This window comes from Mogibacterium kristiansenii, assembly GCF_009695905.1.
Taxonomy (GTDB): domain Bacteria; phylum Bacillota; class Clostridia; order Peptostreptococcales; family Anaerovoracaceae; genus Mogibacterium_A; species Mogibacterium_A kristiansenii.
Map to the genome: position 1 here is coordinate 57,672 of NZ_VUNA01000002.1, position 57,671 is coordinate 115,342.

At 49.8% G+C, this 57,671-nt stretch carries 52 protein-coding genes and 1 tRNA gene (2 of these 53 cut by a window edge); 32 read left to right on the top strand and 21 right to left on the bottom strand.

What is annotated here, in order from left to right; translation table 11 throughout:
• From FYJ65_RS01450 to FYJ65_RS01515, 14 genes are all read left to right on the top strand, one after another.
• On the top strand, positions 1-809 hold the 3' portion of the coding sequence (locus FYJ65_RS01450) for a tRNA (adenosine(37)-N6)-threonylcarbamoyltransferase complex transferase subunit TsaD (RefSeq protein WP_154553575.1). Its footprint begins 139 nt before the window's first position; the window shows 809 of its 948 coding nt (coding positions 140-948); the start codon falls outside the window, past its left edge; it ends in the stop codon at positions 807-809.
• A complete protein-coding gene (gene xseA / locus FYJ65_RS01455; RefSeq protein WP_154553576.1) occupies positions 806-1,960 on the top strand; it encodes an exodeoxyribonuclease VII large subunit in 1,155 nt (384 codons plus the stop codon). Before FYJ65_RS01450 ends, xseA begins: the two co-directional genes overlap by 4 nt.
• Positions 1,953-2,156 (top strand): exodeoxyribonuclease VII small subunit, encoded by a 204-nt coding sequence (gene xseB / locus FYJ65_RS09485; protein ID WP_206157257.1) that lies wholly within the window; start codon positions 1,953-1,955, stop codon positions 2,154-2,156. Before xseA ends, xseB begins: the two co-directional genes overlap by 8 nt.
• Positions 2,149-3,039, top strand: a complete 891-nt coding sequence (locus tag FYJ65_RS01465) for a polyprenyl synthetase family protein (RefSeq protein ID WP_154553578.1) — start codon at positions 2,149-2,151, stop codon at positions 3,037-3,039. Before xseB ends, FYJ65_RS01465 begins: the two co-directional genes overlap by 8 nt.
• Positions 3,039-4,904 (top strand): 1-deoxy-D-xylulose-5-phosphate synthase, encoded by a 1,866-nt coding sequence (gene dxs / locus FYJ65_RS01470; protein ID WP_154553579.1) that lies wholly within the window; start codon positions 3,039-3,041, stop codon positions 4,902-4,904. Before FYJ65_RS01465 ends, dxs begins: the two co-directional genes overlap by 1 nt.
• Before the next feature lie 7 nt (positions 4,905-4,911).
• Positions 4,912-5,715 (top strand): TlyA family RNA methyltransferase, encoded by an 804-nt coding sequence (locus tag FYJ65_RS01475; protein WP_235898158.1) that lies wholly within the window; start codon positions 4,912-4,914, stop codon positions 5,713-5,715.
• Between the two features lie 22 nt (positions 5,716-5,737).
• Positions 5,738-8,398 carry a DNA mismatch repair protein MutS gene (mutS, locus tag FYJ65_RS01480; RefSeq protein ID WP_235898159.1) on the top strand — a complete coding sequence of 887 codons (2,661 nt, stop codon included), beginning with the start codon at positions 5,738-5,740 and terminating at the stop codon, positions 8,396-8,398.
• On the top strand, positions 8,395-10,308 hold the full coding sequence (gene mutL / locus FYJ65_RS01485; RefSeq protein ID WP_154553582.1) for a DNA mismatch repair endonuclease MutL: 1,914 nt from the start codon (positions 8,395-8,397) through the stop codon (positions 10,306-10,308). The genes mutS and mutL overlap by 4 nt, the downstream gene beginning before the upstream one ends.
• A 13-nt stretch (positions 10,309-10,321) precedes the next feature.
• Positions 10,322-11,254 (top strand): tRNA (adenosine(37)-N6)-dimethylallyltransferase MiaA, encoded by a 933-nt coding sequence (gene miaA / locus FYJ65_RS01490; protein WP_154553583.1) that lies wholly within the window; start codon positions 10,322-10,324, stop codon positions 11,252-11,254.
• Positions 11,255-11,266: 12 nt separating this feature from the next.
• Entirely contained in the window at positions 11,267-12,388 is a 1,122-nt protein-coding gene (locus FYJ65_RS01495) for a tyrosine-type recombinase/integrase (protein WP_154553584.1), read from the top strand.
• 3 nt (positions 12,389-12,391) lie between these two features.
• On the top strand, positions 12,392-13,711 hold the full coding sequence (locus FYJ65_RS01500) for a methionine gamma-lyase family protein (protein ID WP_277672223.1): 1,320 nt from the start codon (positions 12,392-12,394) through the stop codon (positions 13,709-13,711).
• Positions 13,692-14,411, top strand: a complete 720-nt coding sequence (locus FYJ65_RS01505) for a TVP38/TMEM64 family protein (protein ID WP_154553585.1) — start codon at positions 13,692-13,694, stop codon at positions 14,409-14,411. The genes FYJ65_RS01500 and FYJ65_RS01505 overlap by 20 nt, the downstream gene beginning before the upstream one ends.
• A gap of 5 nt (positions 14,412-14,416) precedes the next feature.
• Entirely contained in the window at positions 14,417-14,905 is a 489-nt protein-coding gene (ybaK, locus tag FYJ65_RS01510; RefSeq protein WP_330618745.1) for a Cys-tRNA(Pro) deacylase, read from the top strand.
• A 276-nt stretch (positions 14,906-15,181) separates the two neighbouring features.
• Entirely contained in the window at positions 15,182-15,487 is a 306-nt protein-coding gene (locus FYJ65_RS01515) for a LysM peptidoglycan-binding domain-containing protein (RefSeq protein ID WP_206157259.1), read from the top strand.
• A 142-nt stretch (positions 15,488-15,629) separates the two neighbouring features.
• Here FYJ65_RS01515 and FYJ65_RS01520 read toward each other — a convergent pair whose 3' ends face one another.
• Positions 15,630-16,166: a GAF domain-containing protein gene (locus tag FYJ65_RS01520; RefSeq protein ID WP_154553587.1), complete on the bottom strand. Its 537-nt coding sequence runs from the start codon at positions 16,164-16,166 to the stop codon at positions 15,630-15,632.
• 118 nt (positions 16,167-16,284) lie between these two features.
• On the opposite strand from FYJ65_RS01520, the gene FYJ65_RS01525 reads away from it, so the two are divergent.
• The 13 genes from FYJ65_RS01525 to arsS all read left to right on the top strand — a co-directional run bounded on the left by FYJ65_RS01525 (position 16,285) and on the right by arsS (position 28,908).
• Positions 16,285-17,595 carry a Y-family DNA polymerase gene (locus tag FYJ65_RS01525; protein ID WP_154553588.1) on the top strand — a complete coding sequence of 437 codons (1,311 nt, stop codon included), beginning with the start codon at positions 16,285-16,287 and terminating at the stop codon, positions 17,593-17,595.
• A 283-nt stretch (positions 17,596-17,878) separates the two neighbouring features.
• Complete coding sequence (locus FYJ65_RS01530; protein WP_154553589.1) at positions 17,879-18,178, top strand: DUF2325 domain-containing protein; 300 nt, start codon at positions 17,879-17,881, stop codon at positions 18,176-18,178.
• 118 nt (positions 18,179-18,296) lie between these two features.
• Complete coding sequence (locus tag FYJ65_RS01535; protein WP_206157261.1) at positions 18,297-18,812, top strand: HD domain-containing protein; 516 nt, start codon at positions 18,297-18,299, stop codon at positions 18,810-18,812.
• Positions 18,813-18,842: 30 nt separating this feature from the next.
• The gene (locus FYJ65_RS01540; protein WP_154553591.1) at positions 18,843-20,012 is read left to right on the top strand and encodes a THUMP domain-containing class I SAM-dependent RNA methyltransferase; all 1,170 of its coding nucleotides are present in this window, start codon (positions 18,843-18,845) and stop codon (positions 20,010-20,012) included.
• Positions 20,013-20,014: 2 nt separating this feature from the next.
• Positions 20,015-20,953, top strand: a complete 939-nt coding sequence (locus tag FYJ65_RS01545; protein WP_154553592.1) for an alpha/beta fold hydrolase — start codon at positions 20,015-20,017, stop codon at positions 20,951-20,953.
• 7 nt (positions 20,954-20,960) lie between these two features.
• Positions 20,961-21,692, top strand: a complete 732-nt coding sequence (locus FYJ65_RS01550; protein ID WP_154553593.1) for a prepilin peptidase — start codon at positions 20,961-20,963, stop codon at positions 21,690-21,692.
• 19 nt (positions 21,693-21,711) lie between these two features.
• A complete protein-coding gene (gene truA / locus FYJ65_RS01555) occupies positions 21,712-22,479 on the top strand; it encodes a tRNA pseudouridine(38-40) synthase TruA (RefSeq protein WP_154553594.1) in 768 nt (255 codons plus the stop codon).
• Positions 22,480-23,541, top strand: a complete 1,062-nt coding sequence (gene mtnA / locus FYJ65_RS01560) for an S-methyl-5-thioribose-1-phosphate isomerase (RefSeq protein WP_154553595.1) — start codon at positions 22,480-22,482, stop codon at positions 23,539-23,541.
• Complete coding sequence (locus tag FYJ65_RS01565) at positions 23,534-24,292, top strand: segregation and condensation protein A (protein WP_154553596.1); 759 nt, start codon at positions 23,534-23,536, stop codon at positions 24,290-24,292. Before mtnA ends, FYJ65_RS01565 begins: the two co-directional genes overlap by 8 nt.
• A complete protein-coding gene (gene scpB / locus FYJ65_RS01570; protein ID WP_154553597.1) occupies positions 24,282-24,917 on the top strand; it encodes an SMC-Scp complex subunit ScpB in 636 nt (211 codons plus the stop codon). Before FYJ65_RS01565 ends, scpB begins: the two co-directional genes overlap by 11 nt.
• Positions 24,907-25,611 (top strand): pseudouridine synthase, encoded by a 705-nt coding sequence (locus tag FYJ65_RS01575; RefSeq protein WP_154553598.1) that lies wholly within the window; start codon positions 24,907-24,909, stop codon positions 25,609-25,611. The genes scpB and FYJ65_RS01575 overlap by 11 nt, the downstream gene beginning before the upstream one ends.
• Before the next feature lie 163 nt (positions 25,612-25,774).
• Positions 25,775-26,872 carry a GTP-binding protein gene (locus tag FYJ65_RS01580; RefSeq protein ID WP_154553599.1) on the top strand — a complete coding sequence of 366 codons (1,098 nt, stop codon included), beginning with the start codon at positions 25,775-25,777 and terminating at the stop codon, positions 26,870-26,872.
• A gap of 5 nt (positions 26,873-26,877) precedes the next feature.
• The gene (gene arsS, locus FYJ65_RS09600; RefSeq protein WP_235898160.1) at positions 26,878-28,908 is read left to right on the top strand and encodes an arsenosugar biosynthesis radical SAM (seleno)protein ArsS; all 2,031 of its coding nucleotides are present in this window, start codon (positions 26,878-26,880) and stop codon (positions 28,906-28,908) included.
• 178 nt (positions 28,909-29,086) lie between these two features.
• Here arsS and FYJ65_RS01595 read toward each other — a convergent pair whose 3' ends face one another.
• The 13 genes from FYJ65_RS01595 to alaS all read right to left on the bottom strand — a co-directional run bounded on the left by FYJ65_RS01595 (position 29,087) and on the right by alaS (position 43,151).
• Positions 29,087-30,742, bottom strand: a complete 1,656-nt coding sequence (locus tag FYJ65_RS01595; RefSeq protein WP_154553601.1) for a flavodoxin family protein — start codon at positions 30,740-30,742, stop codon at positions 29,087-29,089.
• Positions 30,743-30,813: 71 nt separating this feature from the next.
• Complete coding sequence (gene ilvN, locus FYJ65_RS01600) at positions 30,814-31,383, bottom strand: acetolactate synthase small subunit (RefSeq protein ID WP_154553602.1); 570 nt, start codon at positions 31,381-31,383, stop codon at positions 30,814-30,816.
• 14 nt (positions 31,384-31,397) lie between these two features.
• Positions 31,398-33,119: a biosynthetic-type acetolactate synthase large subunit gene (ilvB, locus tag FYJ65_RS01605; RefSeq protein ID WP_154553603.1), complete on the bottom strand. Its 1,722-nt coding sequence runs from the start codon at positions 33,117-33,119 to the stop codon at positions 31,398-31,400.
• Between the two features lie 308 nt (positions 33,120-33,427).
• Positions 33,428-33,928 (bottom strand): DUF1097 domain-containing protein, encoded by a 501-nt coding sequence (locus FYJ65_RS01610; protein ID WP_154553604.1) that lies wholly within the window; start codon positions 33,926-33,928, stop codon positions 33,428-33,430.
• Positions 33,929-33,941: 13 nt separating this feature from the next.
• Positions 33,942-34,808 (bottom strand): acetyl-CoA hydrolase, encoded by an 867-nt coding sequence (locus tag FYJ65_RS01615; RefSeq protein WP_154553605.1) that lies wholly within the window; start codon positions 34,806-34,808, stop codon positions 33,942-33,944.
• 96 nt (positions 34,809-34,904) lie between these two features.
• Positions 34,905-35,384: a hypothetical protein gene (locus tag FYJ65_RS01620; RefSeq protein WP_154553606.1), complete on the bottom strand. Its 480-nt coding sequence runs from the start codon at positions 35,382-35,384 to the stop codon at positions 34,905-34,907.
• 123 nt (positions 35,385-35,507) lie between these two features.
• Positions 35,508-36,398 carry a LysR family transcriptional regulator gene (locus tag FYJ65_RS01625; protein WP_154553607.1) on the bottom strand — a complete coding sequence of 297 codons (891 nt, stop codon included), beginning with the start codon at positions 36,396-36,398 and terminating at the stop codon, positions 35,508-35,510.
• A 74-nt stretch (positions 36,399-36,472) separates the two neighbouring features.
• Positions 36,473-37,660, bottom strand: coding sequence for a phosphoribosylaminoimidazolecarboxamide formyltransferase (locus tag FYJ65_RS01630; protein WP_154553608.1), 1,188 nt, complete (start codon positions 37,658-37,660; stop codon positions 36,473-36,475).
• Positions 37,661-37,693: 33 nt separating this feature from the next.
• Complete coding sequence (gene purB / locus FYJ65_RS01635; RefSeq protein WP_206157263.1) at positions 37,694-39,127, bottom strand: adenylosuccinate lyase; 1,434 nt, start codon at positions 39,125-39,127, stop codon at positions 37,694-37,696.
• Position 39,128: 1 nt separating this feature from the next.
• Positions 39,129-39,842, bottom strand: a complete 714-nt coding sequence (locus FYJ65_RS01640; protein ID WP_154553609.1) for an IMP cyclohydrolase — start codon at positions 39,840-39,842, stop codon at positions 39,129-39,131.
• Positions 39,832-40,269 (bottom strand): Holliday junction resolvase RuvX, encoded by a 438-nt coding sequence (gene ruvX, locus FYJ65_RS01645; RefSeq protein WP_154553610.1) that lies wholly within the window; start codon positions 40,267-40,269, stop codon positions 39,832-39,834. The genes FYJ65_RS01640 and ruvX overlap by 11 nt, the downstream gene beginning before the upstream one ends.
• Complete coding sequence (locus tag FYJ65_RS01650) at positions 40,269-40,523, bottom strand: IreB family regulatory phosphoprotein (protein ID WP_154553611.1); 255 nt, start codon at positions 40,521-40,523, stop codon at positions 40,269-40,271. Before FYJ65_RS01650 ends, ruvX begins: the two co-directional genes overlap by 1 nt.
• 12 nt (positions 40,524-40,535) lie before the next feature.
• Positions 40,536-43,151, bottom strand: a complete 2,616-nt coding sequence (alaS, locus tag FYJ65_RS01655) for an alanine--tRNA ligase (protein ID WP_154553612.1) — start codon at positions 43,149-43,151, stop codon at positions 40,536-40,538.
• Positions 43,152-43,340: 189 nt separating this feature from the next.
• On the opposite strand from alaS, the gene FYJ65_RS01660 reads away from it, so the two are divergent.
• From FYJ65_RS01660 to FYJ65_RS01675, 4 genes are all read left to right on the top strand, one after another.
• Positions 43,341-43,432, top strand: a tRNA-Ser gene (locus FYJ65_RS01660).
• A gap of 492 nt (positions 43,433-43,924) precedes the next feature.
• On the top strand, positions 43,925-45,724 hold the full coding sequence (gene pepF / locus FYJ65_RS01665) for an oligoendopeptidase F (protein WP_154553613.1): 1,800 nt from the start codon (positions 43,925-43,927) through the stop codon (positions 45,722-45,724).
• Between the two features lie 31 nt (positions 45,725-45,755).
• Complete coding sequence (locus FYJ65_RS01670; protein ID WP_154553614.1) at positions 45,756-46,571, top strand: NAD(+)/NADH kinase; 816 nt, start codon at positions 45,756-45,758, stop codon at positions 46,569-46,571.
• A 29-nt stretch (positions 46,572-46,600) separates the two neighbouring features.
• Entirely contained in the window at positions 46,601-47,512 is a 912-nt protein-coding gene (locus tag FYJ65_RS01675) for an RluA family pseudouridine synthase (protein WP_154553615.1), read from the top strand.
• Positions 47,513-47,559: 47 nt separating this feature from the next.
• On the opposite strand, the gene FYJ65_RS01680 is transcribed toward FYJ65_RS01675, so the two are convergent.
• Positions 47,560-48,387 carry a DUF975 family protein gene (locus tag FYJ65_RS01680; RefSeq protein WP_235898161.1) on the bottom strand — a complete coding sequence of 276 codons (828 nt, stop codon included), beginning with the start codon at positions 48,385-48,387 and terminating at the stop codon, positions 47,560-47,562.
• Positions 48,388-48,474: 87 nt separating this feature from the next.
• On the opposite strand from FYJ65_RS01680, the gene FYJ65_RS01685 reads away from it, so the two are divergent.
• Positions 48,475-49,113, top strand: coding sequence for a thiamine diphosphokinase (locus tag FYJ65_RS01685; protein WP_154553617.1), 639 nt, complete (start codon positions 48,475-48,477; stop codon positions 49,111-49,113).
• Positions 49,114-49,240: 127 nt separating this feature from the next.
• Here FYJ65_RS01685 and pheT read toward each other — a convergent pair whose 3' ends face one another.
• From pheT to ilvD, 6 genes are all read right to left on the bottom strand, one after another.
• Positions 49,241-51,664: a phenylalanine--tRNA ligase subunit beta gene (gene pheT, locus FYJ65_RS01690; protein WP_154553618.1), complete on the bottom strand. Its 2,424-nt coding sequence runs from the start codon at positions 51,662-51,664 to the stop codon at positions 49,241-49,243.
• 18 nt (positions 51,665-51,682) lie between these two features.
• On the bottom strand, positions 51,683-52,720 hold the full coding sequence (gene pheS / locus FYJ65_RS01695) for a phenylalanine--tRNA ligase subunit alpha (protein ID WP_154553619.1): 1,038 nt from the start codon (positions 52,718-52,720) through the stop codon (positions 51,683-51,685).
• 152 nt (positions 52,721-52,872) lie between these two features.
• Positions 52,873-54,891 (bottom strand): sodium-translocating pyrophosphatase, encoded by a 2,019-nt coding sequence (locus tag FYJ65_RS01700; protein ID WP_154553620.1) that lies wholly within the window; start codon positions 54,889-54,891, stop codon positions 52,873-52,875.
• A 122-nt stretch (positions 54,892-55,013) separates the two neighbouring features.
• Complete coding sequence (secG, locus tag FYJ65_RS01705; protein WP_154553621.1) at positions 55,014-55,247, bottom strand: preprotein translocase subunit SecG; 234 nt, start codon at positions 55,245-55,247, stop codon at positions 55,014-55,016.
• 309 nt (positions 55,248-55,556) lie between these two features.
• Positions 55,557-56,771 (bottom strand): threonine ammonia-lyase, encoded by a 1,215-nt coding sequence (gene ilvA / locus FYJ65_RS01710; protein ID WP_154553622.1) that lies wholly within the window; start codon positions 56,769-56,771, stop codon positions 55,557-55,559.
• Between the two features lie 9 nt (positions 56,772-56,780).
• Positions 56,781-57,671, bottom strand: the 3' portion of a protein-coding gene (gene ilvD, locus FYJ65_RS01715; protein ID WP_154553623.1) for a dihydroxy-acid dehydratase. It continues 777 nt past the right edge of the window; the window shows 891 of its 1,668 coding nt (coding positions 778-1,668); the start codon falls outside the window, past its right edge — the gene reads right to left on this strand; the stop codon is at positions 56,781-56,783.

Sequence of the window (57,671 nt, forward strand, 5' to 3'; positions counted from 1 at the left end):
TTGCCTTTTTTCACCATTGCCAGGTTCTACCTTCCTTTATTGAGGAAGCTTTTCAGACGATAGATCCAAAGGAAATCATATCGGTGGCGGTATCGTCTCGCCCACGGAATGTGGAGGGATCCTATATGCCGGTATTCCTATCCGGCGTTCAGACCGGAACGGTGATTTCTTCTGCACTGCAGGTTCCGATGAACTGTTTTTCTCATCAGGAAGGGCATATTGAAGCCATCCTGTCCACGCTGCCGCCAATACCGCAGAAACCCTTTCTGCTGTTCCATCTCAGCGGAGGAACGACGGAGTGCCTTCTGTGCGAACGGACCTGGGAAGGATATGCGGTTGAAATTGTGGGCGGAACTAAGGACATCAGCGTGGGTCAGCTTTTGGATCGGACCGGTGTGCAGTTGGGTTACGATTTCCCGGCGGGAAAATATTTAGACCGAATTGCCATGGACCGGTCGTATACAGTCTTTCCGGGGAAAATTCGGATTCAGGAGGGGTTCTTTAACTTGTCCGGAACGGAGACTCAGGTGATGAAGAGCATTGAAGAGAAGGGCGATGAAATTGTCCCGGGAATCTTCTACCGGATTCAGCAGCTGCTTCACGACACCGCAGTACAGCTGAGCCAAAAGTACAAAGTGGATACGGTGGTAATGGCCGGAGGCGTTTCCGCCAGCGAGACACTTCGGAAATATGCGGTCCTCTGGCAGGAACAGCGGGATGGCTGCCGCATTCTGTTCGGAGACCCGGTGCTTTCCGGAGATAATGCCGTAGGAATTTCCCTGCTGGGAGGACGGAGGAGTCAAGAATGAAGCCGGTTAGCGTGACACAGGTAAATGAATATCTGGCCAACAAAATTGACAGCGATTTCAATCTCCGAAATGTGGCCATTGAAGGGGAAATCTCCGGATTAACTCGGAAAGGACATGCGTATTTCTCCTTGAAGGATGAACAATGCGTCATCCGCAGTGTGGTCTGGAAAAGTCAGCTTCCAAAGATTAATCCGGAACTTCTGGAAGACGGACGCAACGTGGTTGCGGTGGGATCCGTTCGGCTGTATGCAAAAGGCGGCACCTATTCTTTCCAGATTCACTATATGGAAGATGCCGGGGTTGGAAAAGCGAAGACGGCTTTTGAAGCCTTGAAAAAGAAACTGGAAGCGGAAGGACTGTTCCGACCGGAATACAAGAAGCCACTTCCGGAATTCCCGGAATGCGTGGGGGTCGTCACCTCCACGGAGGGAGATGCCCTTCGGGATATACAGAAAATTATTTTAAAGAAAAACAATTACGTGAACCTTTTGATTTTTCCGACTTATGTGCAAGGCGTGAATGCGCCGGCCAGCATCTGTCAGGGAATTCATTTGGCAAATCGGGTGAACGAATCGGGAAAGCGCCATATTGACCTATTGATTGTAGGGAGAGGGGGCGGATCCCCGGAGGATCTGGCGGCCTTTAACGAGGAATCCGTTGCCAGAGCCATTTTTCAATCGGATATTCCGATTATTTCCGCCGTGGGTCATGAACCGGATGTATCCATTTCCGATTATGTGGCGGATGCCCGGGGGGCAACGCCCAGCGAGGCGGCGGATATGGCGGTGCCGGATGTTCATGAAATTCAGAAGCGCATCGCTGAGTGCCGCAGTGCGCTGAGTGAATCTTTGCGTTTTAAATTGCTGAACGAAAAGAGAATGGTTGAATCACTAACCCAACTGCTTTGTTCCAATATGAGAAACCGGGTACAAAAGGCCCGAAATGAAATGGAGCAGGCATTGATTAAGCTTCGGGAGGGAAATCCGAAACGAGTGCTGGAGAGGGGGTTCGCCGCAGTTCTGAATGAAGCGGGAACCATCGTCTCCGATATCGATAATGTATCGGAGGGCGAAGAGTATACGGTACTCCTGCGAAACGGCCGCTTCAAGGCGCAAGTTACCGGTAAGAACAAGGAGGGACACGATGAGTGATAAGAGTTTTTCCGAATCCATGAAAAATCTTCGGAGTGCCGCAGATCGAATCGGCGGACCGGCTACTTCGTTGGAAGAAGCGCTGGCACTGTTTGATGCCGGAATGAAGGAGTCGGAATATCTGAATTCCGTGCTGGAAAAAGCGGAACAGAAAATCGAAATTTTTGATGAGCAGGAGGATTCTTCCCATGAATAATTACGATTATTATAAAAACATGATTGAAGAAAATCTGGCGGATAAATTGCCTTCCGTCGCGCCGCAGGTTCAGGTCCTGTGGGATTCCATGAACTACAGCGTGAAAAGCGGCGGAAAGCGCTTGCGTCCGGTTCTGTTGCTGGCCTGTGCGGACTTCGCCGGAGGAAATCCGGAAGAAGCCCTTCCTTTTGCATGTGCCATCGAGTACATTCACACCTATTCGCTGATTCACGATGATCTCCCGGCAATGGACGATGACGATCTTCGTCGCGGAAACCCGACCAACCACAAGGTGTACGGCGAAGCTATGGCCATTCTGGCCGGAGACGGATTGCTGAACACTGCCCACGAAATCATGCTGCAGGATGCAGCGGGTTTGAAGGAGGATTCGGAAAAACTCCACCGCCATGTGATGGCGGCGCTGGAAGTATCCCGAAATGCCGGCATTCATGGGATGATTGCAGGTCAGGTAGCGGATATGGAAAACGAGGGAAAAGAATGCAGCGAAGAGATGCTGAACTTCATCGACTCTAACAAGACCGGTGCGCTCTTGAAGGCACCGATTCTGGCCGGCCTCTATATCGGCAATGCACCGGAAGCGGTTCGAACAGACTTTGAACAGTATGCGGAACTGGTTGGAAGAGCCTTCCAAATTTCCGACGATATCCTGGATGTGATTGGCGATGAAAAAATGATGGGGAAAAAGCTGGGCAAGGATGCCGATCACGGCAAATGCAACTATGCCACAGTCCTGGGGCTGGAGGCGGCCAAGGACGAAATGCATTCTTTAACGGAAAAGGCCGTTGCGCTTATGGAGAAATACGGCGATTCCGCAGAATTCTTCATTGAACTTGCTCATAAGCTGGAAAGAAGGAAATCCTAATGCTGTACGATCTTGAAAAAGAAGATTTAATATCGATTATAAAGAACTCCGACTACGGGGACTTGGAAGCTCTGGCCCGGGAAATACGGGATTTTCTTGTGGAGAAGGTTTCGAAAACCGGCGGCCATCTGGCATCCAATTTGGGTATTGTGGAAACCACCATTGCCCTGCACAAAGTATATGATACCGCCGTGGATCGAGTAATCTTCGATGTGGGACACCAATCCTACGTTCATAAAATCATTACCGGAAGGGCAGGGGCCTTCGACACCCTTCGAAAGTATAAAGGCCTTTCCGGTTTTCCGAAGTCCCGGGAAAGCATTCATGATGCCTATGACACGGGACACAGCAGTACGTCTATCAGTGCGGCTATGGGATATGCCACTGCGCGGGATCTTCGGAACGAAGATTATCAAGTGGTGGCGGTAATCGGCGACGGCGCCATGACCGGCGGCTTGGTATACGAAGCATTGAACAATATCGGAGCTTCCGGAACCAATATCAAAATTGTTTTAAATGACAACGGAATGTCCATCGCCAAAAATGTAGGAGCCATGTCTCGCCATTTGAACAACCTGCGCACTTCAAAAAATTATACCCGAATGAAGAAAAACATCCGGGGAGCACTGGACAATATTCCGGTGGTAGGTCAGCGGGTCAGCGACACCATCTCCCATACCAAAAATAAGATCAAGTACTCGCTGCTGGATGAACAGGGCGTTCTTTTCGAAGATCTCGGAATAAAATATATCGGTCCTGTAGATGGATACAATCTCCAGGCTCTGGTGGAGGCCTATACCGCAGCCAATCAGTACGACGGGCCGACGCTGGTGCACGTCATTACAAAGAAAGGAAAGGGATACTATTGGTCGGAAAAGTATCCGAGAAAATTCCACGGTATCGCTCCATTCGATGCGGATAACGGTAATATATTATCGTCACCTTCCGGACCGAGCTACTCAAAAGTGTTCGGCGACAAGCTGGTGGAGTTGGCACGGACGGACGAATCCATCGTTGCCATCTCTGCGGCGATGGGAACGGCCACCGGACTGGGTCCGTTTTACAAGGAGTTTGAACCGCGGTTCTTCGATGTGGGAATTGCGGAAGCCCATGCGGTTGTATTTGCAGCAGGAATGGCGAAGGCCGGCATGACGCCGGTGGTGGCCATCTATTCTTCCTTCTTACAGCGTGCTTTCGATCAGCTGATTGAAGATATTTGTCTGCAAAACCTTCATGTGGTCTTTGCGGTGGACCGGGCCGGCCTGGTGGGTGCGGATGGAGAAACCCACCACGGCATGTTTGATTTGTCCTATTTGAATATGATTCCCAACATGAAAATTCTCTGTCCGGCAGACGGAAATCAGCTGGAAGAGATGTTGGAATATGGGGTCCATCAATACGACGGACCGATTGCGATTCGGTATCCGAGAGGTTCTTCCCAGGGAAATCACCTGAGGCTGAAGCCGTTCACCGGGGAAAATACGGTGCTTTCCGTTGGTAAGGATGTAACGATTCTGGCGGTAGGAGCGATGCTGGATACCGGTATCGAAGCGGCGAGACTTCTTCGCGAGCACGGATTCGATGCAGGGGTTACGGCAATCAACGTGGTAAAACCGATGGACGCCGCGGCAGTGAATTCGGAGACGAAACTGGTGGTCACGCTGGAGGACAACACCATCATCGGAGGTTTCTCCGATGAATTCGATCGGGTGAATCGGGAGAAGGCGTTTGGAATTCTGAATTTTGCCCTTCCGGATCAGTTTATTGAGCAGGGAAGCATTCCGGAATTGCGAGAAGAATGTGCAATGACTCCGGAAGATGTAGTGAAGGGGGTAGAGGATTACTTTGAAAAAAGAAAGGCTTGATGTCATTTTGGTACAGAAAGGTCTGGTGGAATCTCGAGACAAAGCGAAGAGAACCATCATGGCCGGACTGGTTACAGTAGACGGCCGGATAGAAGATAAAGCCGGACAGAAGTTCGATCCGGAACTGGAATTTGCGGTTAAGCAGAAGCTTTGCCCGTATGTGAGCCGCGGCGGATTGAAGCTGGAGAAAGCCATGAACTGCTTTCCGATCGATTTAAAGGATGGAGTGTGCATGGACATGGGCGCCTCCACCGGCGGTTTCACCGACTGCATGCTGCAGAATGGTGCTCGGAAGGTCTACGCCCTGGATGTGGGATACGGACAACTGGATTATAAGCTGCGGGTAGACCCTCGAGTGGTGAATATGGAAAAAACCAATATCCGTTATTTGGACACCGATTTAATCGAAGAACCGGTGGACTTTGTGTCCATTGATGTCTCTTTTATTTCGGTGAAACACATGTTCCCGGTGGTGCAGAAGGTTTTGGATTCGTCGGGACACATGGTTTGCCTCATTAAGCCGCAGTTCGAAGCGGGAAGAGAACAGGTAGGCAAGAACGGTATCGTGCGGGATCCGGCGGTGCACCGTCAGGTCATCGAAAATGTTCTCCGTTACGCATCGGAGAATGGTCTGGAACCACTGGGATTGGCGTTCTCACCGGTAAAGGGGACGAAAGGAAATATCGAATATCTGCTTTTTGCCGGCAAGGCAGAAGGTGAACTTCCGGATAACGGCGAAGAATCCGTTCTTGAAGAATGGGCGAGCCGGATTTCGGACGTGGTTCAGGAAGCTCATGCGGATTTGGACTGATTGGAATAAAGAATAAAAAGGAATGAAAAAGGAGATTATTATGGCATTGTCACCAATGATGCAGCAATACCTACAGATTAAAGAAGAGAATCCGGACTGCCTGATTTTGTTTCGGCTGGGGGATTTCTACGAGCTGTTTTTCGATGATGCCAAAACCGTCTCCCGAGAACTGGAACTGACCCTTACCGGCCGGGCCTGCGGTCTGGAGGAACGGGCACCCATGTGCGGGGTTCCGTTCCATTCGGCGGATTCCTACATTCCCAAGCTGGTGGAGCGCGGTCACAAGGTGGCCATTTGCGAACAGATGGAGGATCCGGCGGAGGCAAAGGGCTTGGTTCGCCGGGAGGTGGTTCGAATCATTACGCCGGGAACCATAGACATCGCCGGTTCCACCGAGAATGACGAAAATATTTTTATCGCATCGGTGTTCGCCACGAAGACACAGGTGGGCATTGCGTACGGGGATATTACTACCGGAGAGCTGGCCTGCATGCATCTGGAATATCGCCATAATCTGGACTCTCTGATCAGCGAACTGGTAAAAATAGCTCCGAAGGAAATCGTTTACGATGAGTCCTCGCTGCCGGAAAACGTGCTGGCGGCGCTGCAGGATCCGCAGGTTCAGACCTATTTGAATCCGGTGGATTCTTCCTATTACCGGAAGGCGCTGTGCGAAAAGACGCTGATGAATCAATTCGGGGCATCTTCCCTGATTTCGCTGGATTTGGACGGCCGAACGGACTTGGTGTTGGCCTCCGGATCCCTGCTTCTGTACCTGGGGGATACTCAGAAGCAGCGAATGGAGCAGTTCAAGCATTTGGATATTCGAGAATCCAGCAATTACATGCAGCTGGACCGTTCCACCCTTCGAAATCTGGAGCTGCTGGAAACAATATATGACAAAAACAAGGAAGGCTCCCTGCTGGGCGTGCTGGATCATACGCACACCGCTATGGGTGGGAGACTGCTAAAGCGATTTATAAAAGAGCCGCTGAACAATCAGGCGCAGATTAATGCCCGGTTGGAAGCGGTGGACGCCGTAGTAAATCACCCGCTGGAGCGGAACAATCTGGTGGCGGGCCTTCGGGAAATCTACGATTTCGAACGCCTCAGTGCCCGCGTGGCCAGCGGCCGCGCCAACGGAAAGGATCTGGTGGCGCTGAAAAATACGCTGGGTGCACTGCCGGAGATTCGAAATACTTTGGAGGACCTGGCATCCTCGGCTTTGCTTGCCGAAATCCGGGATTCCATCGATGATTTTGACGATCTGTATCAGATGATTGCGGAATCCATCGTGGAAGAACCGCCATTTATCATCACCGAGGGCAATCTGATTCGGCCGGGATATTCTTCGGAGTTGGACGACCTGAAGGAATCCATTCGGGATGCCAAGGAGTGGATTGCGGGGCTGGAGCAGAGCGAGCGGGAACGCACCGGAATCAAGACCATCAAGGTGGGATTCAACAAGGTGTTCGGATACTATCTGGATGTGAGCAAATCCTTTTCGGATAAAGTGCCGGAGAATTACATTCGAAAGCAAACTTTGGTGAATAACGAAAGGTACATTACGCCGGAGCTAAAGGAGAAAGAAAGCCTGGTTCTGAGTGCGGAAGCAAAAATAAATGCGCTGGAATACGATATCTTCCGGAAAATCCGGACATCCATTGAACCGTATATCGGATCGCTGCAGAAAGCCTCTGCTTCCGTGGCTTTATTGGATGTGCTGGTTTCCTTCGGAGATGTGGCGACAGCCAACGGCTATGTCCGGCCGGAGGTGGACGATTCCAGCTTGATTGAGATTGAAGAGGGTCGCCATCCGGCGGTGGAGCAGATGATTGGAAGCGGCATGTTCGTGTCCAATAACACCGCCATGGATACGGAACAGGAGAGCCTTCTTCTGATTACCGGCCCGAACATGTCCGGTAAATCCACCTATATGCGTCAGACTGCCATCATCGTGCTGATGGCACAGATGGGATCCTTTGTCCCTTGTCGTCGGGCGCGTATTGGCGTGTGCGATCGTGTTTTTACTCGAATCGGTGCATCGGACAATTTGGCATCGGGACAGTCTACTTTTTTCATTGAAATGAGCGAACTGGCCAATATCCTGCGGAATGCGACTCGCCGCAGCCTGATTATTCTGGATGAAATCGGCCGGGGTACCAGTACTTTTGACGGCCTGTCCATTGCCTGGGCGACGGCGGAATATCTGGCGTCGGACGATCATCGGGTGCGCACCATGTTCGCCACCCACTATCACGAGCTGACGGTGCTGGAGGAGCAGCTTCCGGCGGTGCACAACTTGTCGGTATCGGTCTCCGAGGACGGAAGCAATGTAGTGTTCCTGCATCGGATTATCGACGGACCGGCCAGCAAGAGCTACGGCATTCACGTGGCGAAGATTGCCGGAATTCCGAAGGCAATTCGCCAGAGCGCGTCGAGAAAACTGAAGGAGTTGGAAGCGCAGTCGGCACCGATGCCGGCGACCACCCAGATTTCCTTCTTCGACAGCGAGATTGCTCCGGAACCGGAACGGGTTTCCGAAGAGCCTCTGCCGTATGAGAATGTGCTGAAGGAGATTCGCGGGATGGATATCAATTCCCTGACTCCGATTCAGGCACTGGTGCGGCTGCAGGAAATACAGAATGAAATCAAAGATATTGATGAGGATTCAGAAGAATGATACAAGTACTGGATAGCTTTATATCGGATAAAATCGCCGCCGGCGAGGTCATCGAACGGCCCCTTTCCATCGTAAAAGAATTGGTGGAGAACTCCATCGATGCCGGGGCCGACAGCATTGTGGTAGAAATTCGAAACGGCGGAAAATCCTACATCCGGGTAACGGACAACGGCTGCGGAATCCCGGCGGAGGAAGCGGAAATTGCTTTCGAGCGCCATGCCACCGGAAAGATTCAGACACTGGAAGACCTGGGACATATCGATACCCTGGGTTTTCGCGGAGAGGCGCTGGCCAGCATCTGTGCCATTTCCAGAATGACATTGTATACCCGAACGGCGGAGTCTCCGGTGGGAATCAAGCTGGAAATTCAGGGCGGGCGCATTTGCGGGAAGGAACCCTCCGGCATGAATGGGGGGACCACCATGGTGGTGGAGGACGTGTTCTACAACACCCCGGCGCGTCGGAAATTTATGCGAAGCGATGCGGCAGAGGCTTCCGCCATCATCGATTTCGTTCAGAAAATGGCCCTGTACTATGCGAACGTGGCCTTCCAACTGATTAACAACGGGCGGAACGTGCTCACCACCAACGGAGACGGAAACTATCTTCATGCCATCTCTCGGGTGTATCCTACAAAAGAATTCAGCAATCTGATGGAAATCCAGGGCGAGCACGTGCACGGCTTTATTTCCGATCCCGGTACCACAAAGAATAACCGAAGCGGTCAGATTTTCTTCGTGAACGGCCGGTATGTTCGAAGCGACGTCATTGAAAAAGGGCTGATGGATGGATACGGTGACCGAGTTTTCTCCGGATACCCGGTGGCGCTGTTGTTCATCACCGTACCTCCGGAAACCATCGATGTGAATATTCACCCCAACAAGAAGGAAATCAAATTCCTGGAATCCGGGGACATCAAGAAAGATATCGCTGCGGCGGTGCAGAAAGTGATTCATTCTCAAGATGCGGTCCCCCAAGCGATGCTGAAGGAAAAAAACATCTCTTCGGGTTCACTGGAAGAGGTGGCGAAGGAACCGGTAAAAAAACCTTCCGGAGAGCAGATGGGTATCCGGGAATTCCTGCAGGCGAAGAAGCGGGAACACAAACCGAACACAGAGACGGTGTATCATGAAGATGATATGAAGATGGCGTTCCAAGTTCCGGGAGACAGCATGAGCGATGCTTTCAAAGGCTTGGTTCAGGAGGCGAAAACGGAATACGACGGGGAAAAACCAGAGGTATCGGCGGAACCGGTGAAGTCAGATATGAAGTCGGAAGAAGCCGATGAGACGGATCGGATTCCTTTGGCACCGGCCACCACACGGCTCTTCGATTTCAAGAATCTGACTTTGGCGGGATATGTTTTTAATACCTACATCATCACTCAGGCGGGGGATAACCTGTTCATTCTGGATCAGCATGCGGCACACGAACGAATTCTGTACGAAAAGCTGGTTCGCCAATACAATACCGGTGCGCACCTGCCGCAGGATATCCTGACACCGATTCTGCTGAACGTATCCGGCGATGTGTATTTCGGTGAACGGGAATGGATGGACGTCCTTCGGCGAATTGGCTATGCCATTGAGGATTTCGGCAGCAATACTTTTATCATTCGGGGAATTCCGGCCTATATGACTTTGACCGAGGCAGATGCTTTTGCCCGAAATCTGGTGGATGTTCAAGAAAATGAAGTGCATCTGCATCAGAATACCCCGGTGGTGGATAAACTGATTATGCGTTCCTGTAAAGCGGCGGTGAAAGGAAACGATCACCTGTCGGAACGGGAAATTCGAGAGCTGCTGGATCGGCTTTCCCAGTGCGTGAATCCGTTCAGCTGTCCGCACGGACGACCTACTTTCATCCGCATATCCAAGTACGAAATTGAACGATCTTTTAGAAGAAAATAGCAAGGAAAGAATTATGACGACACAGAAGAAAACAGTTTATATTATTGCCGGGCCGACAGCAGTTGGAAAGAGCGTAATTGCCAATTACCTTGCCCGGCGGATTCACGGCGAAATCGTGAATTGCGATTCCATTCAGCTGTACAAATATCTGGATATCGGCAGTGCCAAGCCGAGTCCGGCGGATATGAGCACCGTGCCGCATCATCTGTACGGCGTCATCGATCTGAAAGAGGATATGACAGTGGCGCGGTATCAGAAAATGGCACTGGAGACCATCGATGATATTCTGGAAAGGGGCAAGACGCCGATTCTGTGCGGCGGTACCGGATTGTACCTGAATTCCGTGCTGTACGATATGGATTTTGCGGCGGAACCGGCCGACGGCGGAAAGCGCCGCCGGGAACTGGAAGATATGGCGAAGCAGATGGGCGGCGAATACATGTACGAAGTTCTGTCGGCGGTGGATCCGAAATCGGCGGAACGAATTCATCCCAACAATACTCGAAAGGTGATTCGTGCCATCGAAGCGTACGAATTCGGCTCTAACGTACAGGACCTGAATGCGTGCGGCCTGCGGGAAGGATATGACTTCCGTCTGTTCGGAATCACGATGGACCGGGAGTGGTTGTACGACCGAATCAACCGACGGGTGCTGAAACTGGTTCAGAACGGTCTTTTGGATGAGATTAAATCCCTTCGGGAGATGGGATACGACGAAACGGCACCGGCGCTGAAAGCCATCGGCTACAAGGAGTTCTTCGCATACTACAACGGTGAGATTCCGGAGCTGAAGGACGCCATCCTGGCGGTAATGAAGGATACGCGTCATTATGCCAAGAGACAGCTCACCTGGCTGAAACGTTACGAGGGACTGATTCATTGGATTGAGATTCAACGAAATGAATCCGTGGGTGCAGTCGTTGATCGGATTCTTTCGGCAGAGTAAAGAAGGAAATTCATGAAAGAGTATCGAATTCATAACAAAAGTGACCGGCCGGACAACGTGGTGGAACAGGAGAATGAGATTTTTTTGGAGTGCGAGAAGCTGGAAGAAACGCTCCCTCGGTCTCTTCGAACTTATTTTATCTACCTAAAGGGAAACGTATTGCCTCAGAGCCGGCTGGTCTACTTGCGGGACATCCATTTTTTCTTTGAATATCTGGTGCGGGAAACCACACTGACGGAAGCGGATACGCCGGACCGGGTCACATTGGATGAATTGAATCAGATTACAGCGATGGATATCAATATATTTCTGGACTATTGTCGGAAATACAAGGTGGAAACGGAAAAGGGGACGGTCATCTACGAGAACAACAACAAGACCCTTTCTCGGAAGAAATCCTCTATCTCCGTGATGTTTAAGCAACTGTACCGCGACGGACTTCTGGACAATAATATCACCGACGGTTTCGATCCCATTCGGGTTCCGGGACCCGGGGAGAAGGAAATCAAGGCGCTTCAGGATGATGAAGTGATGGTGATGCTGGATGCGGTGAGCAGCGGAACCCACCTGACGGATCGGGAACGCATTTATTGGGAGAAGACGAAGCTTCGGGACAAAGCGATTCTGATTCTTTTCCTGACATACGGTCTGCGCCTGTCGGAACTGCAGCAGCTGAACGTGTCTTCTTTTAATTTCTCCAGAGGAGAATTTCGAATCTACCGAAAGCGGGGAAAAGAATCTACGATGCCCATCAACCACTCCGTGGAGGCTGTGGTTCTGGATTATCTGGAAAACGAACGAAATCAAATTACCGTGCAGGACGAGGGAGATGAGGATGCACTCTTTCTTTCGCTGCAAGGAAAGCGGATGACACAGCGGGCCATCCGGGAATTGGTAAAAAAATACACATCCATTCCGCTGCATACCGGGCGAAAAGAGGGATACAGTCCGCACAAGCTTCGGGCTACCGCCGCCACCAGTTTGATCGGCCGCGGTAATTCCATTTACGATGTACAGGCGCTTCTGGATCACGAGCAGGTGACCACCACGCAGCTGTACGCATCCCACAAGATGAATGTAAAACGAGACCTGGTAAAGGGTATGGAATGGGAAGAAGAAAGGACGGAACAATAGAAAGTGGCAGAAAGAATATATAAGGAACATTTAATTCGCGATTTTGGTATTAATCGAGGAATACTGGATTATTTGGATCGGATGGAGGAAAAGCTGGGAGATTCCTTTCAAGAGATGGATGAAATCTGTGCCATCAATCAGCTGAAGGTGCTGAAGGCGTTCCAGGATAACAATATCAACGACACGCATTTCGGATGGAATACCGGATACGGATATGATGATGTCGGCCGAGAAGCGGTGGAGAAGGTATACGCCTCCATCTTCCATACCGAGGCGGCATTGGTTCGTCCGAACCTTGTAAACGGGACGCACGCCATTGCCACCACTCTGTTCGGAATTCTGAAACCGGGAGAAGAGCTTTTGGAAGTGACGGGCACGCCGTACGATACTCTGCAGACCGTAATCGGAAAAAACGACGCACCGGAATCTGATTTTACCGGAACGCTGACGGATTACGGTATTCAGTATCGGGAAGTTGCGCTGGGCGAAGATATGGATGTGGATCTGGATGCAATCGTAAATGCGATTCAGCCGGAGACCAAAGTAGTGGCCATGCAGCGTTCCACCGGATACGACTGGCGGCCGGCGATTCCGCTGGAGAGCCTTCGAATCGTCACAGAAACTGTACATAGACTCCGTCCGGACATCATCGTCATGGTAGATAATTGTTATGGAGAATTCGTGGACGTTCAAGAACCAACGGATTTCGGAGTGGACGTCATGGCCGGATCCCTGATTAAGAATCCGGGAGGCGGTTTGGCTCTGTCCGGCGGTTACATCGTGGGAAGAAGCGATTTGATTGAGCGGATTTCCTATCGGTTGACCTGTCCGGGAATCGGTGCGGAATGCGGCCTGACCTTTGGCCAGAACCGTTCGGTGCTTCAAGGTATGTTCCTGGCACCGAAGGTGGTAAACGCAGCGGTGAAGGGCGCGATGCTCTGCGGAGCGGCGTACGACGGCTTGGGCTTTGAAGTGATGCCGCCGGCATATTCGAAGAGAAGCGATATCGTGCAGGCCATTCAGTTTAAGGATCCGGATAAAACCATTGCATTCTGTCAGGCGATTCAGTCCGCTTCTCCGATTGACGCATATGTAACACCGATTCCATGGGATATGCCGGGGTACGAGGATCAGGTAATCATGGCGGCTGGCGCTTTTGTACAGGGTTCTTCTATTGAACTCAGTGCGGATGCACCGCTGAGAGAACCGTACATCGCTTATTTTCAGGGCGGACTGACGTACGAGCACGCCCGCTACGGAATAATCAAGAGCCTGGATACCATGGTGAAGAAAGGCCTTATTGATGTCGAAGAAGAAAGATAAAAAAGATATCCGATGGGTAAGGAATACCGTCGCATTCACAAAACTGTTTGTTTTGGGAATTATCTTAATCGGGATACCGCTGATTTTGATTTTGTTCTATCGGGATACGCTGCTGAGCACCGACTTCTGGTCGCAGCTTCCGGATCGGCTGGCGCGCCATTCCCTGATTTCTTTTCTGGTGCTGATCGTGCTTCAGGCCATACAGATTATCATCTGTATTCTCCCGGGGCAGCCGATTCAACTGGCTTCCAGTTATATGTATGGGGTAATCGGCGGGTACTGTATTTCCATTATCGGTGCAATAATCGGCTGTCTGATTACGTACCGGCTAGCTCATTTCCTGGGAGTGGATGCCATGCATATCATCTTTGGGGAAGAGAAGGTTCAGAATTACATGAAGAAGCTGAACAGCGGAAAGGCGCTGACCATCGTGTTCCTGATTTATTTGGTTCCGGGAATTCCAAAGGATTTGATGAGCTACATCGCAGGAATTTCCAACATTGAACTGAAACCGTTCCTGCTGGTATCCACGCTGGGGCGGTCGCCGGGAATCCTGGGCAGCCTGCTGATCGGATACTTTTGGGCCAGAAAGAACTATATCGGGATCGGCATCGTCGCGGTGATCATGCTCCTTCTGTTCGGATGGTGCGTCCGAAACCGAGAACGAATCGTTGAGAAAATTGAAGAATACGAGGATTAATTATCGTGAAAAAGCAGAAAATTACAAAGACAAATGCCATGCGTATTTTGGATCAGAATCAGATTGAATACGATACGGGGCAGTATGAATATGATGAATCCGACCTTTCCGGAAATCACGCAGCAGCGGTTCTGGGAATATCGGAGGATGAGATTTTCAAAACACTGGTAACTCGAAGCAATACGAAGGAACTCTTCGTATTCGTCATTCCCGTCTCCGGTGAATTGGATTTGAAGAAGGCCGCTGCGGCAGCGGGGCAGAAGAAAGTGGAAATGATTCATGTGAAGGAACTGGTGGGACTTACCGGCTACATGCGAGGCGGCTGTTCGCCTATCGGCATGAAGAAGCTGTTCCCGACCTTCGTGGATGAGACCGCCATGCTCTTCGACCGGATTTACATCTCCGCCGGAAAAAGAGGAGAGCAGATCATACTGGCGCCGGATGACTTGATTCGGGCTGCAGAGGCACAGTATGCCGATTTGGTAAAAGAATAATATCATCGGAATAAACATTCTGCAAACACTTCCGAGAAGTACGTGCATAAGGCACTCCCGGGGAACGGACCGTTCTTCGGGGGTGCCTTTTATTGGGTAAAATTGTCCTCAATAAAAACAAACATTTGTTCTTTTTATTATTGACTTCCGATTTCCGAGAGATTATAATACATATATCAAAAGAAGAACAAATGTTCTTACTTGAAAATCTTATCTGGTTATGACAATATCCGGGGACTAAGGTACCGGAAAATGCTTGCAGAAGGGAGAATAATTATGAAGCTGATGGGGAGATATCGCGTAGTGAAGCCGGTTCGCTTTTTTGTATGTATCTTGATTATGGTGATGGGATTGTCCACTTTGCTGTTTACAGTATTCGGTCCCTCCACGGAAGCCGCAGCTGCTGATACCTATCGTCAGGTGGTGGTTCATGAGAATGAGACTATTTGGACAATTGCAGAGGAGAACTGCCCAAGTGGTACCGACCCGAGAATACATGTGAAGGAAATCTGTGAGATTAATGATGTGGATCCGGGAGAGATTCAACCGGGAGATGTGTTAATTGTTCCGGTGGAAGCGTAACGGATTTTAAAGCGCAATTATCAAAAGCTCTACATATATTTATATCACGATAAAGGCAGGCTCCCATGAGCCTGCCTTTATCGCACCGAAAGGTGATGAATGCTGATGTGAACTTGCCGGAAGTCGGCAAGCGGATGTGCTGTTAATTCTTGTTATCTCGATTGCGGTCGAATTTAACCACAACGGACTCCAGCGCCCGAACAATTTTCTCCAGCGCTTCCTGATCCTCTTGGGTAAAGCGTCCAACGGTCGGACTGTCAATATCCAATACGCCGATTATATTGCGAACCGCGAATTCCGGCGGCATTTCACAAGCGTTTACATCGGTGTACCGGTTGAACAACGGAATAACCAGTTCTGAACGGGAGGCGGTATCACAAGCGATGTGACCCGGGAATTGATGAACATCATCTACCCGGATGGTCTTTTTGTCTTGAACGGCAGTGCCGCAAACGCCTTCACCCGGTTTAATGTGGACACAAGCCGGTTTTCCCTGGAACGGTCCCAGAACCAGCCGATCGTTTTTCATGATGTAGAAGCCTACCCAGTTCACGTCGGAAAGCATATCGTTAAGAAGTGCGGAAACGTTTGCCAAAAGCGGCATGTAATGCGCATCTATTTTTGCCAGTTCCTGGATCTGGGAAACAGCGATGGTATAATCAATTTTTTCTCTATCCATAGTACATCCTCCTTGTCAGAATTTCTATCTTCTATAGTCTGATTTTATCCTATCTCTTCAGATAATTCAAGGAAGATGCAAACAATGAAAAAGAGAGATTCTTATAGAGGACGATATAATGAAACAGCAGCAATACCTATGCATTGATCTTAAATCATTCTATGCTTCAGTGGAATGCGTGGAGCGGGGTTTGGATCCCATGACAACACGATTGGTGGTAGCAGATCCGGAGCGGAGCGATAAGACCATCTGCCTGGCGGTATCACCGGCACTGAAAGCCATGGGCGTAAAGAATCGGTGCCGGTTATTTGAAATTCCGCCGGGAATCGACTATATTATGGCAGAACCTCGGATGCAGAAGTATATCGACTATTCTGCGGAAATTTATGGAATCTACCTGCGGTATATCTCCAAGGATGACATCCATGTCTATTCGGTGGATGAAGCGTTTTTGGATGTATCGCCGTACCTGTCCGCCTACGGCATGACGGCTCGGGAAACCGGAAAGATGCTGATGAAGGAAATCCGAAAGGAGCTGGGAATTCAGGCGACTTGCGGAATCGGAACGAACCTCTATCTGACAAAGATTGCATTGGATATTTTGGCGAAGAACGCGCCGGATTTCATCGGTGAACTGGACGAGGACTCCTACCGAAGACAGCTGTGGAACCATCGACCGCTGACGGATTTTTGGCGGATTGGGAACAAGACGGCTTCGAAACTGCAGAACATCGGCATCGATACCATGAGAAAGCTGGCCCATACCGATGTGGACTATCTGTATTCCATTTTCGGTATCGATGCCGAACTTCTGTACGATCATGCCTGGGGCAGAGAACCGGTTACCATGCAGGATATCAAGAACTATCGTGCCGAAACAACCAGCCGGACCAGCGGTCAGGTCTTGATGCGGGATTACAGTTATGAAGAAGGGAAACTAATCCTGAAAGAAATGGTGGATCAGCTGTGCCTACAGCTGACGAAGAATCATCAGAAGACAGCATCCATGACTGTGTACATCGGGTATTCCAACAAGTGGTCGGTACCGCCTGTACGAGGGAGTGCTTCTCTTTCCGTACCCACCGATTCTTCCGGAAGGTGGATTCCGGAAATGATTCAGGTATACGAAAGGGTGGTGAATCCGGCCATTCCCATTCGGCGATTCAACATCTCTTGCAATCGCCTGCAATCCGCCGGACCGTGTACCCAGTTAACGTGGAGTGACTTACAGGAAGACGAGGAGGAAAAAGACGTTCAGATTCAGCAGGTGATGCTGGACGTTCGAAAGAAGTTTGGAAAGAATGCCATGTTCCGAGGAATGGATTTGGAAGAATGCGCCACGACGCGGGAACGAAATAATCAGATTGGAGGACACAAAAGAGGGAACGGAGGTAAGGAAGCGGATGCGCAATCAAAAAGAATCTTATAGCGCTCATCACGAAAATGAATCCCGGCGGAGTGCCATGCCGGTGGCCAAAAGAGCAAAACAGTTTATGCCCTTCAGCGCAGTACAGGGACTTCAGGAAGCACTTCACCGAAAGGAAGCGGAAATTGAGGACTATGATACGATAGAACACATTTCTGAACAAGAAATGATAGAGGAATGTTGAGAAAAGAAACAAAAAAGCGTTGACAAAACCCGTGAGTTAGACTATACTAACCACTATAAGAGGTTAGATACGATTAACTATATTCTTTAAGGAGGCAACATCATGAGTGTGGTTATTGTCGGCGGAAACGAATGCATGGAATGTCGGTATAAGGAAATCTGTAAACAGTACGGCCATGAGGCAAAGGTGTTCACAAAGGAACGGGGAAGCGTTGCTCGGAAAATGGGATGCCCGGACCTCCTGATTATGTTTACCGGTACGGTATCTCACAAAATGATGAACAGCGCAGCGGCAGAAGCGAAGCGGCACTGCATTCCCATTGAATGGGCACATTCCAGCAGTGCATCCGCTTTGAAAAAGGTACTGGAGAACCATGCCGGGAGTTCTCCGCTGCCGGTATAGAAGCGCACTTTAAGTGGTTTAAAAATATCCTGATGAAACAGGGATGTGGACTGAATCTGTTCGACATCCCTGTTTTTGTGTGGTATCATTATTTCGTAAAGAAGCAGGAGAGTTCGATATGTACATTACAGAGAGGGAACAGCATCTGCTGTTCGACGAATACAACACACCTATTCATGTCCAAAGGCATTGCAACGAGGTGGCTCGGGTGGCTGGAATTCTGGCGGAGGCGCTGGACCGGCACGGATACCACATCGATGTGAAACTCGTTTACGGTGCCGCATTGGTACACGATGTGGTTCGCCCTTGGGATCAGCATGCCATTGAGGGCGGGAAGATTTTGGCAAGAATCGGGTTCCCGAAGGAAGCGGAATTGGTGCGCCGGCACATGACCTATGGGCCGTTTCACCGGGTGGAGGACCTGGAAGAAATTGATGTGCTGTGTTTGGCCGATCGAACGGTAAAAGAAAACCACTATGTGGGCATTGACATCCGAATGGACTATCTCCTGAAGAAACCAAACATGACTGAACAGAAGAAAGAAAGAATTAATCAAGCCAGAGAGAGCACCCGCCTTTTGATTCATCAGATTGAAGGCGTGCTGGACTGCACATTTGAACAGCTGTTCTCCTAAAGGTGTCGGCATGAGAAGTGAGAGGAAAGAATGAAACTGGAATTAATTGCGACCGCAACATTCGGCTTAGAGGCAGTAGTAAAAAGAGAAATACAGAACCTGGGATATACGGTAATCCGAACCGAAGACGGAAGAGTAACGTATCAAGGAGATGAACGAGCCATCGTCCGCTCCAACCTCTGGCTTCGTACGGCGGACCGAGTATATCTTCGAATCGGCGAACTGGATGCGAAAACGTTTGAAGAACTCTTTCAGCAGATTAAAGGATTTCCGTGGGAAAAGTGGATTCCGGTGGACGGGGCTTTTCCGGTAGTGGGAACCTCGGTGAAATCTACCTTGCACAGCGTGCCGTCCTGTCAGAGCATTATCAAAAAAGCTATCGTATCCCGACTTTCCGATTTCTATTGCGTGGATCGTTTCGAAGAATCCGGTGCAGAGTACCGGGTTCGTTTTTCGATTCTAAAGGATCACGTGACCGTAATGCTGGACACCAGCGGAAGCGGCCTTCACAAACGAGGATATCGAGTACGGGATGTGGCAGCACCGATGAAGGAAACTCTGGCGGCGGCATTGGTTCAGCTCAGCTATTGGAAGGATGGCGCCATGCGGCCGGAGAAATACCGGAATGACCCGCCGAGGATGCTGGTGGATACCTGCTGCGGTTCCGGAACGATTTTGATTGAAGCGGCGATGATGGCTCGAAACATCGCCCCGGGATTGAACCGCAGTTTTGCTGCAATGAAATGGGATTGGATTCCGGAATCCCTGTGGAAAGAAGAACGCAAAAAGGCATTCCAAGAGGTGGACTATGACGGAGAACTGTTGATTAAAGGCTTTGATATCGATGAGCGTGCGGTGGAAGCAGCTCGGGAAAACGCCGAGGAAGCCGGTGTGGGAGATGACATCCGCATCAGCAAGATGGACATGAAGAAGTTCCGTGCCGAGGAGGATCACGGCATCATCATCACCAACCCGCCTTACGGGGAACGAATTGGCGACGATGAGAAGATTCAGAAGATTTACCGGAAACTGGCGGGTATTCTGGAGAACCGTCCCACTTGGTCTCTGTTCCTGATTACCACGGATAAGAAATTGGAAGAGTCCCTGGGACGAAAGGCGGACCGGCGAAGAAAACTGTATAACGGCAGATTGGAAACTCAGTATTACCAGTTTCACTCGGCGAGACCGGGAAAGGAATAATCATGAGGGAAGATTTTACGTATCCGTCTTCTGACGGAAAAAACATGATTCACGGCATTCGGTGGACTCCGGAAGACAAACCGATTGCCGCACTGCAGATTGTTCACGGAATGGTGGAGTTTATCGCTCGGTATGAAGAGTTTGCGGAATATTTGACCCGTCAGGGCTTTGCAGTGGTGGGAGAAGACCATCTGGGCCATGGCGAGTCCGCAATGTCGGAAGAAGATCTGGGCTATTTCGGAAAAGGCGGAAACGGTTTTTTGATGGAGGATATCCATCAGCTTCGGAAGATGACCACGGAACAGTGGCCGGATATTCCATACTTTATGCTGGGACACAGCATGGGATCCTTCCTGCTGAGACAGTATTTGGTGGAAGGGGAGAAGGCTCCGTATGCCGAAGGGCTCTCCGGTGCCATCGTAATGGGAACCGGTTGGCAGCCGGACATTGCACTGAAGCTGGGAACCACCATTAGCGGTTTTGCGGAAATGTTTCGAGGAGATCGTCATCGCAGCCGTCTAATTGAAAAGATGGCGCTGGGTTCCAATAACCGAAAGATTAAAAATCCTCGTACTAAGGATGATTGGCTTTCCAAGGATACGGAAGTTGTCGATGCTTACGAAGAGAATCCGCTATGTCAGTTTCACTTCACGGTGAATGCCTATTACAATATGTTCAAGGGTATTCGGAAATGTCAGGACCGACAGCTAATGAAGCGGCTCCCGGAGAAGTTTCCAATGCTGTTTATTTCCGGCGCGGAGGATCCGGTGGGAAATTACGGAGACGGTGTTCGCAAAGCGTACATGGTCTATCTGGAGAATTCCGCTGCCGATGTGCACATTAAGCTATATGAAGAGGATCGGCACGAAATCCTGAACGAAACAAATCGGGAAGACGTGTACAGTTATTTGTTAACGTGGTTAAAGAATCGAATGTTGTAAGGAGCAGATGAATACGTATATTTTATTGGGAATAAAGATTTTCACGGCAATCGTATTGGCCGTAATATTCGGAAACGGAAGCGTAGTGATGTTCAACCGAATTCCGACACACTGGTTTGAGGAAATCGGAGAAGACGGACAGAAGTCCCTGCCGCCGGAACTTCAGGATCTCGGTGATGGGACAAGGCAGCGCCTGCCCAGTACCCCATGGAAATATGTGTTTACGGGATACTTTGGGATTATCGGAATATTTCTGGCCCTTCGGTTTAGCCTGCAATATGAGATTGCGGTGTTGTTCGTCTTAGCCATCGTGTTGGAAATGGCAATCTGCGACGGAAAATACCGAATCGTACCGGATACGTTCAGCATCCTTCTGGCGGTATCCGCGCTTGGCTTTGTGGGATTCCAGGAGCGTTGGTGGGAACCCGTTGCCGGAGCTGTTACCGGCGGATTTCTGGTGCTGATTGTCTACTTCTTTGGAAAAATAATTTATCGCAAAGAAATCATCGGCGGAGCGGACTTGAAATTTTTCGCTGCACTGGGGCTAATCGCCGGAAGCGGAGGCATTGTGATTCTGTTTTTGGGGACGCAGCTTCTGATGGGCGTCCATGCACTGACACTCGCACTTCGAAAGCGTCTTGAAAAGAATCATACCCTTCCGTTGATTCCGTACGGATTCGCCGCATTGACGGTCTATTTTTTGTTTTTGTGGGACGTGATTTCTTTTATTATTTTCTAATTTACGATATAATAAACGTATGGAAAAGAATATCCTATTAAAAATACAATACGACGGAACGAATTTCCGTGGCTGGCAGCGTCAGCCCGGGCAGCGAACGGTGCAGGGAGAAATCGAACATGTTCTCCAATACCTCGCGGGCCGGGAGATTTCAATTAACGGGACCAGCCGAACCGATCGAGGAGTACACGCTTTGGGGCAGTGTGCTTCTTTTGTGTGGGATTTTCCACTGCCAACGGAGAAACTGCCCTTTATTCTGAACAAGCGTTTCGGGGCCGGAGGCATCGGCCGCAGCGGTGCGCCGGGGGATATACGGATTCTGGAGGCTCGGGAGATGCCGCCGGATTTCCATGCTCGTTTTTCCTGCCGCGGAAAGACCTATCGGTATATTATCGAGCGAAGCGGGGATATTTTTCGCCGAAACATGGCCTTTCAGCTGGCGGATTCGCTGGATCACGCGGCGATGCGGGAAGGGGCGAAATTCATCGTCGGAACCCATGATTTTAAATCCTTCGAGGCGTCCGGCGGAAATCCACGGGAAACCACTGTGCGAACCATATCCGATTTAACCATCGAGGAGGAAGGAGACCGCACCGTCATCGAGGTGACGGGAGACGGCTTTCTGTACAATATGGTGCGTATTATGGTGGGCACACTGGTGGAAGTGGGCACGGGAAAAAGAACACCGGATCAAATCCGGTGCATTCTGGACGGAAGAGACCGACAGTTGGCGGGATTTACCGCACCCCCACAGGGATTATATTTGAAGGAGATTTATTTTAAATAGATGATGAACAACAATTACGAGCCGGTTCGGCTGGAAGACAATCGGTTGTTTCTGCTGGATCAGCGGAAGCTGCCCAATCATATGGAATACCTGGAAGCCGCAACGGTGGAAGATGTGTACGATGCCATCAAGGATTTGGCGGTCCGGGGCGCGCCGGCAATCGGGGTCGCCGCCGGATACGGAATGTATATCGCAGCGAAGAACGACCTGAATCAAAGCGGACACATCGGAGGCTTGGAACAGGACGGAGAATTTCTTATGCAGTCCAGACCGACGGCGGTAAATTTGGCATATGCCGTGAAGCGTCAGTTGAAAGTATACGAAGCGCTTCGAGATGCCGGCACATCGGAGGTGGATATTCTTCAGAAACTATTGGAGGAAGCCGTCGCCATTCACCATAAAGAATTGGAATCCTGCCGGCGGATTGCGGAATACGGATTGTCTTTGCTGAAGCCGGAGATGGGCATCCTAACCCACTGCAATGCAGGCGGTCTCGCAACGACCGGATACGGAACGGCGCTGGGACCGATTCATCTGGGACAAGAGCGGGGATATAACTTTCACGTATATGCCGATGAAACTCGGCCGCTTCTTCAAGGTGCGCGTCTTACCGCCTGGGAACTGCACCAATCCGATGTGGATGTTACGGTAATCTGCGATAATATGGCTTCCCTGGTGATGAAGGAAGGCCGAATCGACGCGATTGTTGCCGGCTGCGACCGCATGGCGGCCAACGGTGACGGTGCAAATAAGATTGGTACATCCGGTCTGGCGATTCTGGCCAAGGAATACGGAATCCCGTTCTACATGTTTGTTCCCACATCTACGATTGATATGGATGCGCATACGGGAGAGGATATTCCGATTGAGTGCCGTGACGGGGAAGAAATTCGGACCATGTGGTATCTGGAGCCGATGGCACCGGCCGATGTCTCCTTTTACAACCCGGCGTTCGATGTGACGGATCATGAGTACATCACGGCCGTAGTGACGGAGAAGGGGATTGCCCGTCCGCCGTACAGCGAATCCCTGCGGAAGGTAATGGAGGACTCCCATGTATAAAGTGAGAATCGATCAGTTTGAGGGTCCTTTTGACTTACTCTTGTACCTGCTGGAAAATGCCCGCATGGACATCTACGATATCCGGGTGACGGAAATTACGGAACAGTATATCGGCTATCTGAAGGAAATGGATGAATTGAACGTGGAGGTGGGCAGCGAGTTCATTGTGCTGGCCGCCGCCCTCATTCGGCTGAAATCCCGGATGCTCTTGCCGCGCGTGACGGAAGTGGATGAAACGATAGTGGAAGAGGATCCCCGGACGGAACTGGCAGAGCGACTTACGGAATATCTTCAGACGAAAAAAATCGCTGAGATGCTGCAGCGCCGGGAGAAAGAATACTCCGGCATCTACACGAAGCCGGCAGAGGATATTTCGGAATATCTCAATTCGCCGGAAGAACTGCTGAAGACGGATCCGGACAAATTTGTCCGGACCTTCCGTTCTTTTCTGGAGAAAAAGAAGCGGTTGGCGGAAGTGCGGAACCGGTATGAACGCATTCGTCGCAATCGCTCCTCCGTGGAGGAACGAATTGCGGCCATGGCATCGATGTTGGAACGGAAATGGAAAAATCAGGATTCCGTATCCTTCTCGGAACTTTTGGCACCCAATGCAGATCGGTACGACCGGACTCTGTCCTTTATGTCCTTGCTGGAAATGATAAAGATGCAGGAAGTGAATGCTACCCAGGACCGGGTCTATGGCGAAATTGAAATCACGAAGAGAACGAAGGATCAAACAAATGTACAGTAGAAAGAAATTGAAGTCCGCACTGGAGTCCATGATGTTCGTCTGGGGCGAACCACTGTCCGTCAATGACGGAGCGACGGTGCTGGAAACGGACCGAAAGGAAGTGCGAGAGCTTCTTCGGGAACTGAAAAATGAATATGAACAAGAGGGCCGAGGCATCCGAATTCGGGAGATAAACGATTCCTTCCAATTCGTAACATTGAAGGACAACGAGCAATTTATCGAGAAACTCTGCCGCCCGGTTAAGGTAAAGCGTCTGTCCCAGGCGGCACTGGAGGTTTTGGCCATCATCGCATACCGTCAGCCGGTTACACGGGGAGAGATTGATACCATTCGAGGTATCAAAAGCGAACGGGTAATCGACGGCCTCATGAACCGAAAGATGGTGGAAGTCTGCGGGAAATCCGATGGAATCGGCCGACCGAATTTGTACGGAACCACGGATGAATTTCTCAAAACCTTTGGGTTTGAAAGCTTGAAGGACCTGCCGGATATTGAAGGCTTCAAAATCAAGTCTGCTGCGGATGAGGAGATCGACGAAGAGGACGAAGACTATATCGGCCAGATTGAGATGAATTTTGACAGCGACGAGAATAACGAAGAGGGAGAGAAAATAGATGAGAATTAATAAATACATTGCGAGGTGCGGAGAAGCCAGCCGAAGAGCGGCGGATGAATTGATTCAGAAGGGAAAGGTATCCGTGAACGGAAAGGTTCTGAAGGAACCGGGATATGACGTGCAGGAAGGGGATGAGGTTCGCCTTTTCGGCAGAGTCATTACACCGGAAACCAAGAATGTATATTATCTTCTGAACAAACCAATCGGATATGTTACCACAACCATGGATAAGGAAGGACGTCCCACGGTACTGGACCTGGTTCAGGCAGAGGGAATCCGTCTTTTCCCGGTGGGACGGCTGGATTACAATACTTCCGGACTGCTGATTCTCACCAATGACGGGGACTTGTCCAATCGTCTGATGCATCCGTCTAAGGAGTTTCCGAAGACATATCGGGTTCGAGCTGCGGGAACCGTTACCTTGAACGATATCCGCAAATTGGAAAACGGCGTGGATATCGGCGGCTTTATTACGTCCAAGGCAGAGGCGAAACTGGTGCGCCACGATAAGAACTCCACCATTGTGGATCTGACCATACACGAAGGAAAGAATCGGCAGGTGCGCCGCATGTTCGATGCGCTGGGTTATCCGGTGCAGGAACTGGAGCGTATTGGCTTGGGAAATCTGGTAATCGGGCGCCTGGCCACCGGTTCCTATCGTAAGCTCAGCAAGGAAGAGGTAGAGTATTTGAAATCTCGGTAGCCTAGGCCTATTGATTTTTTCTTTTATGGCGCGAATTGGTATAGATAGCATTTATATTAAGAATTCTTGTTTTCGAACAAAAACAAAGGCAGTAGGGTATAATAATGAAGTACGTTACTGCTTTTTTTGTACAAGAAAGAATATAGTAGAAATGGAGAATTCAATGGAAAAGAAAAGATTCATGGTAGTAAGCGGTTTCCTGGGTGCCGGAAAGACCACCACAATGGTTGCGCTGACCGAATACATCAACAGCACCGGAAAGAGTGCGGCAATCATCGCCAACGATTTGGGTGCAAACTACATCATCGATGCGGAATATTCCGGTCGTCAGAATGTGGAAGTAACTCCAATCGGCGGAAACTGCATTTGCTATATTCCGGATACACTGATTGAGCGAATTGAAAGACTGAACAAGCAGAATCCGCGGGACATCGTTATGTCGGATATCCCTGGCTGCGGTATCGGTGCGCTGGATCACGTGTACGGAAACTTGGACAAGAATCATAAAGACGAATTTACCCTGGCACCGTTCACCGTTGTAACGGACCCGGAAAGACTGCGGATGATTATGCCGGAGAAGGCAGATATCCATCTGCCGGAAGAGCTGAAATTCCTCCTGGCGGCACAGCTGAAAGAAGCGGACTGCGTTGTTCTTAACAAGATTGATCTGATGACCGACGAGGAAGTAGACCGGTACGTGAAGTTCCTGGAAGAAGCGTGTCCGGGTATCCCGGTATTTGCGATTTCCGCAAAGGAGAAGAAGGGCTTGGAACCACTGGTGGATTACCTCCTAAGTGCGGAGAGCCGCGTAAATATCACCGATATTGGATACGGCGGCCCGGAATTCATTTCTGCCGAGAAGACCATGTCCTGGTTCAACCGGAACGTATTCATCACATCGAAGGATGGCAGCGAGTTTGACGGAAACCGGCTGGTAGATGATCTGATTGATGAAATTCGTGACGGCCTGATTGCCAACAAGAGAAACGTACCGCACCTGAAGGCCTTCGCTGTTGGCAAAGATCAGGATTACGCAAAGTTCAGCCTGATTGGCGTGGACTACGACATCATCCACGACCAGGAGCTGCAGGAAAAAACCGATAAACTCCGGCTGGTGGTAAATGCTCGTGCCGTATGTGAATCGGATCTGCTGCTGGATATCGTGGACGATGCATTTGATGCTATCGCAGACAAATACGATGTTAAGATTAAGCTGTTCTTCAACGAATGCTTCGGCATGATGGACGAAGGTAGAAATTAATTGCTATGGACAACAGAATTCATGAACAGATAAAAGAATATTACGGAGTCATTCTGGGCAGCAGCGACGACTTGAAAACCAACGCCTGCTGCTGCAGTTCGGCACCGCCCCGTTACGTACGAGATATTCTTCCTTTAATCGATGAGGATATTCTGAATCAGTTCTACGGCTGCGGTTCTCCAATCCCCATGGGTTTGGAGGGCTGTACCGCTTTAGACTTAGGCTGCGGCACCGGACGAGACGTATTCATCCTTTCCAAGCTGGTGGGAGAAAACGGACATGTCCACGGCGTAGACATGACCGAGTCTCAGTTGGCGGTTGCCCGTAAGTATCAGAAAAAGCAAGCGGAAAAGTTCGGCTATTCCAAGGTCAACACATCCTTTCATCTGGGATACATCGAGGATTTGAAATCCATTGGGATTGAAGATGAATCTGTGGATGTGGTGACTTCCAATTGCGTCATCAACCTTTCGCCTTTCAAGGAGGAAGTGTTCCGAGAGGTCTATCGCATTCTGAAGCAAGGGGGAGAAATGTACTTCTCCGACGTATTCTCCGACCGGAGAGTCCCGAAGGAAGTACAGGACGATCCGGTGATGCGAGGCGAATGCATGGGTGGAGCCATGTATCTGGAAGACTTCCGTCGATTGATGGAAAAGTGCGGATTCCAAAAGTACTACATCGTAGAACAGACCCCGATACAACCCCACGATTTCGATGTGGCTCGTTTGGTGGGCGATACTCAGTTCTATTCTTGCACGGTCCGGGCCTTTAAATGTTCCGCGTTGGAAGACCGGGAGGAGAACTACGGAGAGAGTGCCACTTACCTGGGAACCATGCAGGAAAACAAACGCTATATGGATTTCGACGAAAAAATACGCTTCCTGCGGAAACGCTCCGTAGGCATCAGCGGAAACGTGGCGGAAATTCTTCGAAAATCTCGTTTTAGCCGATATTTCCAAGTGGATGGAAACCGGGATGTTCACTACGGCTTGTACGATGAATTGGCCATGGAGGTCAATCCGGAACGATTTGTCGGGAATCAGGCTCCGGTGACGCTTTCGGATCTGAAGAAGGAACAGGAACGCTACGATGTTCCGGACATTATGAGTCAGGTGCGCGGTATCGACGAACTGGAATCGAAGGAGAAGCTGACCACCATGCAGGTGAACGTGGGGTACGGATGCAACCTTTCCTGCACCCATTGTTTCCTGGAATGCGGTCCGAAGCGCACGGAGATGATGAGTAAGGAAACCATGGATCAATGTCTAGACGCTTTCCGAAACGGTCCGTTTGAAGTGATGGATATCACCGGCGGCTCTCCGGAGATGAATCCGAATCTGGATTATTTGATTCGGGAAGCATCGAAGTCAGGTCAGGTTATGGTGCGTACCAATATCGTGATTCTCAATGATGAAAAATATGCGCCGCTAATCGATGTGTACGCAGAGAACAACGTACAGATTGTATGTTCTCTTCCGTATTATAAAAAGAAAACGGTGGAGAAACAGCGAGGAAGCGATGTTTTTGATCCGACGCTTCGGATTCTTCGGAAGCTGAACGAATTGGGCTATGGCAAGGATGAAAACCGCAAGCTTACTTTGGTGTACAATACGGATGGTCCATATCTTCCGCCGAACGAAATCATGCTGGAAGACACGTACCGGGATGTGCTCCGGGAGGAACACGGAATTGAATTTACCAATCTCATTGCGATCGGAAACGTTCCGTTGGGACGATTCGGCCGGGAACTTCGGAATCAGGGAAAACTGGGTTCCTATATCCGGATGCAGTCCGACAACTTCAACGAGGACAATATTCCGGGCGTGATGTGCCGAGACCAGATTAACGTGGACTACGATGGCTGTCTCTATGACTGCGAATATTACCACGTACTGGGATTAAAGCCGGAAGGTGCACAGCACATCTCTGAACGGGTTTCCGGTGAGATTACGCCTCGAAAGATTCATACCTGTGCGTTGTGTTACAGCTGCACGGCCGGGTACGGCAGCAGCTGCGGAGGAAATCTTTCCCATTAATAAATAACTCCGGAACAGTCCACATCTAACATGGTGTTCCGGAGTTTCGATATAATCTCCGATTCAACTATTCCCATAATTATGTTTTTAGGAATAGTTGCGTTTCTTCGATTTCGCAATCCTTCTTCTCTCTATTGTTTTGGATATCAATACCTCTTCCGGTTCCGGTATAAAGTCATCACTTTCGGTTCGTCTTTCCTCTGGCCATTCTTGCCGGATACCATTTCTGAAACCACAATGTGAACAACCCCATCAACAACGGAATCAAATTGTTTACGATGATAATTGTATTTGCAATTCCGGCGCTTCGAAACAGAAATGTCCATGCTGCTGTCAGCACATACAACAAGCCCCACGCTGCGGCAAGAATATAATTTGTCCGCATAAAAAGCGGATTTTGACGTGCACTTTCACCGCCATAATTATACTTTACATATGCGGCGCACAATGGTTCCTTTGTCAGGCAGGAAATCAGCCAGAACAAGCCAAATATCAAATAACCTGCATTTGTGGGAATATCCCCGTTTCCGGTGATATTGGCAGCAGCGGAAAGAATCGCAACGGCGAATATCGAGAGCCGGTCCCAAATCACCAATTTATGATTTCGCATCAAAAGCGGGATGGCAGCTGCCACGGTCAGTGCAATCACCGCCCCCGGTGCCGGATTAATCGAAACCGCAATCCAAAAGGCAATCCATGGAATCAGCATGGCTGCCATGGTCGGTTTTTTCTGCTCCGTCGTATCCGAACCTGTTGTCTCTGCTTTATCGACTGCAGCCCTGCTTCCGAAGAATTTATCCCAATCAATCATCAGAGAAAAATCCCCGGCCACCGTGTACATCTGTTTTCCCAATGCCTCGGCACCGCCGATTTCTCCGCGGGAAATCGCCAACCATACCGCAAAAGGCGTATCGATGCGAGTCGTCGAAGTAAGGCTGCCATCTGCAACAACCTCACTTCCCTCCTTGCCCAGCCGAATCTGATATGTATGATTCAAATCGGTAAAGTGCATCTCCAGCACCCGCTCTTTTCCGTCATACGCGTTTTTGTTATAGAGAGCAGCCATCTGCCGGGTAAAAACAAGATCTTCCGGTTCTTTCTCTCCGGTCGTCCGATGAATGCCCCAGCTGGCGTCGGCCATCTTTTCGAACACATCTTTTGGATATAGAAGCGTACGGAGAACGGCATCGGTTTTTGCCGATATCATTCCGGTTTCGGCGTATTCTGCACCGGCGACTTTTACTGCATCAAGATATTCCTCTGTTCTTGCGGAAAGTTCTTTTACCCGGAACAACTCTCCCTGACCGCAAAATACTGTTTCGTAATTTCCCTTGCCGAGGAAATGATCGAACATCCGCAAAACGCTGTCATAGTTTTCTTCTGCCGAGTAAAAACCGCAAGTCGAGATTAGCACGTGCCGCTTGCCTTCCATATTGTAGCGTGAATCGTGGCTTCCGCTTCCGTATCCGTCTTCACGGGAGCTCATAAAGGGAAGGCTCATGGGAAGCTGACGATCGATCAGGTTCTTTAAGATCCCCGGAACGTTGAAATAGTACAGCGGAAAAGACCAGAGGATAATATCCGCTTTCAGCTGATTGCCGATAACGGTCTGCATATCGTCCTTTATACAGCATATGCCGGGCGTTTTCTTCCAGCACGTAAAGCAACCCTTACACGCGTCGATATTCATGGAAGCGACATGAAGCTCTTCTATCGATATCTCTTTTCCGTTGTTCGCATATTCACTTTTTAGCCCTTCGATAAAACTATACGCAAGCTTTAATGAATTGCTGTTTTTGCCTTTTGGGCTTCCGTTAATCAAAAGTACATTCATGCGTTTTGTTTCCCTATCCTGTAATTGCCCAAAGAGCTCAAGTCATTACTGACTCGAGCTCCTCTGTTGTACTATTCCGTTACATTTTTTCCGTAACTGAACTCAATATTCTCTTTCGTCTTCTCGTCGATGGTATACTTGCCGCGCTCCATCGCCAGATTGCCGGTACGTGCCAGTTCCAGGATGTTGAACGGCTCCAGCAACTCCTGCAGGGCGTTAATCTTGTTCTCCTCCCCAATCATGGCCAGCGTCAAGGTGTCGGAAGATACGTCGATTACCGTTGCTCGGAAAATATTGCCAATCTGGATGATTTCGTTTCGCGTTTCATATTCCTTCGCTTCACATTTGAACAGCACGAACTCTCGGCGGATGGTCTTCGCCGGCTCCATCATTTTGGCGGAATACACCGGCACCATCTTGTTCAGCTGCGCCAAAAGCAGGTTCGCATGATTGTCATCCGCATACACCTCGATGGTGATTCGGGTCAGATTGGGGTCCGTAGTCGGGCCGGAGCAAAAGGAATCGATATTAAATCCGTTTCGGGAGAACAGCCGGCTGATAATAGAAAGCACGCCCGGACGGTTCTCTACCAGAACGGAAAAAGTGCGTCTGATTTCTTCGGTATTCTGAGTCGTATTCATTCTATTTTTACCCCCTAATTCAGCAGAAATTCTGTAATGTTGGTGCCGCCGTTTACCATCGGCCGAACCATTTCATCCGTTGCAACCGCACAATCCACCAGATATCCTCTTCCCTCTTTCTGTTCCTCCAGCGCTTCGGTAATCGCTGTCTGAAGCTCTTCGATATTGGTCACACGAGCCCCCTTCATGCCATAGGCCTCCGCCAATTTGACGAAATTCGGCCCGCGGTCCAGAATCGTCTGACTGTAACGCTTATCATACATCAAATCCTGCCACTGGTGCACCATGCCCAGTACGCCGTTGTTGAAAATAAAAGTAATTACCGGCAGTTTGTAGAACTCTTCAGTGGCCAGCTCATTGCAGTTCATCCGGAAAGAACCGTCTCCGGTGATATGAATGACCGTTTTCTCCGGATTTCCGGCTTTTGCACCCAGCGCAGCGCCCAGACCGAAGCCCATGGTGCCATACCCGCCGGAAGTCAGCAACTGTCCCGGATAGCTGAAGTGGAAGTGCTGAATCGCCCACATCTGGTGCTCGCCGACGTCGGTGGAAACCACCGTGTCCTTCGGAACCATGCTTTCGATGGTGGCCAGAATCTCCTTTGGCGTCATTACACCGTTCTCGTCCAGATCGTATTTGGTCTCGGTCGGGAACGAGAACACGTACTCCTTCCACTCGCTGTGGTCGTACTGAGGAACTTTCTCATTCAGTCTTTCCAGCACGATTTTCGCATCGCCGATGATATGGTGGTCTGTCTGAACGTTCTTGTTGATTTCGGCCCGGTCGATATCGATATGAACGATTTTTCCGTTACGGGCAAAAGAATCCGGCTTCAATGCCACCCGGTCCGAGAAGCGGCAGCCGACAGCAATCAGCAGATCGCAGCCGTCTACTCCGCGGTTGGATGCCTGAGATCCGTGCATGCCAATCATTCCTGTCGCCAGCGGATCCGCACCGTCCATGGCACCGCCGCCCATCAGTGTGATGGCCACCGGCGCATCCACCTTGCGGGCAAATTCCCGGAACTCTTCGTGAGCCCGGCTTCGTGTTACGCCGCCGCCACAGATTAGCATCGGCTTCTTGGATTCCTTAATCATATCTACCAGAATGTCGATATCCTTCTGATCCGGTTCCGGTCTCAGCAAACTGCTGGTGCTGGAACGGCGAATCAGCTTGCCCAGGGCACCGGTTCTGGAATGTTTTTCCTGGGGAATCGGCTCATAATCCACCTTCGCTGCAGTAACGTCTTTCGTAATATCGATGAGCACCGGTCCCGGCCGGCCGCTTCTGGCAATGCCGAAAGCCTCTCTCACCGTATCCGCCAGTTTGTCCACATCCCGTACGAGGTAGTTTGTCTTGGTAATCGGCATGGAAATACCGGTGATGTCCACCTCTTGGAAAGCATCCTTGCCCAGCATTTTCTGCCCTACGTTGCAGCAGATAAAAACAACCGGCGATGAGTCCATATAAGCAGTGGCGATTCCGGTGGTGAGGTTGGTTGCCCCCGGTCCGGAAGTGGCCAGACATACTCCCACCTTTCCGGTGGATCGGGCATAGCCGTCCGCCGCATGCGCCGCTCCCTGCTCGTGTGCGGTAAGGTAGTGAGTAATCTTGTCTTGGTATTTGTAGAGTTCATCGTAAATATTCAGAATTGTGCCGCCGGGATACCCGAACACGGTATCCACGCCCTGCTCCAGCAGGCATTCTACCACGACTTGTGCACCTGTCATTTCCATATGAATTGTTCCTCCTGATTGTGTATTACGGCCATCCGACGCTGTTTTCGGTCCATCAGACCGCCTTTAAATTAATAAATATTATACCATAAAATCGTGTTCATATTACAAAAAAATATATAAAAACAGTTGTTATAACCCAAAATAAATTGCGCTAAGGAAATGAATTCAAGTTAGCGATAATTGTTTACGGTAAAGCGCAAAACGCTTCTCATACGAAAAACTGCAGCTCATCCTCGCGAATGGCTGCAGTCTTCGGTTTTTCATGTATTAAGGAGTGACTGATAAACTAATATCGTCGACTATCGTTATTTTTGCGCATCCGTTCCGCAGATAACACGCTGAATCTTATCCATCAGGGCACCCACGTAGTATACGCCCACCAGCATGGAAATTCCTACCTGCAGTCCAAGACTCCACAATGAAGTCGAGGTGTCTAAATTAAAGGTAAGCATGGCGATGGCCCAACCGGCCAGCCAGGAAGGCATAAAGAAAACCTTCGGCAGCCACTGGGAAATGAGCACCACCAGGAAACCCAGCACGAACAACGTCATAAACAGAGTCAGGTCCCTATTTAGGGTGGTATGAGCCATTATCAGAGAGCTGATGATTCCCCAAAGGTCTCCCGCCAGGTAACCTGCTGCGATTTTGAAGGCATCCTTAAAACTATTTCCGTTCGTGCCGTAGATTCCGGCCGCTATCAGCGCGATGGGACCTACTTTTACCCCGAAATAAGGAGAAGCCACGGCCCAGGCCGGCGGCAGAATTGCCACCAACAGGGCCAGTGTTAATATTTCTTTTTTCTTCATACGACTCCTCGGACTATCTCATCGTGATGTAGCCGTGGTACTGAGTCATATTGTCGGAACGAGCGATGTCGGACAGGAAGATTCCGGAGATTCCATAGGACTTCTTCAGATATGGGAAATCCTCGGTCTCCGCCCAATCCGGTTTTGCCACCTTCTGAGCCGCTTCCTTTGTGGCCTTCTGCCAAGCGCTTGGACTTGGGAACCACATTTCTACGACGCGGTCGAATTCGCAGTCATTGACGGACTTGATGATTTTGCTGGAGAGGCAGCGTGTCACTTCGTCCTGAGAGGTGTACGCCGGGATGAATTCTTCCTTCAGCCATTTATCCCCTTCTTCCATGGAGACACCATCCGGATAGCGAACCATGAACTGCCATCTGTAGTTCGGACCGTCTTCCACGGTTCTGCCTTCCCCCTTGAAGTCCTCTTCCCACCATACCGGGATAAAGGCAAATATGAACGGAACGGTGCCCAGGTTTTCATTTCCCTTAGTAGCTCTTGCATCGTCTCCTTCGAAGTTCATTTCGTCTGCGGAGCTGTTACCATCTGCCGGGTCCGGGAGGTTGTTCTGCCATACCAGTACATCCGGCGGAAAATACTCGGTCAATGCCTTGTGGTGTACGAATTCGTGAATATCGTTCGGATTTGCCAGCCAGTAATGTTCCGTCATCTGCATTCTTACCGTACCGAAACGCTCGCCGCCTTCCGGAACCGGCAGAGCTTGATAGAACGCATACTTGGATACGTAAGGTCCGAACTGAGAAATGCTGTCCGGAATATGGTATCTGTAGAGCCAGTTTTCCAGGTGAATTCTGTAATCTTCCTTTGCCAAATCTACATAGATCAGGCTGCGTACCGGATAAAAATCAGGTCTTTTCATTTTAAATATCCTCTCTTTCATATACAATACAGGATGCACACCTCGGGTACATCCTGTAATCAGCGTATCATATTTTTATGATATTTTAAAGCTGCACTAGAAGCTGGTCGGGATTTCCGGCATCGGTTCACCCACGATTGCACGGGACATTTTGTCGGCCGGTCCATTCCACAGCATTGCGATAATCAGCGTCGGAACATAACATGGAACGAATCCTCCCAGAACGGAAACGATATACATCTGGAAGGTGCCGCCTCCGAATACCAGCACGCCCACCGCGGTCATAATCAGGTCCAGAATTACTACGAATACCGCTGCAACGACGAGGTTCAGCAGTAAACCGAACTTGAACGTTCCCGGTTTCGAATGCTTGATGGCGAAATCAAATCCCCACTTCGGTGCCGGAAGAAAGTTCACAAAGAAAGTAATGACATAGGCGAGGATTGCCATACGGATGAACATCGGTGCGGCGAGATTTCCTGCCAACACGAGAGAAATCAGCGTAATGAGGATGCTCAGCGGCAAATCCATAATCAGCGCATACACAGCGGTTAGTTTTTTGCTCTTATGTACCATTTTTTCGTCCTCCAATATTTTGTATGGTTGTTAAAAACAAAACGTATTATTATGGTTATATTTTACCCACAATAATACGTTTTGTATAATGCTTATTTTTTCATGTAATGAATAACCGATTGTTTATGAATGACGAGATCTTACCACATCTTCCAGCAGCTCTGTGAGGAACAATGTTTGCTCATTCACGCCTTCTTTCATTCGGGTCACACATATCTCATCAACAGCCTCCAATTCAATGTATCGGAGGGTTGGAGAGTGGATGCACCACACCCAATCGTCCACAATGGCCACGCCCATGTTGTTACGAACGCAAGTAATCACGGATTCGCTGTTGTGAACGAATTCAATTTCCGGAGTAAATCCGTAAGGTTCGCAATAGGTCGCAAGCAACCGGGTAATCATCTTTCCTACAATCTCCCAAGGGGCAAAAAACTTCTCGTGGCGAAAATCCGATGGATTCACGTCCGGAGCTCCGGCATGCTCATTCGCCGGAGAATAAATCAGAAGCTTTCGAGTTGTCGCCACCGTATTTTGATACAATTCATTAAAATCCGTCAGCGAATTCTTCATTGTAAGAGCAACCTGTATATTGTCGGTAAGAAGAAGTGTTGTTAATTCTTTTACACCGCAGCAATCAATGGCCAATCTCGTATTGGGATACTTATCGTGAAATCGTTGCAGCACCTCCGGCAGGATTTCGGCCAAATCCCATCCTTCCATGAAACCCACATGTATAACTTCCGGGTCCTGTTGCTGCAGCGCCGCGGCCTTGTACATGGTATCCCGAAGTTCCTTTTTATATTCCCGGAAGAATTCGTAATACAGTTCGCCTGCTTTCGTGAGGGTCGTCTTCTTGTTGTTTCGAATGAACAGTTTTACTCCCAGCTCTTTTTCCATCAGGGAAATCTGTTTGGAGATAGCCGGTTGAGACACGAAAAGTTCTTCGGATGTTTTCGTGAAGCTGAGATTGGTTGCCACTGCCATAAAATAGTCAATCTGTAAATCGTTCATCAGCGATTCTCCTCTTCTCCCTAAGAAAAAAGCAGCTGCAAAAGAGCTGCTTTTTTAGTTCATTTTCTTCGATATTAATGGTGGAACAGACGGAATCCGTTATAGCACATAACCATTCCGTATTTGTTGCATGCCTCCAGAACCAGGTCGTCTCTGGTGGATCCTCCCGGCTGTACAATATATTTGGCACCGCTGGCCTTCGCCCGGTCGATGTTATCCGCAAACGGGAAGAACGCATCCGACGCCAAAGTCACACCGTCCACCTTGTCCAGGAGCTGGCGCTTCTCTTCCAGCGTAAACGGTTCCGGTTTGGTCTCGAAGAGTTCCGTCCAGTCGATGTCTACGTTTGCTTCCGGCGTATCCTCCATTGCGATGTATCGATCGATAAAATTATCTTTGTTCGGACGGCGAGTTCCGGCTTTCCACGGGAGGTTCAGAACCTTATCCGTGAGGCGCAGCTGCCAGTTATCCGCTTTGCTTCCGGCAAGTCTGGTGCAGTGCACTCTGGACTGCTGTCCCGCACCGATGCCGATGGTCTGACCGTCGTAAGCGAAGGCAACGGAATTGGACTGAGTATACTTCAGTGCAATCAATGCAATCAGCATATCTTCCTTCGCCTCATCCGGCAGCTCTTTGTTCTCGGTCACGATGTTCTCGAGACAAGACGGCTCAATCTTTAAGTCGTTATGCTTCTGTGTAAAGGTCACGCCGAATACCTGCTTCTCTTCCATTTCCGGTGCTTCGTAAGCGGGATCGATTTGCAGAATCAGGTAGTTGCCCTTCTTCTTCTGCTTCAGAATCTCCAGCGCTTCTTCCGTATATCCCGGAGCGATAACGCCGTCAGACACCTCTCTCTTGATGAGCCGCGCACAGGTTGCGTCGCAGACATCGCTGAGGGAGATAAAATCGCCGAAAGAGCTCATGCGATCCGTGCCTCTGGCACGAGCATACGCAGTGGCGATTTCGGAATCATCCAGTCCTTCGATGTCATCCACGAAGCACGCCTTCTTCAGACGATCGCTCATCTTCCGGCCGATGGCGGCGGAAGTTGGGCTGACATGCTTAAAGGATGTAGCGGCCGCTTTGCCGGTCGCTTCGTGAATTTCTTTTACCAGTTGCCAGCCATTCAAAGCGTCCAGCAGATTGATGTATCCCGGTCTTCCATTGAGAACCTCAAAAGGAAGTTCGCTGTCATCCTTCATGGATACGAAAGCCGGCTTCTGATTCGGATTGCATCCGTATTTCAATTCGATTTGTTTCATCGCTTGTGTTCCTCCATCCGTGTTATATGATTCCTACAGGTTGATTTCCGTGCTGATGTTTTCATGCGGATGTCTGCGAACGATTGGATCGATTACATCCTGGACGAACTCGGTTACCTGGGAAGGGCATCTTCCCACGTACAGGGAAGGGTTCAGGCTGGCACGAATTTCCTCTTCGGAAAGGTCGAAGTCCGGATCGTTGGCAATCAGCTCGATGAGGTTGTTGCTGAGTCCGTCTCTCTTTACGCGAAGTGTCGCTTCGTGAGAGTGAACACGAATTCTCTCGTGGAGTTCCTGACGGTTTCCACCCTTCTTTACGGCTTCCATCATAATGTTCTCGGTTGCGATAAACGGCAGCTTCTCCATCACTCTGGATTCAATAACCTTCGGATATACCACCATGTCGCTGCTGATGTTGATGAACAGGTTCAGAATACCGTCCACTGCCAGGAACGCTTCCGGTACGGAAATTCTCTTGTTGGCAGAATCGTCCAGCGTTCTTTCGAACCACTGAGTCGCAGCGGTGATTGCCGGGTTCAGGGAATCGATCATGACATAACGCGCCAGAGAAGTGATTCTCTCCGAACGCATCGGGTTTCTCTTGTACGGCATTGCCGAAGAACCAATCTGATGCTCTTCGAACGGTTCCTCCATTTCACCAAAGGACTGAAGAATTCTCATATCGTTGGAGAACTTGGATGCAGTCTGAGCGATGCCGGAAAGTGTGGAAAGCACGTTGTAATCCACCTTTCTGGAGTAGGTCTGACCGGAAACCGGAACGCATCCGGCAAATCCGAAATCTTCCGCAATCAGCTGATCCAGTTTCTTTACTTTCTCCTCATCATTCTCGAAGAGATCCATAAAGCTTGCCTGAGTACCGGTGGTTCCCTTGGAACCCAGCATCCGCAGATCTTCCAGACGACGCTCCAGCTCGACGATATCCATTGCCAGTTCGTACATCCACAGGGTCGCTCTCTTGCCCACGGTGGTCAGCTGTGCCGGCTGCAGGTGGGTATATCCCAGGCATGGCAAATCTTTGTACTCGATGGCAAAACGAGTAAGGTTCAGTTCCACCTGAATGGCTTTCTCCAGAATCAGCTTCAGCGCATCTCTCATGAGAAGAATATCGGTGTTGTCGCCAACGTAGCAGGATGTTGCACCCAGATGGATAATCGGCTCTGCCTTCGGGCAGCGCTTGCCATATGCATAAACGTGGCTCATAACATCGTGACGAACTTCTTTTTCTCTGGCTTCCGCCACCTCAAAGTCGACGATATCCTTATTTTCCACCATCTCATCAATCTGTTCCTGGGTGATGTTCAGTCCCAGCTCTTTCTCTGCCTTTGCCAGGGCAATCCACAGTTCGTGCCATGTGGTGAATTTCTTCTGCTCGGAGAAAATGTACTTCATCTCTTTGCTGGCGTATCTTGAAGAAAGTGGCGATTTATATTCCATCTTATTATCCATGCTAGTCTCCCATTCTCTTGTTCAGAATACGAACGTCCTTTTCGTTGGTGTCCATATCAATCATCATTGTGCAAAGCGAAATCTTGTTATCCTCGTTGAGCCTCTTCCAGATGGTTTCGGTGAATACATCCAAATCCTCCGGAATCTCCACTTTCCAAGGTTCTCCCTCGAATGTCGGCAGCGGAGTGGCATTCCCCTCATAGGTGTGGATGAAACGAGCGGTTCCGTCCACCGGCGCATATTCATAGAAATAACGGCCGCATTCCTTGCCGATACCGTCGATATTCTTCAGGATGCTCATCTTGAACGTGCCATCCGTCATATCCACGATTCCGCTGATTCTAGGGGTAAAATGAGGTTCGTCCGGCTCAAACTCCCGAGTACGCAGAGCGGATTCGAAAGTACCTCCCTGATTCAGATGTTCTTCTACGGTATCCGTCTGATCTCCATTGGTAACAATCAGCTGATTTCCAACGGTCTTTACCGGATAATAGATGATTAAGGTCGGGTCCTCCAGCTTTGCCGGATCGTACGGTGCAATTGCCACCTTGTCCCCCTCCTGATAGAAGTAACGGTTTCGGCTGTTTTCGCTTCTTCCCATGATAAAATAGGCAACAGCAATCCGACGGCCGCTTGTGCCGATCATAATGCCTCTGCCCCAGTAATCATTGGAAGAGAGAAAACTCAGATCATGATTTTTGACTTTACTTTCCATTTTTCACCCTGTCCATATAACTCTGTAAAATAATAATAGCAGCTTGCTTATCAACAACTTCTTTACGGGATTTCCGCTTCATATTCGCTTCCATCAGCACCCGTTCGGCAATAACGGTGGTAAAACGTTCATCCTGCCATTCCACCTTGACGTCAGCCATTCCGGAGCTGCGCATCTTGTTCTCCAGCATGGTTCGGAATTCACGTACCTTCTCGGTCTGTACGCTGTCGGAGCCATCCAGATTAATCGGAAGACCCATTACCACGGTATCACAATCGTATTCCCGAACATAATCCATCACCTTGCCGGCATCCTTTCGAATGCCGACACGGTCTATGGTAGTTACGCCCTGGGCGGTGATATCTAATTCGTCGCTTACGGCAACGCCGATGGTCTTATCTCCTACATCCAGTCCTAGTTTTCGCATTACTTCTTCTCAACTCCCAGATAGCTGGTGAGAATCTCTTCCAGAAGATCGTCTCGATCTACCTTGAGGATGAGATGTCTGGCATTGTTGTGGCTGGTGATGTAGGAAGGGTCTCCGGATGTGAGATACCCCACCATCTGGTCGATGGCATTGTAATTCCTTTCCTGCAGCGCATTGTAGATGGTTTCCAGAATCTCACGGTTGGTCATCTGTTGTTCGTTGATTCCCTCGAAAACTACTGTATCTTTACTCATAGCAATACCTCCTTACTGAACCGCAATGAGTTCTTCCGCTTTTGCAAAAGCATCTTCCAATTTTGAAGCATCTTTCGCACCGGCCTGTGCCATTCCGGCCTTGCCGCCGCCACCGCCGCCGGCAACTTTCGCCACTTCCTTAATGATTTTTCCGGCGTGATATCCCTTGGATACCAGGTCTTCGCTGACCGATGCAATCAGAATAATCTTTCCGTCGTTCACTGCGGCGAATACCATTACAACGTTATCGGTGTGCTCCTTAATCGCGTCGGACATCTCTCGGAGCTGGTCCGCATCGGTGTTGTCAAAACGCTTCGTAATCAATTTGACGCCGTTCACATCCTTTGCCGAAGCAATGATGGCATCCACGGAGCCGGCAATCTGATCTGCTTTCAAGGCTTTCAGCTCTTTTTCCAGATCCCGGTTGTCCTGAAGCAGCTGTTCCGCTCTCTTTGGAAGATCCTTTTCGCCGGTCTTCAATACCGTCGCAGCTTCTTCCAGAATTGCTGCCTTTGCATCCAGATACTGAATCACCTGGGATCCGGTGACGGCTTCCACCCGTCGAACGCCGGAAGCCACGCCATACTCTGCGGTAATCTTGAATGCGCCAATCTTTCCGGTGTTATCCAAATGGGTACCACCGCAGAATTCTACGCTGTAATCTCCCATGCTGACTACCCGAACGATGTCGCCGTATTTTTCACCGAACAGGGCCATTGCGCCCATCTTTTTCGCTTCTTCAATCGGCATTTCCTGCATCTGAATCGGCAGGAATTCGTCGATGTGTGCATTGACAATATCTTCTACCTTTCGGATTTCTTCTCCCGTCATTGCCTCGAAGTGGTTAAAGTCAAATCGCAGGTAATTTTCATCCACATAGGATCCGGCCTGCATGACGTGGTCGCCCAATACATCCCGAAGCGCCTGTTGCAGCAGGTGGGTAGCGCTGTGCCCTCTGGAGATGCGATTCCGCTTTACGGAGTCGATTTTCAAGGTCACCCGGTCGCCTTCGGATACTGCATCCATTTTTTTGCTGTCATCGGCGTCCACAACGTGGAGGAAGATGCCGTTTTCTTTTACCACATCCACGATGTGATACTTCGCTTCACCTGCCGTTACGATTCCCGTGTCGTGGAGCTGGCCGCCGCTGGTTGCATAGAACGGTGTGCGGTTGAAAATCAGGAATTTGCGCTCCCGGTCATAGGAACCGCAGAACTGAACCTCTGCCTCTGCTTCGGTCTCGGTATAACCCAGAAATTCCGTTGCCGGAAGATGGGAGTACGCACCCGCATCCTTCCACGCTTCATCCGAGGTATCTCTCTGACCGGCTCTGGCGGTTTCCTTCTGGTTTGCCATGCTCTGGCGGAAGCCTTCCATATCCGGGGTCTTTCCGTTCTCTGCCAGGATTTCTTCAGTGAGCTCAATCGGGAATCCATAAGTATCGTACAACTTGAATGCCAATTCTCCGGCCAGAACCTTCTCGCCCTTGGCATCCATATCGCTCATATAATCGTTGAGAATGGAGAGCCCGTTCGCCAGAGTTTTGGAGAACTGGGACTCTTCGTTCCGGATGATTTTCTTGATGTATTCCTGCTTCTCCACCAGTTCCGGATAAGCGCCACCGGACACCTCAATCACCTTATCGGCCAGCTCTGCCAGGAAGTCATCCTGATTGATTCCGAGAATCATTCCGTTTCTTGCCGCACGGCGGATCAGTCTCCGAAGTACATAACCGCGGCCCTCGTTGCTCGGCAGGATACCATCGGAAATCATGAATACCATGGATCTCAGGTGGTCGGTAACGATTCGCAGACTGATGTCATTCTGTTCGCTGCCCTGCTCGTACTTCACTCCGGCCTTCTCAGCGACCGCATTCAGAATGTGGCGGATGGTGTCGATATCGAAGATGGAGTCCACACCCTGCATGATGCAGGCCATACGTTCCAGCCCCATTCCGGTATCAATGTTCTTATGTGCCAGGTCTGAATAGCTCCCGTCTTCCTCCTTGGAAAACTGGGAGAATACGTGGTTCCAGAATTCAATATAACGGTCACAGTCGCAGCCCGGTTTGCAATCCGGTTTGCCGCAGCCGTACTTCTCGCCTCTGTCAAAGAAGATTTCGGAGCAAGGACCGCACGGACCCAGACCGATTTCCCAGAAGTTGTCGTCTTTGCCCAGGCGGACAATGTGATCTTCCGGCATGCCCAATTTAACCCAGATGTCGTGGGCTTCGTCATCGTCCTGATATACAGTTGCCCATACTCGATCCTTCGGCATCTTGAGCCACTCCGTAATGAATTCCCATCCCCAGGTGAGACTCTGCTCTTTAAAGTAATCTCCGAAGCTGAAGTTGCCCAGCATTTCGAAGAACGTACCGTGTCTTGCCGTCTTTCCGACATTATCAATGTCTCCGGTACGGATGCATTTCTGACAGGTAGTCATGCGCTTCGAAGGCGGGGTTTCCACTCCGGCAAAATACGGTTTCAGCGGTGCCATTCCCGAGTTGATAATCAGAAGACTCTTGTCATTCTGAGGAATCAAAGAAGCACTCTTTCCGGCGTAATGACCCTTGCTGACAAAGAAATCTCTGAATAAATCTCGTATTTCATTCAGACCTAAATTTTCCATTGAATCTCTCCTATATATAAATATTCATTTCATTATATAATATTCACAAAAGACTTTCAAGAAATCCCGCCCATATTTTAAAAGGTTTCCGCGGTTTCTCCTACTTTTGCCGTATCATTGTTTTATATCAAAAATTTATTGCAAAAGGGTTCCGCTTGTGCTAACATTATAAAGCTATGATTGAAATATGGAGAGGTACCCAAGAGGCTGAAGGGACTGGCTTCGAATACCAGCAGGCGGGTAATTCCCGTGCGGGGGTTCAAATCCCCCTCTCTCCGCCATGCCCTGCGTGTGCAGGGCTTTTTTTATAGGGAATTATTATTCCATCTTTCGCCATTGTTCCGCTCCTTCATGATTCCTCCGGCATATCTTACATAGGAAGCTTATCTTCTAATTTTAATATATGGCTATTCATTTTTCCATATTTTGCAAGCATTTTCATGAATCCTTTACCGGTAAAATTGATATTTGCAGATCCGCAAACTTTACCTAGGAAGTAACGCTTGCGATGATCGGAACGCAGACGCCGTGCAGCATTGAAAAAGGCAGAAATTAGAGTGGCCGCTGGGTCGGATTGTGAAGTTGGTGTGAAACGTTATGCAGATTGGGTCTGAATTTCCGAAAATGCACAACACTTCACGGGAACTTCATAATGCATGAGATGACATACCGTCTTCCTCTCTCTTATTTTCTATTAATTTTTCCCGGGAAAAATGATATACTGAACTAGATATCCCGAGGGATTTCACTATACACATACGAAAGGATTTATTATGAATCAGGAAATAAAAAATCGGGAGGATATTGCCCCTTCCTATAAATGGAATATTGAAAAGATGTATCCGGATGAGTCCAAGTGGGAATCCGATCTGAAAGAAGCTTTGGAAGAGGCAAACGCCATCGCAGAGCTTCAGGGTCACCTGACGGAATCCCCGGAGCAGCTTCTGCATGGGCTGAATCTGTATGCGGCTGCCACACGGAAAGCGGAATACGCATTCGTCTATTCCAGAATGAAGCACGATGAAGACAACGGAAACTCTAAATACACCGGCATGAATAACAAAGCTATGTCGGTATTGGCGCAGCTGTCTTCGAAAACGGCTTTCATCATTCCGGAGATTCTCTCCGCCCCGGAGGGCCGCATTGAAGAGTTCGTTGAAGCCAATGATGAGCTGAAACTGTATCGCTATATGCTGGAGACTATCCTCCGAGGCAAACCTCACACCCTTTCTGCGGCAGAGGAACGGATTATTTCCTCCCTGAGCGAAGCATTGGATGCACCGGATGAAGCCTACTCCATGCTGACGGATGCGGATATGACTTTCGGTACCGTAATGGATGCCGGCGGAAACGAAATTCCGTTGACCCACGGCAACTTTATCACCCTGATGGAATCGGAGAATCCGTCGGTTCGGAAGGCTGCCTTTGAGACCCTGTACCGCCGATATCGGGAATACAACAACACGATTTCTACGCTCTATAATTACAACGTAAAAAAAGATGTGATACTGTCCGGATTGCGGAACTACTCTTCCGCCCTGTCGGCCGCCCTCTCTCCGGAGAACATCCCGGAAAGCGTGTATCACAATCTGATTCACGCCGTGCACGAGGCGCTTCCGGCAATGCACCGGTACGTGGCGGCTCGAAAGAAGGCGCTGAAGCTGGATTCGCTCCACATGTATGATGTGTACACGCCGCTGGTCTCCCTTCCGGAGAAACATTACACCTTTGAAGAGGCAGTGGACATCGCTTGCGAAGCACTGAAGCCTCTGGGAGAAGATTACGTCTCCACCCTGCGAACCGGAATTCTGGAAGAGCGCTGGGTGGACATTATGGAGAACAAGGGAAAGACTTCCGGTGCTTACAGCTTCGGAGTATATGACAGCGATCCGTACATCCTTATGAATTTCAAAGGCACTTTGAAGGATATCTTTACCTTGGTGCACGAAGGCGGACACTCCATGCACTCCTGGTATACCCGGAAGACGCAGCCGTATATCTACGGCGAGCATTCTATTTTTACGGCGGAAGTGGCCAGCACGGTGAACGAAACGCTGCTCATCCACTATCTGCTGCAGAATACGGATTCCCCGGAGATGCGGAAATACCTCATCAATTTCTATATTGACGAGTTTAAGTCCACCCTGTTCCGCCAGACGATGTTCGCGGAATTTGAGTGGAAAGCGCATCAGATGGCAGAAGCCGGCGAACCGCTGACAGCAGAGCTTTTGGACAGCACCTATGAGAAGCTGAACCAAGAATACTTCGGACCGGATATGGATTCCGACGAATTCATCCAATACGAATGGTCCCGGATTCCCCACTTCTTCCGCTCTTTCTACGTGTTCCAATACGCCACCGGATATTCCGCAGCCAATGCACTGGCGAACCGGATTCTCAGGGAAGGGGCACCGGCAGTTGCGGACTATCGGAAGTTCCTCACCTTGGGGGATTCCATGGATCCAATCGATTTGCTGAAGATTGCGGGCGTGGATATGAGCACGGAAGAACCGGTGAGAAGCGCACTGGACACCTTCGCCCGGTTGGTGGATGAACTGATTCGGGAAATCTAAGAAAAGTACTCAGTAAAAAGGAGAAAATGGGATGAAAAAACTGGATCGAAAGAAAATATATATCTATCAAAATGATGTACCGAAATCCTACGAGGCGCGTCAGCAGTTCACCGATGAGGTGACGAAGCGTGGCTACACCATCGTGGATTCCTACGATGAAACCGTGGGGCTGATTACCTGCATCGGCGGAGACGGGACCTTTCTGCGGTTGGTACACGCCTGCGATTTCCCAACCAGCCCGATTATCGGCATCAATACGGGGCATCTGGGATTCTTCCAGGAAATTCTGCCGGAGGATATTTCCGGCTTCCTGGATTCCTACGAGAAACAGGAATACACCTTGCAGAGTATCTGGCCCATCGATGCAATCATCGACACGGTGAACGGAACCTATCAGCTTCGGGGCGTGAACGAAATCGTCATTCGAGGTCCTCACACCCACCTCACCCACCTGGGCATCGAAATCGACGGTTCCCTGGTACAGGAATTCTACGGAGACGGGCTGCTGGTTTCCACCTCCATGGGATCCACCGCCTACAACTATGCTTTGGGCGGTGCCATCATTCCTCCGCAGCTGGATGCGCTGCAGATCACCCCAATCGCACCGTCCAACACCAATGCTTACCGATGCTTTCGTTCCAGCATCCTCTATCCGGCCAACATGACCATGCGTATGACGCCGATTAAGCGGAGCTGCGGCGACACGTTGGAAATCATCGTGGACGGCTTCGACTACCTCTACGAAGAGGTGCAGAAAATCACCATCAATCGTTCCGGCGCCGGCCTTCATCTGGTTCGGTTCCACGATTACAACTATTGGACGAAGCTGAAGAGCAAACTTCTATAACATCAAAGGAATTATATAGGAATAAAAATATGTCAAATTACAGTCATAGGGTAACCGAGGAAGAAGAACGGGAGGATTTGACCATTAATCAAATTCTTCGCCGCAATTTTAAATTTTCCAGCCGCTTCAAGACCAAGATTAAGTTTCAGAAGCTGGTGGATCTGAACGGAGAGCAGTCTCCCGGATATTTAAGACCTAAGGCGGGAGATGAAATTGTGGTTCGCCTTCCGGAGGAAACCAGCGATTTTCCCATGGAAGATATCCCCGTTTCTCCCTTGTATGAGGATGAAGATATCCTGATTATCGACAAGCAGCCGGGCGTAACGGTGCACCCCACCAAGGGACATCCCAGCCACACATTGGCTAACGGCATCATGAAATACATGCACGATACGGATCAATCCTTCAAGATTCGCTTTGCCAATCGCCTGGATATGGATACCAGCGGAATCGTTATTGTCGCAAAGAACGCCAACTCGCAGAACGATATTTCCCACCAGATGCGGAATCAGACCACGGTGAAGAAATATCGGGCGGTCGTATTGGGAGATATAAAAGAAGAATTCTTTACCATCGACCTTCCTATTGGCCGTCCGTTCGAGGATCAGGTGCAACGCAGCGTCATGGCGGAAGGCGGAAAGGATGCGGTAACGGATGTACAGGTCCTGGAACACTTCGGAGACCGCTATACCCTGGTGGAGTTGACGCTTCACACGGGAAGGACCCATCAGATTCGGGTACACCTGTCCCACATCGGGCACCCCATTGCCGGCGATCAGCTGTACGGCGGGGAAGATCCTCATATTCAGCGGCAGGCGCTTCACTCCTGTTATCTGAAATTCCTCCATCCCATGAGCCATGAGCCTTTGGAAATTCAATCCAAGCTGCCGGAAGATATCCAAAGATGCATTACGGAAATCAAAAACGAGTCCGAACATTAATCGGGCTCGTTTACTCATATATGCGATAGTTCTTTTTAGGAAATACTCTAAAGCGATCCGATCTCGCGGAAGAAGTCTTCCCCTCTGTATTTGAAATTCTTGAAGCTGCCGAACCGAAGGAGTTCGTAGAATACCGTTCGGCCCATGCAGAAGCTGCTCATGGCCATGAAGTACGGAATCTGCAGCAGGTAGAAAGTCAACATCCCGTTGATTCCGTCCACGCTGACCGTTCCGTTGCCCACCAAAATATAGGACGGCAGGTAGCTGGCGAAAACCAGAAAGAAGTAAGTCAGGTCCAGTCGGAACAGGGTGAGCTTGTTCCCCACCATCATCCGGCGGCTTTCCCGCAGGCACTCGATCACGCTCCGCTTCTCATCTTCTGCCAGAAGATAGTATGCCTGACTGTAGGCGTAATTCACCACGATTCCCGGGAAAAAGAAGCACATGAATCCCAGGGCGGTCAGCAAATAACGAATGACGCAGATTGCGGTTGCCCGGAAGTACACGGAAAATCCTTCGAATACCAATCGCGGAATCACTAACCGATTCCGCAGTGCAGACAGGGAATATACCGCCCGTCCCAGTTCAAAGGCACCGCTCATCAGAAGCACGTAGAAAAACAACACCACGGGGATCTGTGGCATGGCCACGGACTTCTGAATTTCCTCCGGCAGGTTGGACATGGGAATGGCCATGTATCCCGATGGGAAGTACCGGCCGACGACATTAATTAATATATCCGAAAAAAAGTAATATACGAAAATCCCGATAAAATAAATCCACCAGTAGCCGTTCAGGTTCATGGAAGCGGCCTGACGAATTCGCATGGGATTCGTTCGAATTCTGAAATAAGAATGTTTCTGTTCTTCGCTCATTTCAATTCCTTTCATTTGCAAATAGACTATCGGATATTTTATAATAAATGATATAAAATATCAAGTAAAAGTGAAAAGGAGAACATCATGCAAAATACCTGCTTGATCCTATTATCTTACATGGAATGTGTCACCCCGGATATGGCTCAGGAACTGGCGGAATCGGCGGATTACATCATCGCGGCGGATGGAGGTCAGAACCGAGCTCGGGAATTCGTACTGCAGCCGGACTGCGTCATCGGCGATTTCGACTCCACTACCCTGAACGAAGATTTCGACTGTCTCTACATCACCTACCCGGCGGAGAAAGACCTTACCGATACAGAGGCGGCGCTGACCCACGCTCTGGAAAAAGGCTGCCGAAACGTAATCCTCTTGGGCGGCATGGGCGGTCGGCTGGATCACACAATGGGAAATATCGGCCTTTTGGACAAATACTACAGTTCCTTCGACCACATGGAATTCATCGACGGCAAAAACAGAATGGAACTGCTGAAGGATTCCGGCCGCACGTTGAAGCGAGATGCGCGGTATAAGTATTTCGGCCTCGTCTCCTTGAATGCAGAGGCTTCCGGAATCGATATCCGCGGTGCCAAATACGAATTGACTGGAGCATCCCTGGAGCGGGCATCCACCCTAGGAGTAAGCAACGAATTCAGTGAAGACACGGTGGAGATTTGCGTCCGGGAAGGAACTCTGCTGATTGTTCGCTCCGCCGACCGGTAACGTTTGCAGTTTCAATATCTGAATTTCAATTCAAAAATCGGATAACCGTAGCATCATCGCTATGATTATCCGATTTTATTTTTACGAAATCTCTCAGGAACTTAAAGCTGAGAATCGTCCGTGCGTACTATTCCTCTCGAAGAGCGGCACCGCACTTCTTCTGCAGAGACTTCATGACTGCCGCCATCTTCTTGTCAATCTGCTTGGAGGTCATGGTGCTGTCATCGTTACCAATCCATACGCGGAATACCAGGGACTTCTTTCCTTCCGGAATCTGCTTTCCGCGGTACTCTTCGATGAATTCGTACTTCTTCACCATGTGACGAATCGCTTCCGATACATCATGCCACTTAACGGACTCATCTACCAGAATGGACAGATCCTGTTCTACCAGCGGATACTGCGGCAGATGGTGGAACTCGTTGGTTCTGGAGTTCAGCGGAATCATTTCATCGAAGTTCAGTTCGAAGAATGCGACCTGAGTTCTGCTGATTCCGGCCGCGTTCATGGCCTGAACGGATACCTGTCCCAAAGAACCGATGTTCTTACCCTTGTGGAATACGTTCAGATACACCTTGTCGTCTGCCCAGGATGGCTTTTCTTTCTGCTTGAAGGTGAGATCCTCCATGTGGCAGAAGCGGGACATGGATTCCAGAACACCCTTCACGTCAAAGAAGTCCTTCTTCGCATCTCTTCCCACAATAATTCCGGAGAGCAGTTTCTTGTGAACCGGCAGGATTTCCTCTTCGCAGGATTCGTGATATTCACCCTTGTGGAATGTCTGTGCCATTTCGAACACTCTGAATTCATCGTAGTATCTCAGGTTCTTTACCGCCGCTTCCAGCATGCCCGGAATCAGGGACTGACGCAGAATGGCCAGTTCCGGTGCCGGCGGAGTTGCCAGTCGAATGGCTTCCGATGTGTCAATCTTTGCCGCCTGAATATACTTTTCATCAATCCAAGGATAGGTGAAAATCTCGTTGAAACCGCAGCGGAATGCCAGGTACTCACGGATTTTTCTGTCCAACTGTTCCTTCGGCTGACGAACCGCATGCTCGAAGTTCACCGGCAGAGGCTTCATTTCGAAGTTCTCGTAGCAGTAAACTCTGGCAATGTCTCCCAGTACGTCGTCCTTGACGCTGACGTCGCCGGTGGAACGATAGGTCGGAACCACGCAGTGATAGGTGCCGTCGGTCAGGGTAACATCATAGCCCAAACGCGTGAGGATGTCCAGAATCTCTTCCGACGGAAGTGCTTTACCCAGACGTACGTCCAGGAACTCCTGAGTGACGTCAATTTCGTTTCTTGTAGTCGGAGTCGGATCCACATCGCCGAAGGCAACGATTTTGCTTTCCGGGAAAATCTCGCGGAACAGCTTAGCGGCCATTGCAATACCCTGATCCACACGCTGAGTATCCAGTCCCTTCTCGTAACGGATGGAGGCATCGGTTTTTTCGTCAAAACGCTTTCCGGTCTGGCGAATCGTTCCCGCAGTAAAAGTAGCTACCTCGATTACCACACCGGTGGTTTCCGGCAGAATGGAATCCTTGATGCCGCCGCGAATTCCCGCCAGAGCCATCGGATCGTGCTCATCGCAGATGACCAGGTCCTCTTCGGTAAGATCCAGCAGTGCGTGATCCAGCAGAGTCAGCTTCTCATCCTTCTTCGCATTTCGAACGATAATATGGGAACCGTCTACGTGAGTGCGGTCGAAACCGTGCGTCGGCTGTCCCACGGACAGCATGATGTAGTTGGTGATATCCACGATCGCATTGATTGGGCGCATGCCGGCATTCAAGAGTGCAGTCTGCATCCAGATTGGCGCCGGTTTCTCACATACGTTTTCAATCTCCAAGGCCGCATATCTCGGGCACTTTTCCGGGGATTCCACATCGATGCGGTATTCCGGCAGGTCTTTCGGCAATTCGGCTTCCGGCAGCGGCTTCAGCGGGCATTTGTAAATGGCCGCCAGTTCTCTTGCGATGCCGTAATGACCCCACAGGTCCGGACGGTTGGTAAGGGATTTGTTATCGATATCGAAAACAACGTCGTTCATGCCGATGATTTCGGAAACGTTCTGGCCCACTTCGCAATCTACGTCGCTGAGGTCGACAATCATGTGCTCATCTTCCAGCGGGAAGTAGGATTCCAGATACACTTCCGTCGCACCACAAATCATTCCGTAGGAAGGAACGCCTCTCAGTTTGGATTCCTTGATTTTTACCAATGAATCTTCGCCATGCCAGAATACTTCCGCACCCGGCTTAGAGACAACCACCATCTCCCCTTCGTACAGGTTGGAACCACCGCAGACAATCTGCTTCGGCTCGTCCTCGCCGCATTCCACAATGCATACCCGGAGCTGGTCGGCATTCGGATGTTCTTTTACTTCCAGAATTTTACCCACAACGATATCGTGGAACTTCTCAGAAGTGTCAATGACATCCTCTACTTCTACGGTTCTCATGGTTAAGTCGAAAGAAATCTGCTTCGGCGTCAAATCTTCCGGCAAATCGACATATTTTTTTACCCAATTTAATGATACTTTCATGCTAATTTCCTCCCTTTACTACTTGAACTGCTCAAAGAATCTGAGATCGGTGCTGTGGAAGAAACGAACATCATCGATACCATATCTCATCATAACAAAACGGTCCAGTCCGATGTTGGTGTAGAATCCGGTGTATACGTCCGGATCCAGGCCGGCTGCACGGACAACGTTCGGGTTGATGACACCGCCCGGAGCCACTTCAATCCAGCCGTTCTGATTGCAGACGCGGCAGCCCTTGCCGTGGCACACCTGGCATTCCATGTCAATTTCATATCCCGGTTCGGTAAATGGGAAGAATCCTTCTCTCATACGAACATTCACCTTGCGTCCGAATACCTTCTCCAGCAGAGCCTGAATCATTACCTTGCCGGAGGAGAAGGACAAATCCTTGTCCACAATCAGCGCCTCATATTGATAGAACGCTCTCTCGTGACGGGCATCCGTATTCTCGTTACGGTATACACGACCCGGATATACGAAACGTGCCGGTGCGCCGTGTTCCCTCAGATAACGAACGGAACCGCCGGTGAGGTGTGGACGGAGGCAAAGTCTCTCCGCCCCCTGTTTGTCCTCGGTACCCTCAATCCAATAGGTATCCATAGACTGTCTTGCCGGATGGTCCGGTGGGAAATTCAGATTATCAAAGGCGAATAATTCGCTGCTGATATCATCTTCACTAAATATTTCAAAGCCCAAGGAGAGAAAGGCATCGTTCAAGTCATACTGCATCTGCGTAATCGGATGGAGTGCACCCTGGCTAACAGCGTTTCCAGGTAAAGTCAAATCGATTTCTTCGTCAAGTGCACTCTGGTTCTCAACGATCTCATCTTCTCTTTCTTGAATTTTCTCAGCGAAGTGATTCTTAATCTCATTCGCTCTCATTCCAACGGTTTTTCTCATTTCCGGTTCCAGAGAGCCCAGGCTCTTCAGTACGGCCGTCAGTTCCCCTTTCTTTCCGGTCAGTTCCCGGCGAACTTCCTGAAGCTGATCCAGAGTTTCGGTCTCTTTGATCTTCTTCAGACCCAGTTCTTTAATTGATTCTAATCTCTCTAGCATGACTTAATCCCTCCTTGTAGTCTGCTTAATATAATTACCGTAGTATTTTATCATTAAAAATTGTTCAAATCAACAATTTATCTCAATAAAAACAGCCGGTGCACGCCAAAATGCACCGGCCTATATACGTATTACTCAAATAAAAACAATTCTTATTTGAACAGGATTCCACCGTACTGTACGAACAGCGGTGCGAACACCAGGGATACGATGGTCATCAGCTTGATCAGGATGTTGATGGACGGACCGGAGGTATCCTTGAACGGATCGCCGACCGTATCACCAACGACAGCCGCCTTGTGGCTTTCGCTTCCCTTTCCGCCGTATACACCGCTCTCGATGTACTTCTTTGCGTTATCCCATGCACCACCGGCATTGGCCATCATGATAGCCAGGAGTACGCCGGAAGCCAGAGCACCTGCCAGCAGTCCGCCCAGGGATTCGGTTCCCAGAAGCAGTCCGATTGCAACCGGTGCAACGATTGCCAGGATTCCCGGAGCAATCATCTCGTGAAGTGCTGCGGAAGTGGAGATATCTACGCAACGCGCATAATTCGGCTTGGAAGTTCCTTCCATGATTCCCTTGTCCTCACGGAACTGTCTTCTAACTTCTTCGATCATCTGGTTTGCAGCCTTACCGACGGAGCTCATGGTCATTGCAGAGAATGCGAATGGCAGCATTGCACCGATGAACAGACCAACGATTACCATCGGATCCAGCAAGCTGATCTGCTGCAGTTTCGCGGTGGTTGCGAAGGAAGCAAACAGTGCCAGTGCGGTGAGCGCAGCGGAACCGATTGCGAATCCTTTACCGATTGCAGCGGTGGTATTTCCAACGGAATCCAGTGTATCGGTGATATGACGTACATCTTCCGGAAGTTCGGACATCTCAGCGATACCGCCGGCGTTGTCGGAAACCGGACCGTATGCATCAACTGCAACGGTCATTCCGGTAGTGGACAGCATACCTACGGCAGCCAGTGCAATACCGTACAGGCCGGCAAAGTTGTATGCTACAATGATGCCGACAGCAATGAACAGAATCGGCCAAATGGTGGACATCATACCAACGGACAGTCCGGAAATGATGGTGGTAGCAGAACCGGTCTGAGACTGTTCTGCAATGCTCTTAACGAACTTGTGTGCATCAGAAGTATAAATTTCAGTGAGCTGACCGATGATAATACCAACCAGCAGACCGGCGATAATTGCCCATGCATAGTTCAGAGATCCCAGCATATTCTTGCTGAGGAATACGGAAGCGATAATTACGATAATACCGCTGACATAGGTTCCCATGTTCAGAGCCTTTGCCGGGTTCACGTTGTCGCCGCCGCGTACTGCCAGGATTCCCAGTACGGATGCAATCAGACCGATTGCGGCAATCAGCAACGGGAACAGCGCAGCAGTTGTTTCGTTGAAGATGGACATCTCACCGGACTCATTTACGGCAACAGCAGCCAAAGTAACGGCAGAGATGATGGATCCAACATAGGATTCAAACAGGTCGGAACCCATTCCGGCAACGTCACCTACGTTATCACCTACGTTGTCGGCAATAACCGCAGGGTTTCTCGGATCGTCTTCCGGGATACCGGCTTCTACCTTACCAACCAGGTCCGCACCAACGTCTGCAGCTTTGGTATAGATACCACCGCCCACACGGCCGAACAGCGCCATGGAGGAAGCACCCAGTCCGAAACTGGTTACACACTGCTGGATAGTTGCCATGTCCAGAATAACGAATACGACACCCAGTCCCAGGAGACCCAGTCCGGATACGCAGAGACCCATTACGGCACCGGAGCGGAACGCAATCTGAAGCGCACGCGGCATACCGTGAGTCATCGCAGCGTTTGCAGTACGAACATTTCCTTTTGTCGCAACGTTCATACCGAAGAATCCTGCCAGTACGGACAGCAGCGCACCAACTACGTACAGCACTGCGGATATCCAGTTAATGCAGAATCCGATAACAACGAAGAGAACCGCAATAACCACAACCATGGTCTTGTATTCTCTCTTGAGGAATGCCATTGCACCCTCGTGAATAAATCCGGCTATTTCTTTCATTCTGTCGTTGCCGGCGTCCGCTTTGCTTACCCAAGATGTCAGGCAAAAAGCAACAAGCAGGCCCACCAAGGCGCAGACAGGAGCAATCCATAAATTCATGTAGCCTCAAACCTCCTTAAAAAACAATTTATAGTAATAATATTTAACAATATTATGAGGCACTTTTAAAAGTGCCTCATAATATGTCTATCATGTTAAAAAGTGCGAGAAACCGCAGCCAACTAGTTGAACAATGTAACAATTGCCAAAGCTGCAACGATATAAACCACTGCCAACACAACGGTAATTCGTGCCAGAATGGAATCATATCCTCTGCTCTTTCTCTTTCCAAACAGCTGCTCTGCACCGCCTGCAATCGAACCGGACAGACCGGAGCTGTTGCTGGACTGCAGAAGAATTGCAATAATCATCAGCACACTTACAACTAAAAGAATCGCCATAAGCACGGTATGCATATTCATCCCCCCTTCAACACTATGTACTAGCTAAAAAATTACTCATGTATACTAACATTATATTGAACGCTTGTCAACAATAAGATTATCCATATGTTGATATTTCAAGGTTTACAGCCACTATTACTTGTTTTTGATAATAATTCGCACCGCAATATTTGTTTGTGAAAATAAATAAAATGAAAATTTATTGTTATTTTTCAATAATGTTTTTAATTCAGTACAAAGTGAAAAAGCAATTCAAAAGGCGTTCCCGAAGGTTCGCCTTTTGAAGTATCTTATCTCGTCATTCTAATTGCTATAAAAGCATTACATCATGATGCCCGTTTCTACCGTTTCATCAAAGCCGTGGGCCTTTAATGCGTTGATGATTTTCTGTTTATGCTCCGTTCCGAAGGCCTCGATGGTCACCTTCAGTTCCACCTTGTGGTTTCGGTCCACGCTGACGAACTGATTGTGCTCCAGCTTGACCACGTTGCCCTGCGCGTCCGCAATGGTCTGCGCTACGCGAACCAGCTCGCCCGGCTTATCCGGCAGCATGACCGATACGGTAAAAATACGATCCCGCATAATCAGACCGTTCTGAATGATGTTGGAGATGGTGATGATATCCGTATTTCCGCCGCTCAGAATGGATACCACCTTCTTTTCTTTGAAATCCAGGTGCTTCAGTGCCGCAACGGTAAGAAGTCCGGAATTCTCCACGACCATCTTATGATTTTCCACCATATCCAGGAATGCCACTACCAGTTCATCGTCCTCTACGGTGATTACCCGATCCACGTTCTTCTGCAGATACGGGAAAATGCTTTCACCCGGCGTTTTTACCGCCGTGCCGTCCGCAATGGTCTGGATGTGTTCCATGGTGCGAACTTCTCCGGCCTCCAGAGACCGCTGAAGGGAGTTGGCACCGGCCGGTTCTACGGCAATAATCTGAACATTTGGTTTCAGCAGCTTTGCCAGAGTGGACACGCCGGTAGCCAGTCCGCCGCCGCCCACCGGAATCAGGATGGCATCCACCAGCGGGAGTTCCTTGATAATTTCCATGGCGATGGTTCCCTGTCCGGTAGCCACGGTAAAATCATCAAACGGATGGATAAAGGTCATGCCCTCTTCTTCCGCCAGCTTCTTCGCATAGGCAGCCGCCTCATCATATACATTGCCGTACAGAACAACGGTCGCTCCATAACTTTCGGTGCGATTGACCTTAATCAGCGGTGTGGTGGTTGGCATAACAATGGTGGCTTTGCATCCAAAGGCTTTTGCCGCATATGCCACACCCTGGGCGTGGTTTCCGGCAGATGCTGCTACCAGGCCTCGACTTCTTTCTTCATCGCTTAATGTGCTGATCTTGTAATACGCACCGCGAATCTTATATGCGCCGGTAAGCTGCATATTTTCCGGCTTCAGATATACCTTGTTGCCGCACATTTCCGAAAAGTAATCGCTGTATACCAGGTTGGTGGGACGAACCACCTTCTGGACAATTTCCGTTGCTTGTTCAAAATCCTTTAGTTCTAGCATGCCATCCTCCTACAGTTCCATGATTGCGCCCTTCGACGAAGGACCTACCAGTTTCGCATATCTTGCCAGCCAGCCGCTTGTAACCTTCGGTGCCGGGGCACTCCATGCAGCTCTTCTCGCTTCCAATTCCTCATCGCTTAACTGCACGTTAATTCGATACTCCGGAATATCGATTTCGATGATATCCCCTTCCTGAATCAGACCGATGTTTCCGCCGGCTGCCGCTTCCGGGCACACGTGTCCGATGGAGGCACCTCTGCTGGCGCCGCTGAAACGTCCGTCCGTAATCAGGGCGACGGTTTTGTCCAGCTTCATTCCGGCCAACGCGCTGGTCGGATTCAGCATTTCTCTCATGCCCGGGCCGCCTTTCGGTCCTTCGTAGCGAATGACCACCACATCTCCGTCGTGAATATCACCGTTGTAAATAGCTTGAATCGCTTCATCTTCGCTGTCGAATACGCGAGCCGGACCGGTATGCTTCAGCATCTCCGGTGCGACCGCACTTCTTTTTACTACAGCGCCTTCCGGAGCCACATTTCCAAAGAGGATGGCCAATCCGCCGGTTTCGCTGTACGGGTTATCGATGCTTCGAATTGCGTTGTTGTTCAGAATCCGCTTTCCGTCGATATTCTCCGCTACCGTGTGCCCGTTGGCGCAGATGGCGGTGGTATCGATCAGGTTCTTTTTGTTTAGTTCCGCCAGCACGGCTTGAATGCCGCCGGCATTGTTCAAATCGTGCATATGAGTACCGCCGGCAGGTGCCAAATGGCAAAGGTTCGGCGTAACGGAGCTGACTTCATTGAACATGTTCAAATCCACCTTTACGCCCGCTTCATTGGCGATTGCCAGAAGGTGAAGCACCGTATTGGAGGAACATCCCAGCGCCATATCACAGGTCAA

Excerpts from the sequence above, each read along its gene's own strand:
- xseA (WP_154553576.1), top strand. The coding sequence starts at position 806 with ATGAAGCCGGTTAGCGTGACACAGGTAAATGAATATCTGGCCAACAAA.
- xseB (WP_206157257.1), top strand. The coding sequence starts at position 1,953 with ATGAGTGATAAGAGTTTTTCCGAATCCATGAAAAATCTTCGGAGTGCC.
- FYJ65_RS01465 (WP_154553578.1), top strand. The coding sequence starts at position 2,149 with ATGAATAATTACGATTATTATAAAAACATGATTGAAGAAAATCTGGCG.
- dxs (WP_154553579.1), top strand. The coding sequence starts at position 3,039 with ATGCTGTACGATCTTGAAAAAGAAGATTTAATATCGATTATAAAGAAC.
- mutS (WP_235898159.1), top strand. The coding sequence starts at position 5,738 with ATGAAAAAGGAGATTATTATGGCATTGTCACCAATGATGCAGCAATAC.
- mutL (WP_154553582.1), top strand. The coding sequence starts at position 8,395 with ATGATACAAGTACTGGATAGCTTTATATCGGATAAAATCGCCGCCGGC.
- miaA (WP_154553583.1), top strand. The coding sequence starts at position 10,322 with ATGACGACACAGAAGAAAACAGTTTATATTATTGCCGGGCCGACAGCA.
- FYJ65_RS01495 (WP_154553584.1), top strand. The coding sequence starts at position 11,267 with ATGAAAGAGTATCGAATTCATAACAAAAGTGACCGGCCGGACAACGTG.
- FYJ65_RS01505 (WP_154553585.1), top strand. The coding sequence starts at position 13,692 with ATGTCGAAGAAGAAAGATAAAAAAGATATCCGATGGGTAAGGAATACC.
- FYJ65_RS01515 (WP_206157259.1), top strand. The coding sequence starts at position 15,182 with ATGAAGCTGATGGGGAGATATCGCGTAGTGAAGCCGGTTCGCTTTTTT.
- FYJ65_RS01520 (WP_154553587.1), bottom strand. The coding sequence starts at position 16,166 with ATGGATAGAGAAAAAATTGATTATACCATCGCTGTTTCCCAGATCCAG.
- FYJ65_RS01525 (WP_154553588.1), top strand. The coding sequence starts at position 16,285 with ATGAAACAGCAGCAATACCTATGCATTGATCTTAAATCATTCTATGCT.
- FYJ65_RS01530 (WP_154553589.1), top strand. The coding sequence starts at position 17,879 with ATGAGTGTGGTTATTGTCGGCGGAAACGAATGCATGGAATGTCGGTAT.
- FYJ65_RS01535 (WP_206157261.1), top strand. The coding sequence starts at position 18,297 with ATGTACATTACAGAGAGGGAACAGCATCTGCTGTTCGACGAATACAAC.
- FYJ65_RS01540 (WP_154553591.1), top strand. The coding sequence starts at position 18,843 with ATGAAACTGGAATTAATTGCGACCGCAACATTCGGCTTAGAGGCAGTA.
- FYJ65_RS01545 (WP_154553592.1), top strand. The coding sequence starts at position 20,015 with ATGAGGGAAGATTTTACGTATCCGTCTTCTGACGGAAAAAACATGATT.
- FYJ65_RS01550 (WP_154553593.1), top strand. The coding sequence starts at position 20,961 with ATGAATACGTATATTTTATTGGGAATAAAGATTTTCACGGCAATCGTA.
- truA (WP_154553594.1), top strand. The coding sequence starts at position 21,712 with ATGGAAAAGAATATCCTATTAAAAATACAATACGACGGAACGAATTTC.
- mtnA (WP_154553595.1), top strand. The coding sequence starts at position 22,480 with ATGATGAACAACAATTACGAGCCGGTTCGGCTGGAAGACAATCGGTTG.
- FYJ65_RS01565 (WP_154553596.1), top strand. The coding sequence starts at position 23,534 with ATGTATAAAGTGAGAATCGATCAGTTTGAGGGTCCTTTTGACTTACTC.
- scpB (WP_154553597.1), top strand. The coding sequence starts at position 24,282 with ATGTACAGTAGAAAGAAATTGAAGTCCGCACTGGAGTCCATGATGTTC.
- FYJ65_RS01575 (WP_154553598.1), top strand. The coding sequence starts at position 24,907 with ATGAGAATTAATAAATACATTGCGAGGTGCGGAGAAGCCAGCCGAAGA.
- FYJ65_RS01580 (WP_154553599.1), top strand. The coding sequence starts at position 25,775 with ATGGAAAAGAAAAGATTCATGGTAGTAAGCGGTTTCCTGGGTGCCGGA.
- arsS (WP_235898160.1), top strand. The coding sequence starts at position 26,878 with ATGGACAACAGAATTCATGAACAGATAAAAGAATATTACGGAGTCATT.
- FYJ65_RS01595 (WP_154553601.1), bottom strand. The coding sequence starts at position 30,742 with ATGAATGTACTTTTGATTAACGGAAGCCCAAAAGGCAAAAACAGCAAT.
- ilvN (WP_154553602.1), bottom strand. The coding sequence starts at position 31,383 with ATGAATACGACTCAGAATACCGAAGAAATCAGACGCACTTTTTCCGTT.
- ilvB (WP_154553603.1), bottom strand. The coding sequence starts at position 33,119 with ATGGAAATGACAGGTGCACAAGTCGTGGTAGAATGCCTGCTGGAGCAG.
- FYJ65_RS01610 (WP_154553604.1), bottom strand. The coding sequence starts at position 33,928 with ATGAAGAAAAAAGAAATATTAACACTGGCCCTGTTGGTGGCAATTCTG.
- FYJ65_RS01615 (WP_154553605.1), bottom strand. The coding sequence starts at position 34,808 with ATGAAAAGACCTGATTTTTATCCGGTACGCAGCCTGATCTATGTAGAT.
- FYJ65_RS01620 (WP_154553606.1), bottom strand. The coding sequence starts at position 35,384 with ATGGTACATAAGAGCAAAAAACTAACCGCTGTGTATGCGCTGATTATG.
- FYJ65_RS01625 (WP_154553607.1), bottom strand. The coding sequence starts at position 36,398 with ATGAACGATTTACAGATTGACTATTTTATGGCAGTGGCAACCAATCTC.
- FYJ65_RS01630 (WP_154553608.1), bottom strand. The coding sequence starts at position 37,660 with ATGAAACAAATCGAATTGAAATACGGATGCAATCCGAATCAGAAGCCG.
- purB (WP_206157263.1), bottom strand. The coding sequence starts at position 39,127 with ATGGATAATAAGATGGAATATAAATCGCCACTTTCTTCAAGATACGCC.
- FYJ65_RS01640 (WP_154553609.1), bottom strand. The coding sequence starts at position 39,842 with ATGGAAAGTAAAGTCAAAAATCATGATCTGAGTTTTCTCTCTTCCAAT.
- ruvX (WP_154553610.1), bottom strand. The coding sequence starts at position 40,269 with ATGCGAAAACTAGGACTGGATGTAGGAGATAAGACCATCGGCGTTGCC.
- FYJ65_RS01650 (WP_154553611.1), bottom strand. The coding sequence starts at position 40,523 with ATGAGTAAAGATACAGTAGTTTTCGAGGGAATCAACGAACAACAGATG.
- alaS (WP_154553612.1), bottom strand. The coding sequence starts at position 43,151 with ATGGAAAATTTAGGTCTGAATGAAATACGAGATTTATTCAGAGATTTC.
- pepF (WP_154553613.1), top strand. The coding sequence starts at position 43,925 with ATGAATCAGGAAATAAAAAATCGGGAGGATATTGCCCCTTCCTATAAA.
- FYJ65_RS01670 (WP_154553614.1), top strand. The coding sequence starts at position 45,756 with ATGAAAAAACTGGATCGAAAGAAAATATATATCTATCAAAATGATGTA.
- FYJ65_RS01675 (WP_154553615.1), top strand. The coding sequence starts at position 46,601 with ATGTCAAATTACAGTCATAGGGTAACCGAGGAAGAAGAACGGGAGGAT.
- FYJ65_RS01680 (WP_235898161.1), bottom strand. The coding sequence starts at position 48,387 with ATGAGCGAAGAACAGAAACATTCTTATTTCAGAATTCGAACGAATCCC.
- FYJ65_RS01685 (WP_154553617.1), top strand. The coding sequence starts at position 48,475 with ATGCAAAATACCTGCTTGATCCTATTATCTTACATGGAATGTGTCACC.
- pheT (WP_154553618.1), bottom strand. The coding sequence starts at position 51,664 with ATGAAAGTATCATTAAATTGGGTAAAAAAATATGTCGATTTGCCGGAA.
- pheS (WP_154553619.1), bottom strand. The coding sequence starts at position 52,720 with ATGCTAGAGAGATTAGAATCAATTAAAGAACTGGGTCTGAAGAAGATC.
- FYJ65_RS01700 (WP_154553620.1), bottom strand. The coding sequence starts at position 54,891 with ATGAATTTATGGATTGCTCCTGTCTGCGCCTTGGTGGGCCTGCTTGTT.
- secG (WP_154553621.1), bottom strand. The coding sequence starts at position 55,247 with ATGCATACCGTGCTTATGGCGATTCTTTTAGTTGTAAGTGTGCTGATG.
- ilvA (WP_154553622.1), bottom strand. The coding sequence starts at position 56,771 with ATGCTAGAACTAAAGGATTTTGAACAAGCAACGGAAATTGTCCAGAAG.